Origin of the sequence: Paenibacillus sp. P46E (assembly GCF_001909095.1) — a bacterium.
GTDB lineage: Bacteria > Bacillota > Bacilli > Paenibacillales > Paenibacillaceae > Paenibacillus_AQ > Paenibacillus_AQ helianthi.
In genome coordinates, this window is sequence record NZ_LVYZ01000053.1 from 1 (window position 1) to 57,671 (window position 57,671).

Sequence of the window (57,671 nt, forward strand, 5' to 3'; positions counted from 1 at the left end):
ATATTAAATTTGTAATAATGAGAGGAGTGAACGGTCATTTTATCCACACAAACACGTGAAATTGTCAAATCCACAGCCCCTGTCTTAGCGGAACATGGAACAACTATAACAACGGTGTTTTACCGGAATCTCTTTGCGGCCCATCCTGAGCTTTTGAATGTATTTAATCATGCCAATCAGGCACAAGGCCGGCAACAGACTGCCCTTGCGAATGCAGTATACGCTGCCGCAGTTCACATTGACAACCTGGAGAACATTTTGCCGGCAGTCGTCCAGATCGCCCACAAGCATGTCAGTCTTGGCATTAAGCCGGAGCAGTACCCGATTGTCGGTGAATTTCTGCTGAAAGCGATCAAGGAAGTGCTTGGAGACGCGGCAACCGATGAGATCCTGAAGGCTTGGGAAGAAGCTTACGGTGTGATCGCAGCTGCCTTCATTGGGGTTGAAGCGAACATGTACAAGGAAGCGCGTGAGCAAGAGAACGGGTGGAACTTCTTCAAACCGTTTACCGTCGTCCGCAAAGTACAGGAAAGCGGCAGCATTACTTCTTTCTATCTGCAGCCAGCGGACGGATCAGGCGTACCGGAGTTCAAACCAGGGCAGTATATCTCTGTTCGTGTTCTGATTCCGGGTGAAAAATACACCATGATCCGCCAGTATAGCCTCTCTCAAGCCTCGAAGCCGGACGAATTCCGTATTTCGGTGAAACGGGAAGCAGACAATGATCCGAATGGTGTTGTCTCTGTCTACCTCCATAAGCAGGTAAACGAAGGAGACACTGTAGAAGTAAGTGCACCTGCCGGAGAATTTCTGCTGGATACTACAAAAACCTCACCGGTGGCTTTTATCTCCGGCGGTGTTGGAATCACGCCGATGATGAGCATGCTCGAAACGGTTGCAGTGTCATCGCCCGAGCGCCCTACTGTATTCCTGCATGCAGCACGCAATGAATCGCTTGCCGCTTTTGGTCATGATATCGAAAAGCATGCGCTGAACATGAGCAATATCAAATATAAAACCTTTTATTCAAGCGGCCCGGACGGCCAAATCAATCGTGAAGCTTTAGCGTCGTACGTTGATCCTGCTGGTGATGCCTATGTATGCGGGCCGGTTCCTTTCATGGAAGCTATGATCCGTGAACTGCTGGCGATAGGGATGAAAGAGGATCAGATCCATTATGAGTTTTTTGGTCCAGCCATGCAATTAGAACAAGCCTAGTCACACATAATAGAAAAGAGTGCTCCGGAATTTAGATTCTGGCGCACTCTTTTTTCTTTTTACTGTTCAGTCAATGTATTTCTCCAAGGAGGGCCGGTTCCGGATAATCATCCGCTTATTGCCGACCAGCTCTATCAGCCCCAGGTCTTCAAAGATGGCAAATTTCCGGCTAATGGTCTCCCGGGTAACACCAACGTAATTTGCCAGCTCTTCACGGGACAGCGGGAGATCGATATGGATCTTGCCGCCACGATTTTTACCATAGACATCGCTAAGCTCCAGAATCATATAGGCAATCCGTATTTCCGGATCCTTGGTAGCCAGGCTTTGGGCCAGATTCTCGGTATGCGCCAGTCTTTTAGTTACCGTCTTAAGCAGTTTGAAGGCAATATCGGGATTATCCATGATCAGCAGCTCCATATCTGTTTTGGTCAGCATGCAGATACTGGTATCTTTCAATGCATATGCGCTAAAGTTACTTAGCTCATCGCTGTTAAAGATGCTCAATTCGCCAAAAAAATCACCGGCTGTCAAAATGTGCAGGATTTGCTCCTTTCCCTGCGGTGTCATTTTGGACAGTTTCACTTGTCCTTGCTGAATAATATACAGGGTATCCGTCGGCTGTTCTTCCAGAATCAGAGACTGTCCCTTGGAGTACTTCCGGTGGATAATCATCGCACTGATCCGGGAGAGGTCCGCGCCGGAAAGGGAAGCGAAGATGGGTACTTTGCGGGTGCAGGGCTCAGTGGCATTCTGGCAGGAATGTTCCGGCATATCGGGTCTCTCCTTTGTCTTATTCTCTATGAGATGGGTGAAAAATGACTGGTATCTTCGCCGCAGACCGGGCAGACCCAATCCTCAGGCAAATCTTCAAAAGCGGTGCCCGGTTCTACATCCTCATCGGGGTCACCCAACGCCGGATCATAAATATAACCGCAAGGCTCACATACGTATTTTTTCATTGGGTTGATCTCCTCTTTTTTAAGTTCAATGATTTAACTTTGCAATCTACGCTTAACTTCCGTCATAATTTCTGAAATACTACGGGAAAGATCGATGCCTTCCAGGCTGCAGCCCGACTCAATTGCGGATTTATAGGTCAATGAGGCCGCTGCACCCTCCCAGGAAACAGCCCCGGTCATTGTGTAATCTTTCACAAATATCTGCGTATACACCCCGTTCTCCAGTGCGGACACACTCTGATCACACCGTGCTTCGTCGGTGTCTCCAATCGAGAAAAGCGAGATCCCAAACGCATTAAAGAAGGTAACCGGAACAGCTTTGCGGTAAGCAACAGGTTCAGCAGCCGCCATATTGTTACCGGCAATACGTCCCTGCTCCATGGCTCCTCCCCACAAACCTTCCACATGTCCGTTCATTTCCGCTATATCTCCGGCCGCATATACATGGGGTGCACTGGTCTCCATGTTGGCATTCACGACAATACCTGAACGGGTATCAATCGGGGTGTCCTTCACAAGCGTTGTATTCGGGACAATACCTATCGAATAAACGACATGATCACAGGAAATTACAGAATTATCGTCAAGTGTAACCCCTGTTACGGATTCCACACCTGTTATCGAGGTCACACCGGTATGCAGAATAACCTTCACACCGGCTTGTTCAAGGGTTTCCTTCAGCATTTTTGAAGAGGTTTCATCCAGTTGACGAGCCATTAACCGCGGGGCCGCTTCGATAACAGTCACTTCATAACCGGCTTCGTGTAAGGCCCATGCCGTCTCCAGACCTTGTACACCACCGCCGATGGTTACGATACGGTTGCCGCTCTCAAGACTCGCTTTCAGGGAATCAGCATCTTCCAGATCCCTGATGGTATGGACATTCTTCAGCCCTGCACCCTCCACTGGAAGTGCCCGGTTTCTCGCCCCCATACAGAGCAGCAGCTTGTGGTAAGTGATCATTCTGCCGTCAGCTGTCTCGACTTGTTGCCGGTCTGTATGAATATTCGTTACCCGGGTTGAGGTTTGCACAGCGATGCGGTTATCCTTATACCACTTTTCCTTCTTGATCAGTACCTTTTCACTGTGCAAATCGGTGAACAATCCTTTGGTCAGCTTAATCCGGTTGTAGGGCAAATGCCCCTCCTCACCCAGAATGGAAATCTCCGTATCAGGATCCTGATCGCGAATCGCCTTGGCAGCATGAACAGCAGCCACTCCACTGCCAATAATAAGATAATGTTTATTCATGTTCTGCCCCCTTAATAAGAACTGAGCAGAAGATCAGAGACAAATTCCGCAGCATTTTTGATTTTTTGAACCTTATCCGGCGCCTTAGGTGAGAAACGGACCCGTATCGGGAATTCGATGTGGATCATCCCTGTAGATTTGATGACATCGGAAGTACTCTGTACAATCATGTTCGTAGCGTTCAGATAATCCTGGATCACTTCAATCGCTTCCCCGCTCCAACCGTAGGAGCCAAAGGCAGCTGCCAGTTTGCCTTCCAGATCCATATTCTTCATCTCTTGCAGGATAGGCTCCAGGTTGCCGATCATATCAGCATATCTGGTAGAGCTTCCTATAAACACGGCATCTGCAGAGGCGATACTGTTCAGAATATCTTCCGCACTACTCTTGTCGGCATCCCACACTTCAGTCTCAATCTGGTTTGCATTCAGGCAATCCTTCATGATATTCGCCATTCTTTTGGTATTATTCTTAAGCGTGGTATAGACAATTACAGCCTTTTTGCCTTCTGTTGTCTCACGGCTAAGTACATCGTAGAGATCAATATATTTACGGATATCCTCCCGGATCAGGAACCCATGAGAAGGCGCAATCATCTCAATATCAAGGTCTTGGACGGCATCGATCAGCGTTCTGACATATCTGCGGTGCGGGTGAATAATCGCACTGTAATAGCCTTTGAAGTCATCCGTGATGTCGAATCCGGCTTCATCGCTGAACAGCTTCTCCACCGCAACGTGGGTACTGAAAATATCACAGGGGAAGAGGATTTTATCTTCCACACAATATGTGATCATCGTCTCAGCTGTATGGAGATACGGAGTCTCCTTGAACAGCAAGGTTTTTCCGCCGATATCCAGTGTATCTCCGTCCTTTACAACCAGGAAGTTACGGCTGTGAAGCTTGTACATTTCCTGAAGTTCCGGCACGGCAATCGCTGTACAGACAATCGTGGCATTGAGTGCCCGTGAAGAAAGCGCGGCCAGTCCCCCGGAATGGTCAGGTTCTGTATGGTTAATTACGATATATTCAATATCCATGGGATCAATGAATTGGCTTAACCGCTCCGCATATTCACGTCCAAACTCCATATCTACAGTGTCAATGATCGTAGGTTTGCCGGTTTTCAGCAGGTAGGAGTTATAGGTAGTTCCTTTCGCCAGGATCAGCCGATGAAAAGGTACCTCCCTGTTATCAATTTTACCGACCCAATAAGTATCTTTCGCAATCTTGTATTCTGTGTTCATATGCTTAACCTCCTGAATGATAATGTTTATCAACAACTTCATTCTAGCTTGGAGGCTAAACAAAAAGGAGGATTACAATCACATTTTGAAATTTTCAAAGTTCATCTATTCATACTATAAATATACACGGTTGCGGCCAAAGGGTTATGCGTATGGTCACTTTGCTTGCCAGTAGCGTTTAAGAATTTTATCGGCCTCTTCCCGGATCCGGCAGCGGAAAGACTCCGGTTCGAGTACTTCTACATTCCCGCCCCAGCTAAGGACATACGGAAGCAATTCTTCCGTGTGCCGGACTCGAAAAGTGAAGAATAGACCGTCCGTGCTCTCCTCCGTCGATTCCATATAAAAATTGCCGGTCTCCAGGATTCTATCGGCTATCTCAGGATTCACCCGAACCAGCACCTGTAAGTTACGATCGTCCTTTTGGCGGTAACGGCTAAGATCAAACCCAGGCGGTACAAGAAACGGCTCTTCCAATATAGAAAGCTCCGTCATCCGTGACAACCGGAAATGGCGGATATCCTGCCGCAGGTCGCAGCGTGCGATCAAAATCCAATTCCCTTGAATGTACATCAGCCCATAGGGAGCAACCTCACGTCTGCTTTTCCGGTTTCCATCAGATTCAGGCAATGTTTTCTGGTACGTGAAGCTTAGTTTGCGCCGTTCAAGAATGGCACGCCTAGCTTCTCCGAGATAGTCCTTCTCCTTAAGGCCGGTTAACGGTTCTCTGGCGTGAAGAAGGCGCATGGTTTCCCGCACCCGCGTGGATTCAAAACGTACCGGCTCTGGCAGGATCGCCTCAATTTTGCGACGGGACGCTTTGGCCACGCTGCCATACAAGGAATCCAGTCTCTGCTCGATGAAATCCGTTCCCATAATCAGAGCCACGGCCTCTTCGGCGGTGAAGCCGACTGGCGGCAGGAAGTACCCGTCCATCAGGGAATATCCCTGCCCGGGGGCACCGACAATCGGAACTCCAGCTTCGCTCAGGGCCTGAATGTCGCGGTATATCGTCCGTACGCTCGTCTCGAATTGAGCAGCCAAATCTTCCGCTCTAAGCACCTTGCTCCGCTGAAGTTCAAGTGTAATGGCGAGCTGCCGTTCGGTTTTATTCATGTTAACCCCTCACTGCTTCCTTAATTTTAGCGGTTTCGGCTAATGATATAGTCCAATAAATGCTTCAGAAAAGTGATTTTGCGAGGAATCGCATCCAGTGCTTCCATAGCATAGCAATAGTGATTCCACATCTCGACTCTGGCAGTTTCCGGACCAAGTATAGATACAAAGGTCGAATTATTATTCTCCACATCCATACGGGTGTTTTTGCCAAGCAACTGATGATCCCCCTCCAAATCAAGCAAATCATCTTTGATCTGAAAAGCAATGCCTGCATGATAGGCGAATGTTTTCAAGGCAGTGATTTCCGCAGGCTGCACCTCAGCAAGAATGGCTGGCATCACCAGAGAGGCTTCAAACGCCAACCCCGTTTTATAAAAACACATCATATTCAATTGCTCCAGAGTTAATGGGATACCTTTGGATTGCAAATCCATCACTTGCCCCATGCACATGTCCTCTGCCTTTTCAGCTGAATATCGCATCAGTGCCAGCACGGTTTCCGGATTAAAAGCCTTCAGTGACGCTTGTTCTTGTATGGCCTTCTGAATCAGATAGAGACCTGTTAATTCTGCAGTGGCGCTATTATGCACCTGATGCAAGGTTGGCCGTCCTCTGCGGGTTGATGCATTATCCTGTGAAGGCAGATCATCAAAGATCAAAGATGCGGTATGCATGAATTCCAATGATCGGAGCAGCGGCTCAATTGCAGCAGGCTGAAGTCCATACACCTCGACCCCGAGGACCCAGGTCAAAATAGGCCGAATCCGCTTCCCGTCTCCGGTCAGACTATAATTTGCAGCCTCAATCAGCGATTCCTTCATCGGAGGAATTCCATCCGGCCTGGGAATTTTCAGCATTTCGTTAATTTGATCCCTCACCGTGTGAACGGTACGCTGAAAATCTTCTTTTTCCTTCCGGTTATTCTTCAAATCGGTATTGATCTGGTCCCGCAGCAGCTTATCGAAGAAATCCACATGATCTGCTCTCCGGACCATTTGTTGCACGAGCTGATTGAATTCCGGATTCCCGGAGGCGAAAATCCCCATGAGCTCATTATACTTTTCTGTGCCGATGCGTGCTTTACAGCGTTTGAGTCCGTTAATTGCACGGTCCAGAATGACCTCAAGGGTCTTCGGGTCGGAGTGATATACATTATGGATCAGATGGCAGATGACCGTCCAGTATAATTCATAGGGGTTGATCAGATCCGAACGCTCATGCCGGTATTTCAAATAGTAGGTATACGGGGTTACCGCTCCTTCCTCCATATCGTCAAACATATCCGCAAAATCGTCAGCCAGCTGATTGTAGATACCATAATAAAAGGTCCGCTCATCAAATCCTTTATCTGCTTGTGCGCCAATTACGGAACGGACAATTAACCGGGAGGATGAGGATTTTATAATGATAGGGATATAGAGCTCCTCGTTGCTGTATCCCGAATTAGAGAGCTCCTTATTGCGGTCTATATCCTGGGAATGAAAGAACACATAAGATTGCTCAAAAAAGGTTGTCTCTGTCTCTGGCTTCTGAAGACTCTTGATATATTCGAACGCATTCGTTAGTTCCGCATGGACATATTGAATGATCTCCATGTTCATTCCAGGCCACTCGTTAAGCTCAGGGACAAGCCCAGTTAGAAGTGCTGTTCGTATCATGCCGGAGTATTGTTCTTTCTCTGGCGCTGTTAAAACCTTAGAATCCAGAAGATCGTCAATAAAAGGATACGTCAAACCATAGGAATAGCCGATCCGGATCGCTTCATCCAGTCTTCGGGTACGTTCTGCGGACGTTGTATTCTCATCCATATCTTCTACCACATGCAGGACGACTCCGACAATGATTTTGATTAGTTTGCGTTCGGCTTGATCGGCATCCATTTCCTTCGGGATATGAGAGGCGACATTCTTAAGTTTCTCTATCAGCCAAATGGCCGTGGTTTCTATACCTTCCTTCTGGGCCCATCGGAAAAATCCGGCTACGCTGATAGATTCGGGACGGTCCCCCTTTACAGTTGTATTGGAAGGAACCAAATGATTCTTCGTATCGGTGATTACCTGCTGAATTCGTGCCTTTGTGCGGGGATCGTCAAGCGCTTTCCCTAAGTCTCTCATATAAATATAGGAAATGCTCCGATCCAAATAGTCATCTAATTTACCGTTATCATTCAGCCATGCTATATATTTATCATTGTCCCGGGAATCCGCACTTCTCTTCCCCCGCGAAAAAAAAGACAGCCATGAATTTTTATGAATATGGTTCCGTTTCCACAACTGAATATCTTTGGTCAAAGCAGGGACATACGTTTTGTCCATAACCTGCATATTAAGGGATGCAAAATACTGAGCCGCCTTATGCTCCGCCACCCTGTATACCGTCTCACCCTGATCCGTAATCTTATCATTCATATGCATTCATTACCTCTGCTTAAATTTTTTATGAGCATCCTAATCATAACCCTAATACGGGTAGAAATCTTTTTGGTTACACAGCAAAGAAACCGCCCTTTTGGTAAATGGAGGGAGCACCCAACCATCTCTACAAAGGAGCGATTTCTCACTGAAGTTTTTATTTATATCTCCCGAAACCTCTACATTTACCGACCCGTGTCCTGAAACTCATCTGTCCGGTCATAACTCAACCTCTGCTGCAGGATTATGGCCAGTTCTTCAGCGGTATCATAGACGATTGGACGGATATCTTTGACTTGTACCCACAGTTTACCGGCTTCACTGCTGTTCACGGTCCAGATCACCGGGATGTTCAATCCAAGCGCGTATCCTGCTGTAAAATACACCTCTGGAGAATGACCGGTCAAGTCTGCAATCATCAATTTGCTGTCCCCGATACGCTCAAGGGAATAGTTGTCCTGATTCTGAGCTTTTTCATCCCGAAGCAAGCGCGGCATATAACCGAACTGCTCGATTTTCGGCAACAGCATTTCCAGCCACTCTGTGCGCTGATCCTCCTCATCCGGAATGAGAACGAGGCATGGCTTTAATTTTTTCCCGCCAGCGTTTGCTGCGGCCTCGCTCCATCCCTTGTCTGTAAGCTTAAAGGTCATGCCTTCCCGGATGAGCAGCTGCTCACTGATCAGTATATCAATGATATATACCAGCTCTTGCAGGTTGGGAGAATACGTCAGGTTGTAGCTGCTGGAGAGTGGCTGAATGACAACCGGTTCTCCCGGGCCTTCAGAATGCCTGTACAAATATTGATTGAACCGGTTCCCTTTGTCCTCAATAGTCACAGGGATTTTCGGCGAATCTGCAATGGATTCCAAATCGTCTTTGGATAGTGTAACCTGTACACCGCAATCGGTCATTTCCCGGATATAAGCCGACACGATATGAAGCATATCGCGTTTCTTTTGGTGCGGGAGTGAATGAATAGCTTCGTAGCTGTCCCTCAGCAGATCATAGAACCCGCCTGGTGAACAAGAACAACCTTCATATCTGTCATATTCACCTTCAGGCTTCACAGGGACTATCTCATCACAGAATAAACAGTGTTTTCTATTCATGATCATACATCACCTCTTAGTCCATACTCTCTCCACCTTATCAATAATCTATGGAAAAGTAGACAAGAAGATATTTCCTGCACTAACCGCCGGCGCTATGGATGAGACCAGACAACGGTCATCTAACCGTCTGGTAAACGAGGCCTATGGCTCCAGAATCAAATGTCTTGTTTTCGATAAGTTTAAGATTGACCTTCTCCTTCAGACCTTGGAATAACGGTAACCCGCTGCCGATCAGGACGGGAGAAACTGTAATCTTATACTCATCTATTAAATCAAGCTGCATGAGGTAGTGTGCGAACCTAGGACTGCCGAGGATAACCATATCTTTGCCTGGCTGCTGTTTGAGGTGCTTGATCTCTTCTCCGATATTTTCTTTAACCAGTCTGGAATTGTTCCATTCGACTTTCTCCAGTGTCCTGGAAAAAACGATTTTGGCTGTCTTTTCAATCCACTCGGCATGATTCAGTTCATGCTGCGAAGCTGATGGATTCGAAGGCACAGAGGGCCAATAACTGTGCATCATCTGATAAGTCCCGCGTCCCCATATAACAGTGTCGGCAGTACTTAGAATTTCTTGCGCGTGTTTCTCCAAATCAGCATCGTAGGAAACCCAGCCAATGTCCATTTCACCCTTAGGCCCTTCTACAAAACCGTCAAGCGATGCATGCAGGAATAGAACGAGTTTTCTCATTATCCAATTCTCCTTTGTTCATCAGGGATATTTAAAATCTAAATTACCTACATTTTAGCATAATTCAACTCAGGTTGTTTCTTACGTATTGCTAATCTGCCCGTCATCACACCAAGTATGGATCCTGCTCAAAAAACCGGGGTGTCCCGCGCTGCCAATTCCATGGCATATGGGAACACCCCGGTTGCTTATTTACTGAAGCAATTGCTGAAGCTGAGAAATCTCCGCATGGTAGTGCGGCTTGAAATCTGCGGATTTCATGTAATGCGACAAGCTGGATAAGAACTGTCTGCCCTCAGGTGTGCCGCTTACTTTGTCCGCGTCAAGTGCACAGATCAGGAGATTACCTGCCCCAACGCTGCACTCCAGTAAGAAGCCTAGCTTATGATTACGCTCAAAGTTGTCGATGGTCTGCACAATAGGACTCCACGAACGGTCGAATCCATCCAGGATAATGGACTTCGAATTCTGAACGATGTTCCACCAAGGGTAAGTGGAATATTCTTCGCACGGGAAATCACGGAACACAGGATGGCTGTTATCGATCAGCAGACCCATTGTACCCACGGGTACGGGCTTGTTCATGCTCTCGGATATTGAACGGAACATGGGATAACACCAGAAATCCGTACAATAAAAACCTTCAACAGCATTTTGGAGCAACTCCGGCTTTGGCATGAGCAGCACATTCTGGCCTTGATCCAGCAGGGCCAGCGCTTCCGGTGATAGTTCCTGGAAGACATGTACATCGTCCAGCACTCCGTTGCTATTTTCCGGATATATCCACACATCATAGCTCTTGCGGATATCAGTACCCGGTATCCACAAGGAAAGAACGGCTTGGGTCATCTGCACGACCTCAGGAAGAGCGATGGATAAATCACAGATATCAATATAATTTGAACCAGCTGGTACCCCTGCTTCGGAAATACCTGCCGCCAGTGTTCCCTCTTCTGTATTCAACTCCCATTTCAGTAGAATCATATCCGGTGCACCGGTCCGGTACCAGGAGAGTTCAACATGAGCGTCGAAATGTTCCCCGGAGACATAGTTATACTTCGGAAATCTTGCCAACAGGACTGCATCACTGCAGAACGTACGCCATTCATCAGCGGAAACAAGGCTCTTGGAATCCATGAAGGCATCGAGGACCCCTACCAGCGCCGTTCCCTGGCCACTGAAGTCCTGTAAATCCAGAAGCTGGAATCCCGCAAGTCTTCGGGTACGGAACGCAGCCTCAAGCTCTTCTTTGTAGCAGGCCACTGCCAGCTGTCCAGAGCATTCAAAATATTTAGCCGCGAGATGGCCCAATCCCTTGTCCTCCAGCCGGCTGCGGAAGACTTCAAAATTTTTGGCTTTGAGAGAGCCTGTATATTTACTGATTTCTGCATAATTCGGATAAGTCGCATATTGACCAATCTCGTGGGAGACTACCGGAATTCGCGGAATCCATTCTCCGGATGTGTCACCGATCTGCACGGTCTTGGCTTCAGTACCGTACTGGATTTGAATGGTATCCCCCGTTGCCGCTTCTGTATCTTCTCCGTTCCCCATAGCTGGCGGTACGAATTGCTCATCATAATCCTTCATGGTGCCAGGCATATCCGTCTGAACATGCCCCAGGGGAGCATCACACATCGCATAAGAGCCTCTGAACAGCCGGTCTTTGGAAAACCGCACACCACAGAAGAAATCTTCATGCTCCAGAACTTCCGGAACAAACTGATGGTTGTTGGAGCCCTGCGTATACAGATGTCTATTGTCGAATGCCTTATAGTCTTTCAGAAAGGAATCAATCTTGGTTCTGCTGCCCCATAGTTCGTTGCCAAGCGACATCATTACGAAGGAAGGATGGTTGCCAAATGCCCGTAGAATGGCATATCCTTCGCTGATCAGATAGTCTTGCTCGGCTTGATTATGGCCCTCATCCGTTTCTTCTGTGATCGTTCCCCAGAACGGCAGCTCCGGCTCCATATAGATACCGAGCATGTCTGCTGCGGCAAAGGCTGCCTCCGGCGGACAACAAGTATGAAAACGGTAATGATTAATACCGTAGGACTTCGAGATGCCAAGTATTCTGAGCCATTCCTCCAGATCAGTCGGGGCGTATCCGGTTAATGGGAAAATCAGACCGTCATGCTTGCCGCGGAGAAAGGTTTTTTGTCCGTTAATCATGAATTTGTCGCCGCCGGTCTTGAATTCCCGGAGTCCAAAAATCAGCTCATGCTGATCAGAAGCCTCATCACCTGTACCGTTTAGATCAATGCTTATCTTATAGAGATTGGGTTCGGAGTCACTCCATAGTAGGGCATCCGGCCCCAGGCCGTAGCTGACCCAAAACTCACCGCGGGAGATGTTGTACTCCTGTACAGCTCTAGTTTGCGTTGTCTTACTATTGAAACTAACGGCTGATACTTTGATCACGCCCGTATCCGCACCTTCAAGAGTAGCTGTGATTCGTACGGATCGTGCGGACACATCCGGATCAATCCGAATGCCGCTCAAATAGGATTCGCTGTAAAATTGCAGTTCAATACGTCCGGTAATCCCATTCCAGTTGGTCTGGGTATCCTTGGAGGTTAAATGTCCGCCCTTTGTCGGATAATCCGTATTATCAACCCGGATAGTGAGAGTATGATTACCTGAGCGAAGCTGTCCTAGGTCGTACACATGAGGGGTATTAAGGCTGTCACGGTTACCGATCTCCAGACCATCCAGCCAGACCGTGGTAAGTCTAGTCCGTTCCAGATGAAGCATGCATGTTTTACCGGAAAGCGCCTCCGGAATTTCAAAGTCTTTTGAATACCAGGCCTGTCCCTCAAACAGGTATTCATCTGTGAGAGCGTCTACAAGTATATCCACGTTCTTCGGTCCCTTAAGGGCGTGTGACGTTGTGCCCGGAAGAGAGATGACATCAGCAAAAGGCATTGCCAGTCCTTGCTTTGTCATATCCAATTGCAACTTCCATTCGCCTTCCAGGCTGATCTTCGTATGCATCATATCACTCCTAATATAATCTCTAGTCTCTTTCTTTCTCTCTGAGCGTGCCGGTTTCCTGCAAGATTACAACACTGTTATAAAAAAAGACACAAACAAAAATAACAATTCAAACAGATTGATATAGCTTGCTAAAAAACAAAAAACCAGCAGAGTCCGGAGCTCTGCTGGTTAAAGTTTGTTGCCAGAATAAACTATTATGGTCAGACCAAATCTGATTCCTGTGCCCCGGTGATCACGGAAACAATGCTTTTTCGGAGCTGGTCTGCGTTTTGCGCCTGATACGGGTTAGCATTGTATATAATTGCATCTGCAATATACCCTTCGGCAATTCGCCCTAATTCATTGCCACTGCCCAGAATCCCGGCAGCACTCTCTGTAGCAGACTTCCACGCTTCTGCCCGGCTCAGCCCGTAATCCATTAACGTATCAAGCTCTTGCAGGTTGTAACCATGCAGTGCAGGAGTAGCGTAATCCGTACCGAATCCTAAACGGACTCCTGCTTTTTGGGCATAGCCTATAGCTTTCGAATGGGCTTCAGCAGCACGTGCTGCCCGATCGCAAATCAGCGGGTTCAAGGCCAGTACACCTTTCGGATCAGCGGCAATGCGGTAAATCGAGGTTGTGGGCACAAAAGCTACTCCAGACTCAGCGAGTCTGCCAGCCTGCTCCTCACTCAGGAACATTCCATGTTCAATGGATTCCACACCCGCTTGAATGGACCAGTCAATCGTCACTCCGCCCCACGTATGTACCAGCACCTTTTTATGATGGGCATGCGCATTGCGGACAATGAAGGCGAACTCCTCTTCCGAGAAAATAGGATCAACCACTTTCTCGGTAGGCGTACCAAGGCCGCCTGTCGCCATGATTTTAATCCAGCCTGCTCCTGTAGCAAAGATATCAGCCATTCGAGCTTCCAAATGCTTAAGACCGTGTGCATCCGCTGCCCCAATCATATCGCTGCTGGTCTGCACCCGGAGGGGCTGCTGATACTGCCGGACCAGATGACGCACCGTGCTTGGCAGAATCCCGCCTGCATCACGTGTAGTCGTGACACCCGTCCGAAGCGTAGCCGCGAAGGCTTCAGCCTGCATCACTTCGATCTCAGATTGATCGCGTTTCAATTGATCGTCGTGGTCAAAGTCTGTCCAGGCAAGATGCGTATGAAGGTCTATCACACCAGGACTTATCCATAAATCCTGACCCGGATGACTTGATTCATTAGGATAGGGACCAGCCTCAGCAATCGAATAGAACCGTCCATCTCTAATCGCAATATCGAATCGTTTATCTTCAATACCTGCAATATTCATATTTTCTAGTGACAGCAGCTTTGGATGTTTTTGGATCATGCTCATTCTCCCCATACCCGCCGGACAGCCAGTAATGCCTGTTCAGGGTCCATTTTCAACAATTGGGCAAGAACCGTTATAGCTTCTTCTACGCTTCTCCGTGAAGCATTCTTTCCAAAATGATTAATCCGCAGAAGCTGGCCGAATAGTCCCCCGTCACCGGGAGCCACGATACCCACAGGCTGATGGATCAGCAATTCCTGCTTCTCCGAGATCCTGACGGTTGTAGTCAGAGTAGAATAATGTCTGCTGTCCTTTTGCCACGGCTCAAGACCCAAGGCAGTTATTCCTGCTATTGTAGAAGCTGCGGCGCTTTCATGCCGCTTAATCACCTGTTCCAGACCTTCTTCTTCGATTCGTGTTAGCGCCAGGATCAAAGCTCTGGCCTCCAAAACAGGTATGTTGGGTGGAACCCGTAACGGAGAAGCCCCATCCGAGGATGGTTTCAAATCCAGTAGCGACAGGATGGAATTGCGGGGGGCGATTTCATTCGACTCAAGAAATTCCCAGCCGCGTGGTGAAATGCTGACAGCACTGACGCCGTTAGGTCCAGCCAAGGCTTTTTGTGCACCGATTACCGCAAAGTCTACGCCCCATTCATCTACGGGGAGAATCTCTCCCCCGACCGCCGATACAGAATCTGATACTGTAATCAGGTTGAACTCCTGTGCAAGCTTAACAATTTCCCTGACGGGATTAGAACCGCCTGTAACCACTTCAGCGTGAACAAAGGATAGGGCATCTGGCTTGTACTGTTCAATTGCTTCTGCGACCAAGGCCGCTGTAACCACTTCATCAAAGGGGACTATAACCTCAGCAACCGTTGCTCCTCCCCGCTCCAGCCATTGCCCGAATAATCTGCCGTAAGGGCCTGTAACTACATTGACAAAAGTACGTCCCGGTGCGGCTATTCCGGCAGCGACTGCCTCAATTCCCAAGATGGCCTCACCCGGGATAATAACCGGAGGATGCTGGGTTGATAAAAGTCTGGAAAGCAATTCAGTAAGTGTATTGAACTCTGCCAACGAAAGCGGCACAAATCCTTGATGTTCCGGGTTCATATTAACCTCCTGCTGTTACTAGTTTTTGGCATTTTCGGAACGGCTGACAAAAGCTCGCGACTGTATTCATGTTCCGGGCGGATGAAGAATTGGTCCTTGGGACTTACCTCCACCAGCTTGCCCTGCCGCATGACTGCAACCGTATCGCTAATGGCGTGAATAACTCCCAGATCATGAGAGATGAACAGCAACGAAAGATGAAGCTCGGCCTTGAGTGTATTGAACAGTTCGAGCACACTCCGCTGTACAGACACATCGAGTGCGCTCGTCGGCTCGTCTGCAATCAGCAGGCTTGGTTCCACACTTAACGCACGCGCGATTGCGATCCGCTGGCGCTGGCCGCCGGAGAATTCATGAGGGTATTTATCCAGTGATCTGGCTTCCAGCTGAACACGGGCCAAAAGCTCTTGGCATCGCTTCTCAACCTGTGACCGGCCCACGATGTTGTGAAACAGCAGGGCTTCGGTAAGAATCTGCCGGATTGAATGCTTGGGATTCAGCGAGGCATCCGGATTCTGGAAGATCATTTGGATCTGTTTATGCTGGTGTAGGCTTCTCTTCTTCAATAATTCCTGAGATCCCAGCATGATCTTCCCTTCATCGGGTGCAATTAGTCCGGCAATCACCCTTGCCAGGGTGGATTTGCCCGAGCCGGATTCGCCGACGAGACCAAGCGTGGTATGCTGTTCCAGGTTTAGACTGAGTTTATCCAGGGCAGTGAATCCGCCATAGCGAACGGTGAGGTTGTGTACTTGCAGGGCCATATCCATCAAGCTCCACTCCCTTCAAGCTCCGGCAGCGGAAGTACTGAATCAATCAGCATTTGTGTATAGGGGTCCGTAGGGTTCTGTAAAAGATCAAGTGTATCTCCGTGCTCTACAATCCGGCCTGCTTTCATCACATACAGTTTGGAGCAGAGGTTCGCTGCAATCGCCAGATTATGGGTAACAAAGACCATAGCAAACCCTAATTCATGCTGAAGGTCGGTAATGGTGTCAATGATTTGCCGTTGAACCGTAACATCCAGAGCCGTGGTCGGCTCATCACAGAGAAGAATGCCTGGTTTACAAGCCAGGGCCAATGCGATGACCACCCGTTGGCACTGACCGCCAGACAACTGGCTGGGATACCGGTCCGTTTTCTTCAGAGATTCAGGCAGACCGAGTCTCTCGAGCAGTTCCAGTGCTATGATGCGTGAAGCCTTCCGGCTGACCTGCTGCCTGTAATATACGACTTCTGCCAGCTGATTAACCACCGGACAGAGCGGATCGAGCGCGCCTCTAGGGTCTTGGAAAACCATTGCGCTGCTAGCCCCGCTCTTAATCACACCTCCGGTCTGTGTAACACCGCGCGGCAGCAGCCCCAGAATGGCCCGCAGCGTAAGCGATTTGCCGGAACCCGACTCACCTACCAAGCCCAGACTTTCTCCTTTACCAAGCGAGAAACTGACGTTACTCACTAGTGTTTCTTTGGACTTCGCCGCCAGCGACAGTCCCTCCATTTGCAATATCGGATGTGTTGACATTATTTTTTCCTCCAAATATCGGCCAATCCATCTCCAACCAGTGACAAAGCGATGCCGGTGTACACTACAGCAAATCCCGGAACTGCCGAGAGCCACCAAGCTGTCGTGATGAAGGGTTGTCCGTCAGAGATCATGGTTCCCCAGTCTGGAGTTGGCGGTGCAATGCCGATGCCCAGATATCCGAGTGTAACAATGGCTACAAGCAAACCAATCATATCGGTCATCAGGACGACAACGGCTTGAGGCAGCACATTGGGCAGCAGATGGCGCAGAATAATTCTTAGTCCCGGCAATCCTAGTGTCTGTGCAGATGCTACCCATTCCTGCTCGCGGAACGACGCGCTCAGACCTCTGACGACACGGGCAAACACGATCCATCCGACCAGCATAAAGGTGATGTATATCCCCCGTTCACCTGCTCCACTGGCAAAGGCCACAATAATAACAATCAGATAGAAAGGAAAGGCGATAAACGTATCTGTGAGCAGCGTAATGACGGTATTGATCCATTTTCCGTAATACCCCGCCAGCATACCCAGAAACACACCTGTACAAAAGGGAATGATTTCTGCCAGTACCATAATTTTTAGATCGGTTCGCGCAGCGTAGATCAATCTCGTGAACAAATCACGTCCCAGCTGATCGGTTCCGAGCCAGTGTGCTGCGGACGGAGGTTGTAAAAATGCGCTCAGATTCTGTCCCGTAGGCTCATATGGACTTAAGTAAGGGATAAACACGGCCAGGATAATGAGCAATGCAAACATCATACTGCCCACAAAAAGTGAAGGAGTATTCCATATTCGTCTGAAGCTTCCAGCTGTTCTGCCGCCCTCTTGCAATGGTGGGTCTAACCGTATATCGTTCATTGTTTTCCTTTCGTTCTGGGATCTAGCCACCAGGAAATGATTTCAATCAATAGACTGATGATCACAACAGATAGGGCACAATATAGAGCTATGCCTTGAATAACCGGAAAATCCCGTTTCGAGATCGAGGTAAACAGCAGGCTGCCCATTCCCTTGATTCCAAACACCTGTTCAACAACCAGTGTCCCTCCGATCAGATAGGAGATATTCACCCCAAGCAGCATCAGTGTAGGAAGAGCAGAATTGCGCAGCACATGCTTGAACAGAATTACCCTGCCCGGTATTCTGGCAGCTCTCAAGGTAACTACAAAATCGGATTCCAGCACTTCAAGCATCTGCGCCCTTAACGACCGGACAAGCGTAGGAATCTGTGAAAAAGCAACTGTTATCGCCGGGAGCGCAAGGCTGTGCAGGGTTCCGGTCCATCCCTCTCCCACTCCACCGACAGGAAACCAGCCGAGCCGGACGCTAAACAGCAGAATCAAAAGAATGCCAACCCAGAAGATTGGCATACCCAGAGTGATTGCAGGAAAAATACGGATCAGATGATCCAGCAGCTTATCCTTATGAGTGGCTGCAAGTGTAGCAAGCAGAAGGGCTATGACGATTGCCAGCACACAAGCCATCAGAATGAGCAGCAAAGTAATGGGAGCCCGCTGCATGATCAGCTCTCTGACAGAGGTCCCTGTCACAATTGAATTTCCTGTATCTCCTTGGGTAAACAGTGTCTTCACAAAACGCAGGAACTGGTCCCATAAAGAGAGGTCAAGCCCGAGTGTATGATGCATACTCTCGAGCGCCTCAGGTGTACCGTATTCTCCCAGAATCATTTTTGCGGGGTCTCCAGGCACGATGCGGATAATGAAAAAAACTGCCGTCATTACGCATAGGATCACGGCCAGGGCTCTCACAAGTGCTATTAGTAGCCACTTGTGAGATGCATTGCCTCCTGTCCGTCCAGTAAATGAAGAATTAGGTTTCATCATTTACTGATGCTAACCGTGTCGAATCGCACACTGCCGTTAGGTAAAACAACCAGGCCCTGAACGGAAGAACGGGCACCGATCAGAATATCAGGATAGTACAGTGGAATATAAGGCACTTCATCGGCCAGCGTCTGCAGCAGCTTGGAGTAAATCTCTGCACGGGCATCCCCATCCGCTGTTTTTTGTCCATCATATAAAAGCTTGGTGACTTCTTCATTCGTGTAATGGGTCCAATATGATTTACTGAAACCTTGCGGGTCCGTCTGGAAAGCAAGAATGGAGTTCGCTTCCGGAGAGTCCGCTTGTCCGCTGTTCAGCATAGCTGAGAAATCATAAGCGAAAAACCGTTCACGGAAGGTAGCCAGTTCAATCGATTCAATCTCTATTTTGATGCCGATCGCCTGGCCTGCAGCCTGGATGATTTGCGCCTCCTGGGCTCTTGTACTGTTGCCTGAAGCAACAAGCAATTTTGTACTGAATCCGTCAGGGAAGGCAGATTTGGCAAGCTCTGCTTTGGCTTCATCAACATTGAAGTTCAGCGCTTTAATCGAATCGTTTGCGTTATAAGGTATCGTTGGAGGCAGCAGGGAATTTGCAGTCTGTGCATAGCCAAACGTAAGTGCCTTAGTCAATCCGTCACGGTCCAGTGCGAGCGCCAGGGCACGGCGGACATGCACATCCTTGAAGTGTTCGTCGAGCGTATTGAAGAATAGCTGCTCCGTCACCCAGCTCCCGTTGGTAACTACTGCTGTATCAGAGCCGTCCTTGATCTCATTGGCATTCTGCAGGGCCAAGGATTCAATCGCATCCACTTCTCCCGCCTTCAGCTGGTTAATCGCCTGGCTGTCATCTTCAATCAGCTTATATACAAGCTTATCAATATTGGGCTTGCCTTCCTGCCAATAGTTCGGATTCTTGGTGAAGGTCAAATCACCAGCAGGGTCCCAGCTCTCTACTACGAACGGTCCCGTACCGACCGGTTTTTTGAAAAACTCTTCTTCGGTGACTCCGCCGAAATGGTTCGGAATAATCCCGTTCGAGAAGTTGGACAGCTCAGAGATAAACGGTGTATACGGCTCTTTGAGCGTGATAACCAGTGTTTTGTTATCCTGTGCTTTGATCGTAGCCACCTTTGCCGAAATGGCCAGCGGGCCTTCAACCTTCAAATGCCGCTGTAGCGAAAAAACCGCATCCTCAGCTGTTACATCCGTACCGTTCGAGAACTTCAAGCCGTCGCGGAGAACAAAGGTATACGTCAAACCGTCTTCACTGATGCTGTGTGACTTGGCAAGAAAGTCTACTATTTCGCCCTTACTGTCAAAAGAGACGAGGGATTCAAACACTTTATCAATCGCAAACGCATTGTTCGATGTAATTTCCTTATGCAGATCGAATGAAGTCACCGCAGCAGGCCGTCCATAGACAAAAGTGCCGCCCACAGCGGGTTTAGCCGCGTCTGTACTCTGAGTTGGAGCCGGACTGGCACTTTCCTGAGCCGCATTTGTTGAATCAGCTTTATTATTGGAGCCGGAGCATCCTGCTAGCAATACCAGAAACAGAACTGCCAACGTCCCTATTCCAACCGATTTTTTTAAAGATGCTTTTAACTTTGACACGAGTGACCCACCCCTTCTGATAAATCTTATGTGTTTAGTATGGATTGAATTATGGATGAATCATCCCCGTCTGTCAAACAAAAAATCAGATCCCGGCTGACAATAGATCTAATTTATCCATTGCAGGAAATGAATTCGTTTTAATCTATATTTCCATCAAGGACGGCTCCCCCAAGAGTAATGAAATTTCATGCAGCACACCATGATCGTTATTGCTCACCGTGTGATAATTGACTACAGCTTTGACTTCCGGCGAAGCGTTGTCCATTGCATAACTGTATTTGCATAACTTCAGCATTTCAATATCATTACTGCTGTCTCCAAATGCCGCGCATTCCTCAGGCCGGACACCATAGCGCTCCATTAGACGTTCAAGCCCTGAGGCCTTGTGGCATCCGGGAATGATCAGGTCAATACACTGATGGCCACTGGTCACAGGATCTACCATCCCCTTCAGCTCTTCCATGAGCAGCGGCAGATATTTTTCAACACCACCGGCTGTCCAATCTGGAGTGATTAAGGAAAATTTGAAAATCTGGTCGTCAACCTGCTCAAAAGCACTTACCTTCTGCAATCTCGGATAATAACGGCACATGAGGTCATAGAAATCATCGCTGGCGTTTTCGAGCACATAAGCCCCCTCCACTCCGCACATGACTGCCGAAATTTCCTCATATTGACTCAGCTTCTTCACGATCAGCCCTACCTGATCCGGTGGAATTTCACCCGTAAACAACACTTCTGTCCCATCGATGACATAGGCGCCATTCTCGGCAACATAAGCGAGCTCATCCTGGATATCTTCAAAAATAGATTTCAGCTTATAATACTGGTTCCCGCTGGCTACCACGAAATGAACGCCTTTAGCCTTCATTACAGCGTACAGCTGCTTGAACCATTTCTGATTATAGTTTTTTTGATCATCTAAAAAGGTGCCATCCATATCTGCTGCAATTAATTTGATGTTCATTGTAAGTTCTCCTCATGTAAGTTTATGTTGTCTCCTTTACTGTAAATTGTGAAATGCATTTCATGTCAAGTAACCTACAGGCTCGAATTCACCTTACTCAATAATCTCATCAGTGTTTCCGCCTCTTCCGCAGTAAGGTTATCCGTGATGCTTTTTTCCACATCTGCAAAAATCTCATTGAACTCTTCGACTAGAACCGCCGCTTTCTCCAATAGATATATTTTTTTCTGCCGCTCATTTTCTTTGGGGATCACGCGTTGAATATATCCTTTTCTCTCCAGGCCTTGAAGCATGCTGGTGATGCTGGCCTCCTTACGGTTGAAATGCTCCGCCAGATCCTTTTGGATCAGGCCGTTCTCCTGATGTTCCGCAATATAACCGATCATCTGCCCCTGCTGTGCATTCATGCCCAGCTCCGCTAATCTTTCATTTGCCTGTCTTTTCTTTTTCAATCCAATTTCCCGGATCAAATCTGAAAATGGCGTGTTCGAAGGTTGTTCAGTCATGGGAAAACTCCTTTAGTTGTGAATAGTTAGATATCTAATTATATGAATAGCATATACTCCATCCTTCTAACAGTCAAACAAAACAGGCCAATGATCATTTCTGATCACTGACCTGCAATGTCAGGTGACTTGCCCAACCCGCGTATCATTCGTTCTATGACGCACTGGTCAGCTTTCGCACAACCTCTTGGACATACTTGCGTTTGGTAATGTTGTAGAAGCTGAGCTGGAAGAGGAAATAGACAGCGACCACAATCGTGGTGTTCTTCATGAATTCACCGAGGATATCGGAACCGCTCATGATATGAGTGACCAGATAGATGAAGGAGTAACCCAAGAGGCTGCCCAGAAGCAGGGGGACAAAAAAGGTTATGAGCAGCTCTGCGGATACTACCGCCCGAATCTCACTGTCACTGATCCCGATTTTGTACAGCTTGCGGAAAAAGACAGTGGCATTCCCTATTTCGGTGTACTGCTTGAAATACAGCACCATTCCACCTGCAACAAAAAACAAAACACCAACAAGAGAGGTTATGAACACAAACAGCGAATAGTTCTTTTTCAGCTCTTTATAGGCATCTATTTTGGAGGAGACCGCAAACCATTGGCCGCTTCCATCCTTGTCAGTTGCCTGCAAAGTATCCTTCAGCCTCTGGACGATCCCTTCTGTACCCTTCCAGTCTGTAAAGTTGATCCCATAATGGGTACCTATTGCACTTCCGTCTACCTTAGCCGCCATGTCCTTGTAATCCTCATTACTGACTACGATGCCTGAGCTTGTGGGATAAGAGCTTGCTGTTGCAAACCAATCGCCATGGTAGGAGGACTTCACCATAAAATCGAAGGTTTGGATACCATCGGTGAACACAATCGCTGCTCCCGGGTCAATACCATGAGAACCCGGCTCCCATGCCGTGATGATATTCAAGGCTTCTCCGGCCCCCACGGTTACATTCTCGCCTGTTAGTGAGTTGTACCTATCCTGTGAAATAATTGGCTTTGACTTCAGAACATCGTATTTGTCGCCTTCCAGGTTCATTCTCAGATTCAGAAAGCTGGTTTCTGTGATCGACTTAAGCGGCTCTGCGGATTGCTTCATCAGCTGTTCCAGCTGTCCGCTCCCCAGTGTGTGTACACCTGTTACCGAGATATACTCAATATCATATTTATTCCGCTCTGCAATACTTTCCGACAGCTGCAGCAATGAGAAAGGTGAAGCTACGAGAAAAATGGTCATCCCGCTGAGAATGCTCAGGATAAACATCACACGCTTGTTCTGATTGAATTTGTGATTAATTTCGGTGATGGAGAGAATGTGACGGTAATAGAATTTCTTATTCTTCAGGAAGCGGATCAGCGTGTTCCCCAGATGGGCAATGACCATGTAGATACCGATGAAGCTCATCAAAATATAAGAAATGACCATAAGCGGATTCGTATTCAGACTCTCGTGACTGGAGATCAGCACCAGAAAGAGGATCGAGGCCACAACCAGCCCCACGCCTGCCAGCCCCAGCATAGTGTCATTCTTCTTCGCATGATTATCCTGCTTACGGGAATCCTTCATCAGATCCGCGATATCCAGCTGGCCGACTTTCACGCTTGATATCAGCTGCGAGGCGGCAAAAATCAATGTGAAAACAACCGCTGTCACTACAAAACTCGCCGCACTAAGGGAATAAGAAACCTCCTTCAGATCCAGCAAATCAATTGCCACATTCTGAAACAGCCGGGAAAAGACCGCTCCTGTGATGATCCCCACGATGAGTGAGGAAACACTGATGATCAGATTTTCCAGCAGAATAAGTTTCTGCAAATCATTTTTGTTCATGCCCAGTGACATAAAGATGGCGAATTCTTTGCTTCTCGATTGGATAAATGAGGAATGTGCATAATTGATGAAAAATACGGAAAACAGCGTCAGAGCTACCAGACTCAAGATCAGCACAATCCGGATCACATCCTCCGCCGTACCCTCACGAATGCTATTATTGAACAGCAAGGCAGCATAGAGGAAGAAGATTGTGATTGCAAAGGCACTGCACATAAAATAGGACGAGAAATTCCGGATATTATGTTTGAAGTTCTTAATCGTGACATCTCTAAAGGTCATTGCGCTCTCCTCCGATGATCGCCAGACAATCCAGGATCTGATCGAAGAACGCCTTGCGGACCCCGCTGCTGACAATCTCCATGCAGATCGCCCCGTCCTTGATGAATATGATTTTTTTGCAGAAGCTAGCAGCGAAGGCATCATGGGTTACCATTAGAATGGTGCTCTCACGCTCCTGATTCATCCTCGCGATGCATTTCATCACGGCACTTGAAGACTTGGAATCCAGGTTGCCTGTAGGCTCATCTGCAAAAATAATATCCGGATCATTGACCAGCGCCCGGCTGACCGCGACTCTCTGCTGCTGCCCTCCGGAGATGTTACAGGGATATTTGCCGGCAATCTCGTTGATGCCGAACAGCTTCATAATCTCCTCGCTTTTAGCTTCCATCTGCTCTTTGTCTTTCTTGTCAAGAATCATGGGCAGCATGATATTTTCCTTCAGCGTCAGACTATCCATCAGATTAAATTCCTGGAATACAAAGCCGAGATGCTGCCTGCGGAAGAGCGACATTTCATTTGTGTCCAGGGAAGTAATATTCTTGCCGCCTATAAAAACCTCACCGTAGCTCGGCTTACCAATACCGCTTAGGATATTCAGCAAGGTGGTTTTGCCGCTCCCTGAGGGCCCCATAATTCCAATGAAATCTCCCTTTTCGACCGAAAAGCTGATGGAATCGAGCGCTACTGTCGAGTTACCACCATTCTGCACACCATAGATCTTCTTGACCTCTTTGACTTCCAGTACTATGCTCACCGGTTCATCTCCCTTTTTCATTCTGGGTGTATTGAACGATATATCTTCATTGTAGAAGTCCCCGGAAGCAGTATCCATCCATTTAAGTTACGCTGTCTTTCAATTTTGAAAGGTAAGCAATCTGTACCTCTGTGCCCTGATTCACTTCTGAGGAAATGGTAAGGAGATGACCCAGCTTCCGGGCAATTTCCGAGCAGACATAGAGGCCAATACCTGTCGCCTGATGGTGGGTACGTCCGTTTTTCCCGGTGAAAAAGGGCTGGAACACCCGCTGTAAATCCACTTTTTCGATGCCGATACCTTCATCCCGGATGGACAGCACCACGCGGTCGCCACTCTGCTTAATATGGAAGTGGATGGCTTTCGCCTCTTCTCCCGCATCCGAATATTTGATCGCATTAGTGACGATTTGCTCCAGCATCGCGTGATTCCATTTGCTGTCCGTCATGACGATTACGTTCTCCTCTTCGCATTCGATCACCGGATAGACATTGTTATAGATGTATTGGTTCCGCTTGCTGTTGATCAGGGCTCTGAGCGACTCCAGCAGATGGATGGGTTCCGGGTTATAATCACGGGTGAAATGCTCCAGCCGGAAGAACTTCAGCATCTGGTTCAGCATGCTCAGGATTTTATCCTTCTCTTCCCCGATATGCTGCAAGGCAAGGGTATGGCCGGTAGCGTTCATGTTGTCATTCTGCAGGATGAGGTCGATGACCGACAGCGGGGCTTTTAGATTATGTATCCACTGCGAAATGAATTTATGAGTACTGTCAGCCTGGGCTTTGATCTCATAAATCTGGTCCTGGTAGGTGTGATGAATGCGGTGAATCATCGAAATGATGGACTGCTGTTCACAGGAAAAGCCCTTTTCTTCAATCTCAATATTCTCTGATAGCCTCTGGATCTCCCGACGGGTGGAGACATATTGGATGAAGCGGAAGCACATGTACAGGATATAGACATACACACTGATGCTGAGCAGGTACATAAGCTGGATATTACCGCTAATATAATGATTGCAGTATACACTTACCAGAAGATGGCTGATAAAATAGACAAGCGTGAACGAAAAATGATCACGCATAAAATCCCGAAAAAGCTTGATACTCACTGGCGTGTCCCTCCTGCCATAGCCGAATCAAAGATATAGCCTACGCCTCTTTTTACCTTGATAACATCCTGGAAGCCCAGATTGGCCAGTTTGCTCTTCACCCGGGTGACATTCACAGTGAGCGTATTGTCCACGACGAAATGCACATCATCCCACAGTTCTTCCAGCAGCTCTTCCCTGCTGACGATCGTATCCTGTTTGTCCATCAGCTTCTTCAGCAGCTTGTACTCATTCTTGCTTAACTCTTCAACCAAACCATTACAGGAAATGCTGAAATTGCGGTCATCTAAATGTATCGGCAGCAGTTCTTTCTCCGGTTCCGGTTTGACAGCATATTCCCCGTAATTCCGGCGCAAAATCGCCATAATCTTGGCCAGCAGCACCTGAATGTTCAGCGGTTTGACGATATAATCATCTGCACCGAGCTCCATGCTCAGCACCTGGCTGGACTCTTCATCTCTGGCGGAGATCACAATGATCGGCACCGTGGTTTTCCTTCTGAATACCCGGCAATAATAGAATCCGTCATAGTACGGTAAATTCAGGTCAAGCAGCACCAGTTGCGGCGATTCCTGCTCGAAGATCTGCTCGACTTGCAAAAAATCCGCAACCTCCACCACTTCATAGCTGTACTTACGCAGAATATCGGTGATTAGGGTTCTGATTTTGCTGTCATCCTCGACGATCATGATCTTGAACAATTCCGTCACCTCCGGGCATTAGCGCCTCCAACTGCTGCATCAGCCGGGTCTCTCCCATCTCAGTCATCGCTTTGGAAGGAAGCACGATGGTAAAGACATATGTACTCCGCAGCACTGTTATGGCTTTATATGAAGTGAAGTTTTTGAAATGGGTGATGATATTTTGTTCTTTCCATACGCATCCCTTAACCTCAAACAGCTCTGTAGGAACCGTAAACCCGGTCTGAATCACTTTGGACATCGCTTCCTTAACGGTCCAGAGCACAGTCAGGAAAGCAGGAGCCTGTATTCCAAGTTCATGCTGCAGGAATTGCTCCTCCTTGGATGTAATTCTCGCTATGGCATCCATGGCCTTCTCATCTATGAGCTCCATATCAACACCTAATAAAAGACGGGGGTCATAATCAATTGCCGAGCCCATGGTATCGCAATGAGTAATGGTGATCTTCCGGTCACTTCCACGTATAAATGGCTGCCCCATAACTCCATGATCAATGACTATATCAGTGAGATCATCTTCGGCACGAGCCACTGCCATTTTACAAGCCAGCTTACTGAGGAGATAGCTGTTACGTCTTCGCTGGTATTGGAAGCTGTTGTATTGATCCTTTTCCGCGTTGCTCAGATAATCCAGTGGTCCATCCTCTGGAGGCACGGAAACCACACTAATATTCAACCCATACATGCCTTCCGGACCTTCTAGTTTAAGCTCCGCTTTCCTTACGATCCTGGTGAGAAAAAGCTTGTATTGCTTCTCAAAAGTTGCATACAGCATATCTGTGCCCCTATTCTTGTTCTCAAGTACTTTTCGATTTTTTACCAGAATATCCCGTTTGAATCTACTAAATTATCATCTACCCTCTTCTGAAATGTCAATGAATGTTTATGCTGTATAATGTTGAATTCCGGCACAAAAAAGCCTGCAATTATCAATTGCAGACTAAACATCGTTATACATGTCGGGTATTGTGTAATATAGAATATACCAATAATACAGGGAGGCAATATCTTTGCAAACTACAGATTGGATCCCGGTCGCCGCACTTACTCTCTCGATACTATTGATGTTCAGAGTAATGACCCTTAGCAGGAGGGTTAAAGATTTGCAATCACAGCTGGAGCGGATCGATAGCCGCTCTGGAATGGGAGGAAACATGCTCAAACCAAATATGGAAACACCGACTCCGCTGAATGTGCAGAACATGGAATTTGCTCCGGACCTGGAGAGAAGGCTGCATCTGCTGCTGGCTGAAGGCAAGAAAATCCAAGCGATCAAGGTGCTTCGTGAAGCGAGGAATTTATCACTGAAGGATGCCAAGGATTACGTTGACCATATGGACCAGGGCAGGTAATTCCTTAAATAGTACTATCCGGCCATAGCCATGCTTAACCAATGAAGACAAGAACCGGCTGCGCGAATCCCTAAAGGGACAGTGCAGCCGGTTCTACGTTAACGTATATAATTATCGAGGGCCTTGTTCAGATCCTCCAGCACCTTATCCTGATTGCCGTGGTGTACAGCTTTAACCACACAATTCTCCAGATGGTCCTTAAGCAGCAGCTTTGCCGCCTTATCCAGCGCCTTCTGAATCGCAGCGATCTGCAGCAGAACCTCCGAGCAATCACGGTCTTCGGCAGTCATTTCCTTGACGGCGCGGACATGGCCTTCAATCCGGGCCAGCCGGTTGACGATTTGCCTGCGGTATTTATGCTCGTAATCCTCGTCATGAATAGGCCCGTCTGTTTCCTCTACCATAATTACACCCCAGCTTGTTTTGTGATTTCACCCGGTTATAGAGTGAACTTAAGAATCTAACGGTTTGCCAGCTAGAGGTATTATAGCAAGAATAGATTCATAGAAACAAATAGACCTATCTGAGCAGCCGCAGTCCGCTTAGAATGACAGCCAGTGTACTTCCTTCATGGCTGACTACACCGGAAGGCAAATTAATGCCTCCTGCAAAGTTGGACACCACCAGAATCAGAATGACAGCTAGGGCAAACGTAATATTTTGCTTAATGACCCGGCTGGTGCGGCTTCCCAATGAGATGGCATACGGGATTTTGGCAATATCATCCGTCATCAGCACGACGTTAGCCGTCTCCAGAGCAACATCACTTCCTACTGCCCCCATCGCTATTCCTACGGATGACGCAGCCAGTGCAGGTGCATCGTTCACACCGTCCCCAACCATCGCCACTTTCCCGTACTTCTCTGTCAGCTTGCGGATTACTTCCAGCTTCCCGTCTGGCAGCATTTCTGCGTAAATCTCATCAATTCCGGCTTGTCTTCCAATAGCTTCTGCGGTAGATGTGGCATCTCCGGTAAGCATTACTACGCGTTTATTCATTGCTTGAAGTTGCTTCACTGCCATAGCCGCGTTCGAACGGAGTGTATCTTGAACAGCCAGAATGCCCGCATACCGTCCTTCCAATTCAACGAATACGACCGTTTTCCCCTCGGCCTCCAGCGTCTTTACTTCAGAGAGCAGTTCCTGATCCATCGTGGCTTCCAGAGGCAGGCTTCTTTTTCCTAGACGGCAGGATTTACCGTTCACCAACCCGCTGACCCCCATTCCGGTTACCGCCTGCATTGCGGCCGCCGGTTCCAGTGCAATCCCCTGTTCTGCCGCTTTGTCTACCACTGCTCTGGCAATCGGGTGCATGGACAGATTCTCGAGTGAAGCTGCTAGACGCAGCAGTTCGACTTCTGTGAGGCCTTGCGCCGGACGAATATCCGTTACCTTTGGACGTCCTTCAGTCAAAGTACCTGTTTTGTCAAAAACCACCGTGTTTACATTCCCAATCTGCTCCAGGTGAACTCCACCCTTGAACAGTACGCCTTTACGGGCAGCGTTGGAAATCCCTGATAGAATCGCGGGCATAATAGAGGAAACAAGTGCACACGGGGAAGCTACCACGAGGAAAATCATCGCCCGGTAGATCGTAGCCTCCCAGCTCCAGTTCAACAGATAAGGCGGCAGCACCATCAGCAGCAAAGCGAGCACCACGACACTTTTAGCATAAATCCCTTCAAACCGTTCAACAAAAAGCTGGCTCGGCGGCAGCTCGTTCTTCGCTTCCTGAACCATATGTATAATCCGTGAGAGGAGTGTATCCTCAGCCGCTTGAGTCACCCGCACCCGCAGGGCACCTTGTCCGTTCATCGTTCCAGCGAATACAGTATCATTCAGCGTTTTATCTACGGGAATGGACTCCCCGGTAATGGTGGCCTGATCTACTGCGGAGCTGCCTTCGACAATCGTACCGTCACAGGGAATCCGCTCGCCGGGACGCACCAGCACGAGGTCCTCCTTTTGCAGTTCAGACGCTTTGATCCGCACCTCCACGCCGTCTTGAAGCCGTACAGCTTCTTCCGGCCGGTACTTCAGAATCGCGGCAATATCCTGGTTGGTCTTCTCCATAGAATAATCCTCCAGGGCTCCGCTCAGGCAAAAAATAAAGATCAGTACGGCCCCGTCCAGCCAATAGCCAATGCTCGCCGCACCTGCAGCCGCAACCACCATCAGGAGATCAACGTCGAGATCCTTCTCCTTAATCAGCGTTTCCAGTCCTTCCCACGCCTTGCGGTAACCGCCTACGGCGTAAGCCAGGACGAAAAACACAATCGACCAAGCTCCTTGCCCATTCCGCTCCAGACTCCAGGCCAATCCTATCAGCACCAGACAAGCGGCAGCGATAAGTATACCTCCATTCTTTTCCCATACAGCTTTCCAAGAGGCGTCCTTGTTTTCGTTCATGTGCAGGGTCTCACCCATTCCATTCACTCCCTAAAAGTATTTATAATGAGAACTATTCTCATAAATATATCCCCCCGGGGGGCATATTGTAAATGACCTTTCAGCGAGAAGTTGTGACAAAAAAATGACCTCTGAATAGTTCAGAGGCCCCTCAAAGGTTTCCGGGTCAAATGTCTTTCTTAACGAAAATCCGTAGTGAAATCAGATAAGAACAATACAGTAGAAATATGTAAGCCACACCGCCTATAGCCCACAATAAGATATGGCTTGAGGTTTGCGGGTGAATCCAATCGAGCAGAGCCGGAAACCGCTTTGCCAAATGAGATGTAGCCGTGATATTCAACATGATCAGCATGATAAAGGCAAAATTCACGATCTGCATCCCTTTTTGTCCCAGCCAGAAGTACAGCGGTAAATAAAAGGATGCAAGTACCGGGAAGGTTGCAATGGTCAATAGTAACTCTCTCCAGGCAACCGGTTCACTAATCTGCCCGGAAAAAACCCCGGCGAGGTAGAGCAGCAGCGTGCAGATCAGACTGATGATAGCATAGGGGATCAGACTTAAATATTTGGCTAGTACCAGCTGATGGCGGGGCACCGGGAGACTGATCTGAAACCGCTGGTTGTTATCCAGCACGTCCATAGCGCAGGCATTCAACAATATCAGCATTGCCGGAAGCAGGGCAAATACCGCGTAGGCATCAATATTCGTAAAACCCATAATGATATAGTATGGAATCAGCAGTAACAAAAACTTGCGGACCAGGAAGAAATCCTTACGGATCAAATAAATGGAGTTACGCATGTGCTTCACTTCCTTTTACGGTAAAATACATGATTTCCTCCAGCGTAGGGATCTCACAGATGGCGGTATCCTTGAAGTAGCGTTCGCCTTCCGCACGGTTACCGATCAGTCCTTCGAAGCCTACGGCTGTCTCACGAATACCAATGAACCAGCGCCGGACGTCCCGGTCAAGCAGTTCCCTCCCGCCTTTGACCAGCAGATATTTCTCCGTAAGAGATTCCTTCATCTCGTTAAAAACCAGCCGTCCGTCATTGATGAACACAATATAATCGGCAATACGGTCCAGATCCATTGTGTTATGTGTGGAGAAGAGAATAGACTTCTTCTCATCCTGGATGTGTTCACTAAGCAGCTCCAGCAGTTCTCTGCGGAAAATCGGGTCGAGCCCCGAAGTAGGCTCATCCATAATCAGCAGATCCGCATCGTGGGACAGGGCAATGGCAAGTGAGAATTTAATTTTCATCCCTTTCGACAGATCCTTGATCTTCTTATCCGGCGGGAGCTTGAATCTCTCCTGGTACTTCTGGTATACATCTTCATTCCAACGGCTGTAGAACGGAGCTATGATTGCCTTCATTTGTTTTACAGTTAGACGCTCGTAATATATATTTTCATCCGATACATAACCGATCCGGTCCTTGATAGCCGCCTGATGAAGCAGATGGTTCTGCCCGAACAGCTGAATTTCACCCTGATCCGGATAGACCATCCCCATGATCATTTGGATCAGGCTTGTTTTGCCCGCCCCATTCGGGCCGATCAGCCCTGTGATATACCCTTCCTTAATGCCGACCGTAATATCTCGCAGTTCAAACCGGTCATAGCTTTTGTTTATGCCTTCCAGCTGAATGACCTCACTCATTCTTTCTCCTCCTCATAGAGCAGTTTCAGCATCTCCGCAAGTTCCTTATATTCCATTCCCAAAAGCCTGCTCTCGTCAATAATCTCTTTCAGCTTGCCTTCCATAATCCGCAGCCGCTGCTCCCGGATGAACTCCTGATCTGCCCCGGATACAAATGAACCCTTCCCGACGATAGAATTAATCAGACCCTCCCGCTCCAGCTCCTCATAAGCCCGTTTTGTGGTGATCACGCTGATCTGCAGCTCTTTGGCTAGCTGGCGGATGGATGGCAGCGGCATCCCGGTAACCAGTTCACCCTGAAGAATCAGTTGGCGGACCTGACCCGCTATCTGGGCATAAATCGGCTCGCCGGATGTACTCGATATCAATATGTTCATGTTGCGGCATCAGCACCCTCTGTAATTACTGTAATTATTGTATATGTGTAATATATACACTATTTATTTGCTTGTCAAGATTCTCTCCATACGTTATAGCATGAGGTATCCTGATACCTCTTTATGGGAAAAGGTATGAATATGAGCTTTTATCAGACTTTTAACTGTTCACTAACGATTGGGAATTATAGTAGATCTAAAAGGGGATAATCCTTCCAATGCGCACAAAATGGTTCAAGCGGGGCTATGGGACTCTGATTGTTGTCTTCATTCTGCTGTTGATGCCCAAATATTCTTATAATGACCCTGACACATTCTGGCATATTGAACTCGGCCGTTACATGATTGCCCACCACACCGTGCTTCATCATGCCATCCATACCTTTTATAGTGACAAGCTGCCCTATATTCCCCATGAGTTCGGATTTCAGCTTCTTATTGCTCCTTTGTATCAGGCATTCGGTTGGCCGGGCATCTACCTGTTGACTGCCGTTTGCATCTTCTGGCTTATTATGGGACTGCTCCGTTTAGGGAAGGTTTCGCGCAAAGAACTGGGCCTGCCTGAGGAACATCCGCTCCTACTGCCTTTTGTACTGCTGATTACCGGCTGGATCTATTACAACTATTTCAAAGGGCGGCCGCAGATGATCTCTTCCGGGATGATTGTGTGGTTCTTCGTGTATATGCGGGAATTCCAACTGAAGACAAGTCTTAAAAATGCCACTGTGATGATACTCCTCTCCTGTGCAGTAGCCAATATTCACACCGGAGTATGGCTGGTGATTGCAGTGTTCACGGGCATGGCTGTGCTGGAATCATTGCTGGAGAAAAAACTGAATTTACGCCGTGCCGCAGTATTCATACTGGTCTGGCTCTCCGGACTTTTGAATCCGGCTGGTGCAAAGAGCTTGCTATATATCTTCACCGTAACCCATAATCACTTCAACATGCTCATCAACGAGTGGCAGCCGATCCAGTTCAACCGAATTGAGAATCTGCCTATTCTGCTGCTGCTGTTGTTTTTTGCGGTAACCCTTCCCTTTTCGCTCTACAAAAAGCCCTTCCGCTTCTTCCTGATGGCTGGCATTCTCTATTTGGGAGTAACCAATTTCAAGCAAAACCTGTTTATGTGGCTGTTTATTCCTTATTTCGCTGGCGTTTTCTTCGAAGTGGTACCGTATTTCCGCAGCCTCTCCCTGCGTCTTGGCCGGGGGACTCTGATGTTTGCACTGGCAGTAGGCCTTTCCCTTAATATCGTCTGTATTTTCACCGTACCGCCGGCAATCGATGCTAGCGCTTATCCTGTAAAAGAAATGGATTATGTCCTGGAACATGCGGCACAGGGTGTCAGACCTAGGGTGCTCTCCAGCTATGGATCATCCGGTTATGTCATGTACCGCGGTGGTGACGTGCTCTGTGACGGAAGGCAGGACCCTTTTATCACCAAAGCCTCTGCCGGACCGATGGGCTGGACCGCTTTTGAGCGTTCCATGTACGGTTTCTCGGAATACCTTCCCGATATTGTGAAGTTCGACCATCCCGACTTTTTAATCGTCAAAAACGACAGCTCCACGCGGCTTTATCAGGAATGGGTTAAGGCCTTTGGAGCACCGGTCTTTAAAGGAGAGTATGGCAGTGTATTTTCGTTATGAGAGGTTACAGGAAGCACCTCCTCCGACTCCATGCTGAACAGGCATAATCCGCATCATATAGAGGGAATATACCTGTTACTTTATTATCTATTGGAAGCTTGCGGAAGAACCCCTATTGTTGTATGGACAAATGTTGCAAATAGAACAAACCTGTTGTAGCCTGACAATAGTGCGTCTCATTCATTACATAAAGGTGGACCGGCCATGATTCCTGAGCATTATTCCTTTACCGCCGGCTTTAATCTGCTCCCCGAAGAGCAGGACCTTGCCGTTCTGTTCAGCGGTGAAGGCCAGCCATATCCCGGTCATAAAATCGGACCATCCGTTCATGATTATTATCTGATTCATACGGTGCTGGAGGGTGAGGGCTGCTTTCAGAGCAGCACTGTATCTCAGCAGTGCAGGTGCGGAGACACCTTCGTGATCTTTCCCGGCTCCCTCTTCAGCTATCAGGCGGATGAACGTAACCCGTGGCATTATGCCTGGGTTGCACTCCAAGGCACCGGTGTATCCGGGCTGCTGTCCGATATCGGCATTACAAAGGAGCGGCCGCTGCTTCAAACAGAGAATACCCTTGAACTACGCAGCTTGTACGAACGGATTCGTGTGTGCTTCCGGCAGTCTGCTTATCCACGGCTGGAGAGTCTGGAGGCTTCTGGATGGACGCGGCTCCTGCTTCACCATTTCGGACAAGACAACCTGGCTATCCTGCCTGCCAGACCCAAGGAAATGCCGGAAATCATCGACCGGCAGATTGACCAGGCCATCCGCTGGATCTCCCTGCAGTTCCATCAACAGATCAGCATAGATCATATGGCCGCCACGCTCGGTTACCATCGTGCGCATCTGTCCAAGGCTTTCAAACAGAAAACAGGCCTCTCCCCGAAGCAGTATCTGCTGAAGATGAGGATGGACAAAGCCAAAGGTCTGCTCTCAGGTACCCTCACCATTGATCAGGTAGCTTCATCTGTCGGCTTCAACGATGCACTCTATTTCTCCAGGCAGTTCCGCAAATTCAGCGGCATGTCACCCAGTGAATACCGCTCTATGCTGCGGCAGGACTAGAGCGTACGTAGCTGTTAAGCCGTGCGTTCTTTTCGCCGGCGCACCAGCCAGAGAATGATAAGAATAACGACAGCACCGCAAAGGATATAACTCACAGGGCGCATGTACTCCTCGACGATTGTCCAATGGTCTCCGAGGCGATATCCCAGATACACCAGAGCAATATTCCAGGGCAAGGACCCCAGAGCAGTGAAAAAAACAAATTTCCCGGGTTTCATCCCGGCAATTCCGGCGGGCAAAGAAATGAAGGTCCGAATAAACGGCAGCATCCGGGTGAAGAACACCGTACTTTCACCGTAACGGTCGAACCAGCGCTGGGACTGCTCCAGGTGGCGGGAATTAAAGAGAATATACTTGCCGTACTTTTCCAGTAATCTTCTGCCACCATGTGCCCCCACATAAAATGCGGCAATAGACCCGACGAGATTCCCGAGCACTCCGGCGGCCACCACCGCCGGAAATGACAACGAGCCTCTGGCAATCAATAATCCGCCGCTAAGCATAATGACTTCGCTGGGAATGGGAATACAGGCGCTCTCCAGTACCATCCCGATCCAGATTCCCCAGATCCCCAGCGTGTTAACAAGATTCAGAGCGGCATCCGTTATAGCGTTCAGTAATTGATGCATGCTATCCCTCCTTATCCTACCTTATTGCTCGTATCACACTTAAGAACCATTATTGGTTCTGGAGCTACTCTACAACGGGAAAAGACAGTGTGACTGCCGTTCCCTGTCCGGGTATGCTGGAGAGTGTTATGCTGCCGCTGTATCTCGCGACCAGGCGTTCTGCAATGGCGAGCCCCAGGCCGCTTCCGCCTTGTTCCCGGCTTCTTGACTTGTCCACGCGATAGAACCGCTGAAACAGCAGGGGTAAATCCTCCTCCGGCACTCCAATACCACAGTCTTCTACACGGATGTGAAGCCGGGACTCCTGCACAACTCCGTTTATTGTAATGGTTCGTGTAGCTCCCGAATATTTAACAGCATTATCCAACAGGATAAGCAAAATCTGCTCCAGATGATTTGGCACAATATGGATTACCGTACCGTCTATCTCATCGAGATTCTGAGTGAAATGGAAATCGGGATGCAGCAAAGCAAAATTCCGCAGGGTGTATTGAAGGGTATCTCTGGCTATGCAAGGAAAGTCATATTGCTCCCTGCTCTTCTCTTCTGCCCGCGTAAGCTCCAGTAGTTCATTGACAATCCCTTTCAGGCGGCCCAGCTCCTGCACCGATACATTCAGCGATTCTTCAAGAATCACCGGATCATGTTTGCCCCAACGGCTAAGCAGTGAAATATGCCCTTCAATGATAGAAATCGGTGTCCGTAATTCATGGGAAGCATCTTCAACAAACTGCTTTTGGCTATAAAAGGACGCTTCAAGCTGGTCCATCAGATCATTAAAAACCCTGGCAAGCTGAGCCAGCTCATCATTGCTGCCCGAGATGTGAACCCTCTCCTGCAGCCCTTTTTGCTTAATACTGGTCATTGTGTCTCTTAACGATTGAATGGGCCGCAGGAGCTGGCGGGACAAAAAAACTCCCCCGATCCCGCTGATAACGATAGCACCCAGCCAGCCGGCGATCATAACACCCAGCAGCAGATCACTTAGCTGATCAGAGCTTGCCAGGTTGTTCACGATTTCTATAGTTCCGCTAAACTTGGAAGTGCGCAGCGGACTTCTGACGATCAGAAGATGTTCTTCTTCATGCCAGATGCTGTCCGTGGTTGTCTTCGTTGAAACTTGCGGTTTCACCCACTCCTCCGGCAGTTGAGCAGATACGGTTAATACCGGATTACCACGGACATCCAGAATACGGATCAGCTGATGGTTCCCATTGATGCTCTCCATAAAAGAACGGCTGCCGGCAATTCTCTCAGCCGTTCCGTTCTCTGCCCGGAAATACCCTTGAATCTCCTCCATATTCTTGTGGAGAGCGATCTGCTCCTGATGTAACATCCAGCGGTTAATCACAAAATATTGCACCCCGTTGTAGCTTAGAAACAGTACACACAGCAAAATAGAGGACCAAATGGCCAGCATCCAACGGATGGACAGCCGCGACAGCAGTGTGGTGACTCTTCTCATTTACGGATCACATATCCCAAGCCGCGCAGAGTCTGTACAACACTGGGTTGTCCGGGTGAGTCGATTTTCCCTCTCAAATAGCTGATGTACACATCCACCACCTTCATTTCCACATCCGTTTCATAACCCCATACTGACTCCATCAGCTTCTCCCGGGTCATAACCCGGCCCATGTTCTGCATCAAAACCAATAGGATGTCGAATTCACGCTTCGTGAGCTCAACGGGTTCCCCGGCTTTGGTAAGGGTCCGGCCCAGCGCGTCGAGCTGAAGATCCTGGCATACGAGCAGATGCCCTTCCAATAGAGTGCCCGCTCTTCGCAGTAACGATCTCATACGTGCGAGCAGCTCCTCAATCGCAAATGGTTTGGCGATGTAATCATCGGCACCACTGTCCAGCCCGTTGATTTTATCGGACAATCCGGCCCGGGCTGTAATGATAATGACCGGAGTCTGCTTCACCTTGCGGATGCGCCGGCAGACCTCAATTCCGTTAAGGCCCGGCAGCATCAGGTCCAGCAATATTAAATCCCAGTTTTCTTCCTCTGCCAGCTTCAGACCGTTAATCCCATCCTGCGCCCGGGTAACCGAATAAGATACATGCTGCAGCTCCAGTTCAATGAAGCGGGCCAGATTCTTCTCATCCTCAATCAATAGTATTCTGTTCATATGTGATCCTCTCCAGGTGAACCCATTCATTCCTTCACTTCTATACAGCTACAACTAAGTGTACCTCTCCTTTCTTAAAGAATCATTAATTTATGAATGGTGAATTACTTAGGGGAGAATTTTTTCATTTAGTGCCTCTTTTTCAGTTGTGGACTCGTGAAGATTATCTACGGGTAGTCAAATTTACGCATAACAAAAAGGAGCATTGGGGGAAATGCTCCTTTTTGCCTTACATTTTCAAGTTGGTTACTGTGATCGCTGGGCCCAGATTGAATCCCAAACTTATAACTATAATTTACCATCAAAATTACATAAATACAAGTATTTCCTATCTACCCCATGGAAAATCTTTCGTCAATAGTCCTCATTCGTTATTGAGTTCTCTACAAAATAGCTACACAGTCATTTAGGTGTGATGTTCTTGTGTGGCTCCAGCATAACCAGCCCTTTGCAAAATTGAATGGACCACAGCCGTCTTCCCCTCGCAGTAAGCATCGATATCATACCGGAACTGTTCGGCTAGATCCAGCTTCACTTGTTCATATTCCCGTGCGGCTGATGGGTTGACCCGTAGATATTCGCGTAAAATAATATGCTCCTGATGCCCTTTACCGTCCTTTGGACACACGTACAGATGATATTTCATGAACCCGTCTTCCTGCTCCCGATTGAATGCCTCCCTGCCTTCGACACCGAGATTGCCTTGATGAACATATCCATATTGACTTAACCGCTCAACGATCACCGGGAAAACCTCATAGCTCTCCATCACCAAATCTATATCGATGATGGGTTTGGCCGACAATCCTTCAACTGAAGTGCTGCCGACATGTTCAACAGCCAGGATAAGATCACCGGTTATTTCAAGCAGCCATTCGCGCAATCTGCCGAACTCACTCTTCCATGCAGGATCATAAGGAACCACTTCAACAACCTTAGTTTTTTTAGCGATGCTGTTCACCTTCTTTACGTTTCATAATAGACCAGCATTGTATTGCACAACTATTATAGCAGGATCTGTCATTTAAGCTCGCACAATACTTTTTGCTCTTAGATGGATAAGATACTGGGATAAAATACAAAACACCGTCTCATACTAAGCTCGGAGAGATGGAGGTGAACGTCATGCCCAAAAACAGCGCCGATCCCAAACACGACCGCGCCAATAACCGTGCGGATAAGAAAAACAATCAGCAGAATCACGATCATCTCACCGAAGAACCACAAATGGTTAGCAACAATAAAGCTGCCGATTACGTGCCAAGCTTAAATGGTGTTACCAAAAATGAAACTTAGTTGACGGAAAGACTGCACCTCGTTGCTTTTGGACGAAAGTGCAGTCTTTTCATGTAACCATGTGGAACTGACTGCCTTGAACAGTAGCGATAGTCTATGTTCTAGATTCTCAGGCTGGAGGTGCCGGAGACATTGCAGGGTCGGGTGTTCAGCGTGCTCGCATCTCTGATGAGTGTAGCCCCCTTCTGCGACGACGGTGTTCTCACTTCAGCGGTTGTCTTCGGTCCGGCTCCAGTTATGCTTGCGGCGGGGTTGCTGGTACTCCTATTCAGTACTCTGACTGTACGGGGATTGAATCACATCAGGGAATATTCTTGAGGCCAAATGGAGGATTTTATAGTAATATAGAAGAAATGCCCGATTCTGGATTCTCAAACCGGACAGGAGGTGAACACAAATGATCCAGTACGACAGGATTATGGAGAAGCTGCGCATGAATCCGCTGAAAAATGTCACCTTGCTAAAAATGCTTACTGCACACCACCAAGTGATGGACAGTTATCTTATCGAGCAGGAGAACAATTGGGGTATTCTGCTGCTGCTGCCGGCTAATGCTTTCTCATATGATCTCAGAGCTTATCCCAATGCCAACACCATCGTGCTCTTGGATTACAGCAGCCCGGATCTGCTCCCGGCATTAATTGACCAGTTGCCCAAGGATGCCAGGCTTGTCTTCAAGCTTCAGGATGAATATAGTGTACTTGCACTTTCTGAACACTATTCGCTCAATAAAACCCGCTGTTTTTACTCCTACAGCACAACAGCCGCTCATTCCTTCGCCGAGGACAGGGATACAGTGCTCTGTGAACAGCCAGATGAAAGACTATTTCCGTTGTGGGCGGCAAATGGCTATTCCAGCGACGAAATCGGGCATTATTTTGCGGAAGGTGCTTTTTCCGTATCTCTTTTTGAAGGCGAATTTCCGCTGAGTACCTGTTTTGTTTTCCGTAATGAAGAACAGATCTGGGAAATCGGGGGTGTGCATACCGTTGAAGAAGGAAGGAACAAGGGATTGGCGAAGCGTGTGGTCCGCACAGCACTATTCCATACCCTGCACAGGGGTTACATCCCCAGATACCAGGTTCAGGACAATAATATTCCTTCCATTCGACTGGCGGAGTCTCTAGGTCTGCCGCTTGTTGTGAAGCTTACACACTGGATCAACTACATAGAACAGCCGATATAAATAATTACAAGTGGAAACGGCTTCGCCGTCCTTTTGAGGACGGTATCCGTTTCAGCGAGAAATAGAAGGATAATTTATCGCGTGAAACATAAAAATTCTTATCTTTGAACAAAGAGCACATCTCCGGTTGGAAAATATTATATAATACACTGGAGCCGTGGTACACAATACACATAAAAGGAGCTATCACATGAGTTATCAACCCCCGCCATTTGGAAATCAGGAATACTACACACAGCCACCCGCGCCCGCCAAAACAAACGGCAAATCCGTTGCCGCCCTGGTGCTGGGAATTTTATCGATCGTATCTCCTTATATTGGTCTGATCTTCGGGATTATTGCCATCATTCTCTCCGCCATTTCGCTCAAAGAGATCCGCACCCGTTATGAACAAGGCAAAGGAATGGCTATTGCCGGGCTGGTCTGCGGAATTGTAGGCACTATTATTTATGCGGTTATTATTGCTATCGTCGTTGTTGCAATTATTTTCTTTAATGACTATGATGGCGGCATTAATACCTTTAACAGCTTCAACAACATCTAACCTGTCCTATAAATCCTTATATTTTGAATATAAAAGGAAGCAGACACCGGTTTCGAAACCTGGTATCCGCTTCCTTTTTATGTTGCAGTATAGGTGGGGTGATTATTGCGGCGGCGTTCCTTTGCTCATCAGAATATTGATATTCTGCTGCTGGCGATACTCGGTAGGAGTTAACTGGTACCGTTTGCGGAACATCTGGGTGAAATGCTTCATGTCCTGATACCCTACACGCTCCGCGATCTCAGCCAGTTTCAATTTCGGATTAAGCAATAACAGCTTGGCCTGCTCCAGCCGCAGCGAAGTAACATACTCTTTGTAGCCCTGCCCGGTTTTTTGCTTGAACAGCTGACTGAAATAAGCCGGATTCAGGAAAACTACCGAAGCCATTTTTTCCAGGGACAAGTCTTCATAGAAATGCTCCTTGATATAATGCAGCGCCACATCGATTGCCTTCTCCCCGCTCCCCTTCATCGGTTCGAGCTCCAGTGCCTGCGAAGCCGAGGCTTCCCTCATCCGTTTGACGACCTGCGGAACAGTATTGAAATCATAGCTGAGGCCGGAGTGTATCATTTGAAACGGGATCTTTAAATAATGTGTGAGATGCTCCTTCACTTCATCCTGAAACTGCTGAATTGTGGCATCCTCCCGCAGGGTGATGAGTCCAAGCAGACTCTGGCGGTCATAGCTGACAACAAAGCCTCGTCCGTGCAGCTCAATAAGCTCAGACAGCACATTCTCGACGATGAAGTGCTCCAGCCGTATGCTTCTGTCCTCCGAATCCAGCTGCACCATCACCATATAGAAATGCTTATAATCTTCAATGAAGGGCTCAATGTCCAAATTACCGATATCGAGTCCTGAGGCTAAACGCTGAAAGACGCCTTCCCTCAGAAACCGCAGACTCGCTTTCAGCCGCTCTCCCTGCCGGGAAATATCATTGTCCTGCTCAATTTCAACGGTGAGATTAGTGATGATTTCCAGCAGCTTGCTCTTGCCAATGGGCTTAAGCAGATAATCCCTCGCCCCAAGTCGTACCGCCTCCTGGGCATAAGAGAACTCACTGTGCGCCGAGATCACGACCCATTTCACATAAGGGTACCGGCGCTTGGAGATCTTCATGAATTCAAGTCCGCTCATCCCTGGCATCAAAATATCCGTCAGAACGATGTGAATCCGCTGCTCTTCCATAATCTTGACGGCGTCTTCCGCCTTTGCCGCCACAAATACCTGATGATCCGGACTGATCTGTCCGATGGTTCGCATGATGCCTTCGCGGATTACTCTTTCATCATCGGCTACAAGAATATTCACGTGATGTTGTCTCCTTCCAACCTAATCGGCAGCACAATGGCAACCTGTGTCCCTTCTCCGGGAAAGCTCTGAATGTGCAGGCCATATTCCTCTCCGAACATATGCTGCAGGCGGCGGTGCAGATTCTGGAGCCCAATCCCGCCTTTGCTGCCTTCTTTGGGCCTATCCCCGTTCAGGGACTGAAGCAGGCGCTCCAGCTGCCCGGCAGTCATTCCATCGCCGTTGTCCTCCACAATCAATTGCAGAATTGAACCCTCTTCGCGTGTGTACACCTTCAGAATCCCTTGGCGGCTCAGGGATTCCAGACCATGCTTGACGGCGTTCTCAATAACCGGCTGCACTGTCATCTTCGGAACACGGATGTTCAGCCAGTGCTCGTCGATATCCATGACAATCTGCAGTCTTCCTTCCAAGCGGATAGAAATGATCTTCAGATAATGTCCAATCTGCTCCAGCTCTTCACGCAGGGTAACCTCGGCGGCATCCTCCCATTGGCTGCTGTACCGGAACATCGATGACAGGGAGAGCACCAGCTCGCCCAGCTGCTCATTTCCCTCCTCATCCAGCATCCAGTAAATCATATCCAGTGTGTTATAGAGGAAATGCGGATTGACCTGGGACTGCAGGGCATGCAGCTCTGCATTTTTTTCACTGACAGAGGACAGTTTCACGCGTTCAATCAGTTCTTCAATCCGCCGGACCATCCGGTTAAAGGAAGCTACGAGAATATTAATCTCCTGGTAGGAGGACACATTGACCATTCCCCGGAAGTTCCCGACCTCCACCTGCCTCATTTCGCGAATCAGCTTTTTTAGCGGTGAGGAGATTGTCAGAGATACAATAGACGCAATTAACGTCGAAACCAGAATTAGAATCGAGATGACAATCAGCAAATAGCGTTTCATCTCTTTCAATTCCACATTGAGATCCTTATCCGGTGTAATACTCATTACCCACCACCCGGAAAAAGACAGCTTAGAGGCCACAACGAGACGTCCCGCTTCCTGCCGGACACTCTGATTCTGAAAACTCTGTAAGGAAGGCAGCGTCCCCATCACCGGAGCCGGGTCTGTTGCTGAGGTCACAAACCGCCCATCCTCTGACATCAAGTACACCTGGCTGTGCGCACCCAGCTTAAGGTTCTCTAGCGCGTCAAGAACCGGCTGGGGATTCGTCTCATAGAGAACAATACCGATCGGCTTATGCTCATTCAGATCATAGATTTGCCGGCCAAAAGCAAACACCGGGCTATCCTCCACCTGGTCGATTAACGAATGCTGATATACGCCGAGCCAGACCATTTTGCCGGAAGAGGCTTGAAGCTGTTTGTACCAATCCTGACTGTGGTATTTCGGATCGACGACATTCATATAGTTCCCGTAATTATAAATCTTGCCCTTGTCTGTAATGACGTGGATGCCCACCAGATCATCCCGCGAATAAAATATGGAACCGATAATATTGGTGATAGTCTGCTCATTAATGTAGGCTACCGCCGGTTCATCCGTTGTTTCATTAATCAATCGAATCATCTCGAAGTTGTTGCTGAGTGATTTGGACAGAGAATCGTACCCTTTGTAGAGCAGGCTGAACAGCCCGGCCGTCTGGGAGACGTTCTTTTGCGACAAATCACTGATCTTCTCATGCAATTGCACGGTAGTCCGGTTATAGTACAGCAGGCTGACAATAAGCAGAATACTGGACATGCAAAAAAGAAACAGCAAGAACAACCGATGATGGATGGAATGAAAGCCGCTTTTCATAGGACTCTCTCCTTTCAACACCCTGTCCTGCCGTTTCCTATTATAGATCTATCCCATTTTTATTTGCAACGATGATTAGCCTTTAACCGCTCCTGCAACCATACCTTTGGTAATTTTGTTGGACAGGAAGAAGTAGATCAGGATAACCGGCAGCGCGCCCATGACCAGGAATGCCCCGATGTTGCCGTAATTTACGGAATACTGGCTAACAAACGTGTATACCCCGAATGGCAATGTTTTTAGCTTCTCGGAGGAAATAAAGGTTGCCGCCAGGATGTATTCATTCCAGATATTGATAAAGGTCAGGATACATACAGTCATTACCGGCGGAATAGACACCGGAAGAATAATGCTGCGGAAGATCCGGTATACGCTTGCTCCATCAATAAATGCTGATTCCTCTATCTCGTGGGGGATATCTCTCATGAACCCGGAAAGGATGAAGACAGCAATCGGTGTAGAGAAAGCAACATAAGGCAGGATCAGCGACAAATGAGTGTTCAGAACGTGAATATTCTTGAAAATAATCATCAGCGGCAGCAGTGTCGCCTGCATCGGAATCATCATGCCCATCAGGAAGATCGTCATAACGACATTGCCGTATTTCCAGCGGAAACGCGAAATGGCATAAGCCACCATGGAAGCCAGCACGATAACACAGATCATTGTAATGCCGGTAACGAACACACTGTTGGACAAGTATTTCAGATAGCTGCCTGAAGTATAGGCTTCACTGTAGTTATGCCATTGAAAGGTTTTGGGGAAGGAGAAAAAGCTGCCATCCATAATTTCTTCATTGGTTTTCAGTGAATAGAGTAATAGCCAGAGCAAAGGATATAACTGGGTCACCACAGGAATTGCGAAAAGAAGATACACGATTCCTTTTTTGAATTTTCGCATGATCGCGCACTCCTTTTCTAATTGAATCTACGTTCAATTCTATTGAATATGGTATTGATAAATCCGGTAAAGACCAGACAGACTATAACCAGGAAGCTGGCAATCGCACTGCCGTATCCATACTTCAAAGACATAAATGAACTGTTGTACATATGTGTGGAGATAACATCGGTTGCGTGAGCCGGACCACCGGCGGTCATAACCATAACCAGATCGAAGGCCTGCAGGGAACCGATAAACGCCAGTACAATCGATATTTTAAAGATCGGGACGATCAGCGGAAGTGTGATGTAGCGATCCGCTTTGAATCCGTCCGCCCCGTCAATTTTGGCCGCTTCATAAAGCTCATCGGGAATATTCTGCACCCCTGTGTACTGAATCAGCAGATGATAACCGAAGAACTGCCATAGGGATACGAGATAAAGAGCGAACATCGCAATTTTGGGCTCGGTCAGCCAGTTGTGTGTCCAACTGTCCAGTCCCAGAGAAATCAGAACACCGTTGAGCATACCGCCCATGGATGCCGGGTTGTATATCGTTTTCCACAATTGTCCAATGATTACGACAGAAAGAATAACCGGTGTGAAGTAGATCGAAACCAGTGTATTTCCTCTTTTGACATAACGGTTAAGCAAAATAGCCATTCCCAGGCAAAGTGGAATTTCCAGCATGGAAGCTACGGCATATAGCAAGGTTCTTCTTACAGACGGCCAGAACACCGGGTCATTGAAGAACATATCTTTGAAATTGCCGAATCCGACAAATGTGGCAGACGTAAGTCCGTCCCATTTCAATAAACCTGTATACAGTGAAACCAGTATGGGTATAAACACAAGGCACACGTACAAGAACAGACACGGCAACACGAAGACGGCTATTGTGCGTGCTGGCACCTTCAGTACTTTCATCTTTCCCGCCTCCTAAACAAGCAGATTCTTTGTCTATAGTAGATGTTATGATTCATTGATAAATTTCGGTGCGAAGAAGCCAGGTTCAGCTTGCTTCGCACCGAGAGTGAACGATGATTGTGGCTGCTTATTTATTAGCTTCGAAGGCGGTTTGATGTTCTTTGGCTACCGCAGCGGAATCCATTTTCTGCACGAACAGGTTCTGGATACTGCTCAAGTGTACCTGCGAGGTGGCCGGATTCATCGTGTTGTCAAACGAAAGGTCGCCGCCCTTAACTTGGTTGAACAGACCGGCAATGGTAATCGCCAGATCGGAGTAACCGGCTGCTTTCAAATCGCCGTCAACCTTTTGACCCAAACCTACAGCATTTTTCAATTCAAATTGTTTCTTAGGCAGATTGCTGGCGAAGAAGTTGAGGAAATCTTTGGTTTCCTGCAGGTGCTCGCTGTTAGCAGATATTGCAAATGCACTTCCTGGTGCAAGCATGAATTGGTTAGGGTCGCCTTTGCCGTTAACTGTAGGGAATTGGAATGCTCCTACTTTACCAGCTACGGACGAAGCATCAACTGCGCCTGTTTCCCAAGATCCGATAACCCACATAGCCGCTTTACCGGATTTGAAGATGTTACCGCCGGCATTGGCATCGATGGAAGTTGCGCCGTCAGGGAACGCGCCTGCTTGAACCAACTGTTGGAAAGCATCTACTGCTTCTACGAAAGCAGGATCTTCAAAGGTTTTCTTGCCATCCATTACGTCCTGCAGGAAGCCAGGGCCACCGTTCGTGCGAAGCAGGATATTCATGAACAAGAAGGAACCTGTCCAGGAATCTTTTTCACCGATTGCCAGTGGGGTGATGCCTTTATCTTTGAGGATCTTTACATCTTTAAGCATTTCTTCAAAGGTAGTTGGTGTGTTAGCGATACCAGCCTTTGCGAATAAATCTTTGTTGTAATAAACCACTTCGATGTTATTACCATCCGGCAGCGCGTATACATTGCCATTAAAACTGTAGTAGTCCAGCAGCCCCGATTGATATGTGTCTTTGAGTCCGTTCTGGTCCAGCATATCATTCAGCGGAGCGAACAGTCCGGCATCTACAAACGGTTTCATTTGTGCGGCCGGGTTAACGATTGTGATATCAGGTACTTCTTTGGAAGCCGCTTGCGTTTTGAGCTTCACTTTTTGCTGGTCTGTGTTCAGCGTATCCAGTTCAATCTTGACATTTGGATGTTCTTTTTCATACTGAGCACTCAGCTCATGCACCATTTTGTAGGACGGTGTGGTTGGATCGGGATAAATGTTCTGGAAGGTGATGGTTACCTTCTTGTCACTCTTCGTTGTATTTGTTGCTGTTCCGCTGTTAGTGCTGTCAGGTTTTGCACTTGACGCTGCGTTATTCTTGCTGTTGTCGTTCGAGTTGCCGCATGCCGCAACGCTTAAAGCCATTGCTGCTGTTAGTGCGACGGTGAATGTTGTCTTCATTTGTCTGTTGACCATGAATCAATGCCCCCTGTGTTCGTGATAGGTTTATTATCTTCTGATTAAGCGCTTCCAACAAGGTAGGAACTGCAGAAATAAGGTTTGTTTTTTCTAGGTATACCAAAAAAATACTCCTGTGCTCAGCAGCAGGAGTTGTTGGAATTTCGAATCTATTCATTAACAGGCTTTGCTATAAATAGCATGGACAGAGCTTCTTGCTGCTTCAGCAAGATTTCTTTATTCCGTTCTCCCCCACTGCTTCAGCACCTCTACCAGCCCTGGAACATCCAGCCCGTCGAGCGAAAAAGCTTTTCGCAGCAGGTCATGCGGAATGAATTCATCGTATTTACCTAGGTACGGTGCTTCATCCGGCCCCAAGAGCGCGATCGGATTGGAAGCAGCGGCGGCCTCTGCGATAATCTCCTGCTCCAGAGTCTCAGCATCTGTTTTTCCGGCAACAACCATATAATAAGGCTCCATGGGGGTTACCGAACGTAATCCCAGCGGGCCTCTGAGATTATTCTTCAGCAGCCGTTCCAGGGTACGGAACTGCCGGCTTCCGGCCCAAGGGAGAATGAACATCGAATCTCCGCCTGCAGGAAGCACAGAATGCTTAAGCAGTCCGCTCTCCTTGGCCAGGCGGCGGGCCCGTTCCAGTCTTGCGGCCGCACTGGGTGCCAGATAGGGGTACAGCACCGTAGCTCCCAGTACTTCACGAATCTTGGTCATAATGCGGGTGTGCACATCCCCTCCAGCACCTAGCCATAAGGTATCGACCTTACCGCGCGAGCCTTTGACATACACAGCCTTATGGCGGTTGTCTACCTCTTCAACCTTCCAGAGCTTGCCCGCAAGTGTGAAACAGTACCCTGGCGGCGGCACTGTGGTAATCGAACCGATCTCCTCAGTGCCGTTATAGACAACATGCTCCTCGTCGTCTTTGAATACGGCATAGAACCGGAAGTTATTGACGATCTTCTCCCCCGCCAGCCCGATTAGCAGACTTCCCTCATCCATAGACTCAATATGGCCCATACCGATCATATATTCCATGAACGCATCATAATCGGCAGGCTCAATACTGCTGAACGAAGGCAGGCTAAGTACCGCTGCTTTTAGATCCTCCGGCTCGGCTTCGCCCATACTCTTCAGTATGCTCATCGTCTGATGGTAGAGCAGCCCGACAGGAAGCTGCCGTACGACCAGCGGCTCGACCCACTTCTCGCGCACATAGAGTTCGATGACCGCAATAGCCCTCAGCAGCGTCCACGGCATCCGCGCAGGAAGCTGCGCCTCCTCGTCCTCTTCCTCCGGCGTGACGAAGATCATTTCCGAGGCGGCGTCTCCCCTTCGTCCGGAGCGGCCAAGCCGCTGCACAAAGCTGGCGCAGCTGTAGGGCGCTCCAAGCTGCAGTACGCGCTCCAGTTCCCCAAGGTCAATGCCTAGCTCCAGCGTCAGCGTAGCTGCCGCCACCGCCGGACCACTTCCCTGACGGAGCGCAGCCTCCGTCTCTTCACGCAGCATCGCGGAGATGCTTCCGTGATGTACATGGAACACATCGCGCTCCCCCCGCTTCGCCGCAAGCCGCCGCATCTCCAGGATCGCCTCCTCAGCATCGGATCGGCTGTTCGTGAAGATGAGTGCCTTCTTCGAATGTGTATGGTCGTAGATGAAACCATAATACGCCTGGCGCGCCCGCTCCAGATGTTCGGCCTGTACCTCGTCCCGTGCGTCCGGGAAGGAAAAATGTTCGACACTGAGGCGCAGCTTGCGCCCGCCCTGCGGTGCGGAGACCTCCACACTCTCGCGGGTACCGGCGGCCAGCCATTCCGTTACGGATGCGTAGTCGCTAAGTGTGGCAGATAGACCGATTCGCCGCGGGTGGCAGCCCGACATCCGGTTGATCCGGGCAAGCTGGCTGAGCACCTGGATACCGCGGTCAGCCCCCATAAAGGCATGCACTTCATCGACTATAATGAAGCGAAGATCATGGAACAACGCAGGAATGGCGTTGGGACGGTTCATGAGCAGCCCCTCCAGGGATTCCGGTGTAATCTGCAGCACACCGGAGGGGTTCTGCATCAGCTTCGTCTTGTCTGCCTGCGGTACATCCCCATGCCAGTGCCAGACGGGAATATTCCCTTCGCGCAGTAAATCATTCAGCCGGGTGAATTGGTCGTTGATCAGCGCCTTAAGCGGCGCTATGTAGAGAATACCTACCGAAGCTGAAGGATCTTCATACAGCTGGGTAAGCGCCGGGAAGAACGCCGCTTCCGTCTTGCCGGAAGCTGTGCCGGAGGCTATCAGCAGATGATGCGATGTATCGAACAGCACTCGGCAGGCATCCACCTGGGCCTCACGCAGTGTCTCCCAGCGGTTCTTATAGATAAACTCCTTAATAAACGGAGCCAGCCTGTAAAACGGATTGCTGCTCATAGGTCAAACTCCGCCAGAAATCCGTCCAGCTCGTTCGTCTCTGTTTCAGCAGGCTTTACCGTCCGCTCGCCAACAAGCTTCTCAAACGATATTTCCGGATGCTGATGCAACGTATGCAGCAGGTCCATGAAATCGCGCACCACCTCGCGCGCGGTGAGCAACTCTTCCGCACCCAGACGGCCTACGGCCTCTTCCATGAAATGTACGAGCTGTTCCTGCGTAAGCTTGGCCTCATAACCGTAGTGAAGGGCATGAATGTCCCTCAGCTTTTGCAGCAGCACCAGAATTTCCTCGTGAGAGAGCATGTCCAGTGATATAATTGGCCCGGTAAAATTATTAAGACCCGTCCCGCCATAACGTCCAGCTACAAGCCTTGACCGCAGCGCTTCATAACTGAACAGCCCGCGGCGTCCGTCTTCGACGAATTGCGGTGTCCCCCCAATAAAGATCCCCAGCCGTTCCGCCTTACCCTGCATGGTGTCGTTGAACATGGTCAACAACTTCTCATAATTGCTCTGGCGCGAAATACTGTTGGTGATCTTATATAAGTTAACCCCTTCATCAATAAACAGCAGCAGCCCTTGATACCCGATAGCCCCCGTGAATTCAGCCCATAGCTTCATATAATCATACCAGTTGTCATCGTCGATAATGACACCTACGCCAAGCGCCTTGCGCGCTTCGGTACGGGTGGCGAACTCGCCGCGCAGCCAGCGCAGGGAATCCTGCTTGAGTTCATCATCGGCAAGCTTATGACCGTTCCAATAAGCGGCTAACACCTTGGCAAAATCAAAACCGTGTACAAGCCCGCGCATTTCCGAAGCCACAGTGAATATTCTCTGTTCCACCTCTTCACCGAGCTGCGGGGCGTCCGGGCCATAGCCCTTCTCCTGCATCACAGCTTGCTGCAAGTTAACGATCCACTTCTGGAGGATCATCTCCAGCGCTCCGCCGTCCGGGCGTGTACGCGTGGACAGATGGCTCATTAGCTCTTTATATGTAGCTAGTCCCTGCCCTTTGGTTCCTACCAGGCGCCTTTCCGGGGACAGGTCGGCGTCCGCCACTACAAAGTCCCGGTCCATGGCGTAGTTGCGGATAATCTGCAGCAGGAAGCTTTTGCCGCTGCCGAATTTACCGGTAATCAACTTGAAGGCTGCGCCGCCTTCCGCGATATTTTCCATATCACGAAGTATGGCCTCGACCTCGGGCCGGCGGCCAACCGCGATATGCTCCAGTCCAATACGCGGAACAACACCCGCTGTCAGTGAGTTCATCAGCGCAGTGGTCATCCGTTTTGGTATCTTCAGTACACTCATCAATCATTCACCCCACCCAAGTATTGCAGCAACGGCATAAATTCCTCGTTGAGCTCTTCTTCATCGATCAGCAGATCGCCCAGAAGATCCATCGCAGTCTCATTGATTCCATCGAACAGCAGTTCAGTCATCGTTCCACCGGCCGCAGCCAGATTGTTCACCACATTCATTCCTTTACCTTCTGCCAGAGCACGAACGACAGCCCATTCAAGCGGAGTCAGCGCAGCAGCGAACTGTTGTAAGATTGCAGCAGTACCATTATCCGCATCAGGACGGGCCTCAGCCATAGCGCTGCTTTCTTCTATAATAAAAGAAGCTTCGCAATCCGCAGAGCAATTCTCCTCCTCAGACACATGCAATTCCGCGAGTCCCGGCAACTCCTCTTCTGCCTCTGGAAGCCGATCCAACATCAGCTCGTTTTCCTCTACCGTAAGCAGTGTCCGCACGATGTCGGAATCGCTTTGAAGCTGCTTCAGCTTCCGGGGGTCAATGATAACCGCCGGGCCCTTTTCCTTCTGCTCTTCCTTCCGGAATTCACGCTGCAGAAACCGGGTGACCAGGTCTTCCATATCAGCATCAACCTTTACATCCTTTAACCTACCCCGGTAGCCCAGCAGCGCGCGCAGCTTATTCTCCGTCAGCCGGAACAGCCTGGTGATCAGACTGCGTAGTGGAGGAGATTTACTTATCCGCACCACTGGCACAAGTACAGAATATCCATATAACGAAATGTCGTACACCGCACTACGGAACAGATAACGCTCCCGCACGACTGCCGTACCCGGAGGGAACATTCCGATCAGATTGGAGCCATGCTTGCGGGCTACGTATGCATCAATCAGCGCAACCACCAGCGGGATATAACGTTCTGCCGCGGCTTTACCTTCACCTACATAAAATTTGGATTTGCTGATATCGTAATCCGACATGACGGTCAATACTTCAAAAGACAGCTGCTCCGGTGCAGAGGTCAAACAGCGCATTAGCTCAAGCTCAGCCAGATCACCAGCAAGACCGCGCGATCGGGCTACAATACCAGACAGCGGAACCTCCAGATGATGCACAAATGAGAAATCTGCAATCCATCCGCCCAGGTATTGATCCAGTCTTTTATATTGATCCCTGTAAGCTTCCCATAACAGATTCAGCTGCCGGTATCCTTCCTGAGGCTCGTCCCAGCCCACACCATTGATCAGCTCATAGACATGGAGAAAGATATAGGACAGATCCGTCTTTGGATACCTGCCCTGTCTGACCTCATCCCGCCAAAAGAAATACCATCTGCTCTGCGCTCCGGTCATGTGCCCGTAGGTCGGCCAGTAGCTTTTGAAAGGAACAAACAGTGCTGCTGCTTCCTTATGATCCGCCAGTTCCCTGGCCCGGACGACAAACTGGCTCTCCGTTGTAGTTACCGGCTCCTGAGTTTCTTCCATATCCCATAGCTGAAGCTGCACAGTTGATTCCACCGGAGTCTTTTTCTTGGGCATGACCGCTGGTGCCTTTGGAACCCCGGCCTCTGCTGAAGCACGTGGAGGAATCGGCACATTCTGCTCTGTGCTCTCCCACACCAGTTCTGTAAAATGCGGCTCTTTCCCGTCTCTTCTCAACTCTCCCACCCCCATTCCGGTCTTACGAAAAAACGGTCCTGTTCACAGAAGTGAAGGAACCGTTTGTGTTCTTCTGGTATGAAGTAACGCTGTCTGCATCTTACTATTAATATTAGCATTCTTAACAGACGAACATCAAGCCTGCCGCTGAAGAATTGGGACTAACTGAGCTCCATCCCTTTGGTCTCTTTGCCGAGGAACAGTACCGCTAACGCACCGATGATAATGGTCCCGAAAAAGATCATGAATATCGATCCAATGCCTACTTCATTGCCAACCATAACTCCCACCAGCGTCGGTGCGATGATCCCGCCGATCCGGCCAAAGGAAGTCGCAAGTCCTGCCCCGGTTGAGCGGATGGCTGTCGGGTACAGCTCCGGTGTGTATGCGTACATCCCGCCCCATGCACCCAGATTGAAGAACGACAGGCAGATCCCTGCAGCCATCAGCATGCCCTCGGTATTTGAATTCCCGAACCACGCAGCACTGACCGCTGTGAGCAGAAGATAAATCACAAGCACAAACTTGCGGCCGAATTTCTCGATGAAATAAGCTGCTGTGAAATATCCTGGCAGCTGTGCCAGCGTCATAATTAGTACATACTCAAAGCTTCTCACCAGACTGAAGCCTTTGATTACCATGACGGTAGGCAGCCATAGAAACATGCCGTAATAGGAAAAAACAACCGTGAACCACAAAATCCAAAGCATGATCGTCGAACGCCGGTATTCCCCGGACCAGACGGTGGCAATGCGGCTCCGCAAGGGTACAGGAGCTTTCTTTTGGATCTCCGCAAACCGTGGAGAGTCATCAATCGCCCGACGCAAGTACAGCGCATACAGGGCAGGTACGGCACCAATAGCAAAAGCCACTCTCCAACCGTAATCTGGAATCACGAAATAAGCGATTAACGCCGAAACGATCCAGCCGACCGCCCAGAAGCTCTCCAGCAGGACCACCGCCCGGCCTCTTTCCTTCGCTGGCATACTTTCCGAGACCAGAGTTGAGGCTACAGGCAGCTCTCCGCCAAGTCCAAAGCCGGCGATAAAGCGCAGCACACACAGCATGGCATACCCGGCGGCAAAAGCCGATAATCCGCTCGCCAGTGAGAAAATAAGAAGTGTCCACAGCAGTACTGATTTACGTCCGAAACGGTCAGCCAGAATACCTGCAGCCGCCGCTCCTACTGCCATACCTATAGAATTGATGCTCGTCAAATATCCGATTTTTTCTGGACCAAGGCCCCATTCCTTGGCAAGCGCCGCCACCACAAAAGAAATCATCCCCACATCCATCGCATCAAACATCCAGCTAAGGCCCGCACTGAACAGCAGTTTCCTTTGCTTCGGATTTTGCAGCAGCGACATATTATTTAGCATTGTGCACCTCTTCCCTAACACCGACTAATCAGCCTGGTATTTATTGCTTGTTTCACTTACACATTCTAAGATTGGAGGGTTCAAAAATCAAGGAATAGCGCTGCGTTACAGTATTGTCGGGCCAATGCCTGGAAATAGCAGGTCTGTACAGAGATGGCGGCAATCATTAACATATTCCGTACGGCATGCCGCTGAGACCTTGTTAAATGGTTCAAACGCTGCATCATATGATCGAGCGATACCTTAAGCACCCTGTCCGCCTTAGAGGAGTACTCCTGCTGCGAGTTACGGTCGGCGATTCCCTGGATAGGCATCACAGGACTGCTCTTAATTTCCTCAAACAACTCCGCATAAGCGTGATATAGCTGTGCGGGTTCGACCAGATCATCATCGTCCCGCTCCGGGGCCAGAAAGAGCATCCGGAACAGCTGGCGGATACTCTCGAAATCAAGCGCTGCTTTCAGGTCATCGATCATTAATAGAAGCGCTGCCTGATTAACGGAGTATTTTTTGCCCTCCCTGGGCGAGCCCAGATATTCTTTGAAATCGCGTTTCACCCAATTCTGCATAGAAGTGGCAGAGAGTGTAGAATACTCTATCAGGTGGCCCAGTGTGGCGATTTCTCCAAGGGACAGCCCCTTTACGTTTCCGCCTTTGATCAGCTTTTGCAGAATGGGAGGAATCTCCGTCGATAGAAAAGCCGGAAGCGAAGCCCCCTTTTCTACCTCTTCATGATGAAATTTTGACCAGGCAGCCTGCAAAATATGCAATGGCTTCCGTTCCACAGCTCCGTTCAGAGACAGCAGCAGTTCGGACATCTCAATTCGGCTGAGTGTAAAAGCTTCCATATATGGCACCCCTTCGCCATTTGATTTTCTGTTGAAAAGTTCGTACAATGAGTTCATATGAACTCATAATATGAGTATAACCTATTTTAACGACGAGAGGGATGGTAAAGATTATATGGGTATAGGACTTAGTTTGACGCTTGTGGCAATTTTGATCATTTTAACCGCATTTTTTGTAGCGACGGAATTTGCACTAGTACGGCTGAGAGGCAGCCAGATTAGCCAGATGGTGCTGGAGGGCAAGAAGAATGCCCTGGCGGTACAACGGGTTGCAGCTAACCTGGACGGCTATTTATCGGCTTGCCAGCTGGGGATCACAATTACGGCACTGGGAATCGGGGCTTTGGCTGAACCTGCATTTGAGCAGCTTCTGATTCCATTGTTCGATCTTGGCAATATCAGCCACAGTGTGAGTGAGCCCATTGCTTTTGCACTGGCATTCATTATTGCCACATTCCTGCATGTCGTAGTCGGTGAGCTTGCCCCGAAGACGGCCGCTATCAATATTCCGGAGAAAATCGGTCAAATTACCTCACCGCTGATTATTTGGTTCTACAAAGTTTTGTACCCGCTGATTTGGCTGATGAACGGTTCCGCCAACCTGCTTGTCCGCATGTTCGGGATGAAGCCGGCAAGCGAGCATGGAGATGCGCATAGTGAAGATGAGATTCGTCTGATTCTCTCCGAGAGCTATGAGAGCGGTAAAATCAACAAAGCTGAATATGGCTATGTAAACCGGATCTTCACCTTCGATGAAATGCTGGCCAAAGAGATCATGGTGCCTCGGACAGACATGGTTTGCCTGTTCACCGACCATTCCCTGAAAGAGAACTTAGAAATCATCCGTAAGGAGCAATACACCCGTTTTCCGGTGGCTGACGGAAGTAAAGACAATATCATCGGAATGATCAATACCAAACAGCTTTATTTACAATACGACAACAATCCGGAATTCGATTTTAAAAGCCTGATTTTACCGCTTCTAACCGTGTCTGAAGTTACTCCAGTGAAAACCCTGCTGACCCGTATGCAAAAAGAGCGTGTGCATATCGCCCTGCTGCTTGATGAATACGGCGGAACCTCAGGCCTGATAACCATCGAAGATATTCTCGAAGAAATCGTCGGTGAGATCCGCGATGAATTCGACGGTGACGAACGCCGCAATATCGAGAAGCTGAGTGAATTCCATTATTTATTCGACGGCAATGTCTCTGTCCTGGAAATCAAGGAACTGACAGGTCTTGATCTGCATGACGATGAGGTAACCACGATCGGAGGATGGCTCTACAGTCATCTGGAGGAACCAGCAGTCGGTAAAAGCGTGACCCATGAAGATGTCAAGCTTACCGTCCTTGAAATGAACCGGCACCGGATTCGTAAGGTTGAAATTGAAATCTCACAGCCTGGATTGGATAATCAGTATGTATAGCCGGAATAATTAAACACATTAAATATAGCAAAAGGCGCTCCGGTTTGGAGCGCCTTTTCGTTTGAAGAACAGCCAATGGATCAGAGGTATCAGAAGTGTTCTGTTATATATTTAACGCCATTAATCTTTTATATTACTTAATTCCATTAATTATTCTGTGGCTTCTCTTAACATCGGCATATCATCAGTATATTCCCGTCCGGGTCCTTGAAATTGAACCAGTGATCATGCTCAATGTCAGTCAGCAGCTCCGCTCCGGATTCCTTGACAAAATCATATGCCGCATCAATATCCTCAGTGTTCAGGTGGAAAGAAGGAACCTTCAGTACGGCTTCGGTTGTGAAAATCCTGCTGTCCAGCACAATACCGGGTCCTTGCATTGGAACCACGTACAAATGATTGAACAGCACCTCACCGTCAAGGGGAAGCCCCAGTAAACTGCAATACCAGTTTTTCGACCGTTCAATATCACTTACCGGAATGAAAACAGCACCAATCTGATTCAGAATCGGACTTGTCACAGCCAGTATGCCTCCTCTATATAACTTCTAATATAATTGGACCTCTTAACCATTTCGATAAAATATGTCAATTCCCTCCCCCTTTAGAGGACGGATATGAAGATATGGTATAATCTTGTCAAATTATCTTCAGACGTCAGGAGAATTTCAATTGACCATCGTCCTTTTTAGACATCAAAAGCTGACACCACCTAAAATTTTATCCTTGGGTTTCTTACTGCTGATCGCAGCCGGAACGATCCTTCTATGCCTCCCGGCGGCTTCCACCGGAGAGAGAATTTCTATAATTGATGCTTTGTTCATGGCGACCTCAGCAACCTGTGTAACAGGTCTTGCCGTTATCGATACCGGAACGGAGCTTACCGTATTTGGGCAAATCGTGCTGCTGGTATTATTTCAGTTCGGCGGACTGGGTTTCGTTACTATGGCTACGCTCATTACCCTTGTGCTCAACAAGCGGATCTCGCTGAAAGAACGGCTGCTGCTGCAGGAATCGATGAACCAGAATTCAATCCAGGGTATTGTCCGGCTGATACAGAGGGTACTCGTATATTCACTTGTCATTCAACTTTGCGGTGCCATTCTTTTTGCCGCCAGATTTACGCAGGATATGAATTTCGGCAAAGCGATATATTATGGATTATTTCATAGCATTTCGATCTTCAACAATGCGGGTTTTGATCTTTTCGGCGATGTACACGGACCCTTCAGTGGCCTCACACGTTATGCTGAAGATCCGGTTGTGAACATTACCTCCATGCTATTGATTTTCTTGGGTGGAGTTGGCTTTATCGTCCTGTCCGATCTGGTTGATTATCCAAAGCGTAGACGGTTGACCCTACATTCCAAAGTCGTCCTTTCGGCTTCAGCCGTTTTAATTCT

Annotated in this window: 53 protein-coding genes (1 of these 53 running past the window's edge); 10 read left to right on the top strand and 43 right to left on the bottom strand. The window is 48.6% G+C overall.

All coding sequences use genetic code 11. The features are described 5' to 3' along the window. Positions 1 to 36: 36 nt before the first annotated feature. Positions 37 to 1,218 carry an NO-inducible flavohemoprotein gene (gene hmpA / locus A3849_RS19945; RefSeq protein ID WP_074112988.1) on the top strand — a complete coding sequence of 394 codons (1,182 nt, stop codon included), beginning with the start codon at positions 37 to 39 and terminating at the stop codon, positions 1,216 to 1,218. Positions 1,219 to 1,284: 66 nt separating this feature from the next. Here hmpA and A3849_RS19950 read toward each other — a convergent pair whose 3' ends face one another. The 23 genes from A3849_RS19950 to A3849_RS20060 all read right to left on the bottom strand — a co-directional run bounded on the left by A3849_RS19950 (position 1,285) and on the right by A3849_RS20060 (position 27,356). Next, positions 1,285 to 1,992 carry a Crp/Fnr family transcriptional regulator gene (locus A3849_RS19950; protein ID WP_074112989.1) on the bottom strand — a complete coding sequence of 236 codons (708 nt, stop codon included), beginning with the start codon at positions 1,990 to 1,992 and terminating at the stop codon, positions 1,285 to 1,287. A 26-nt stretch (positions 1,993 to 2,018) separates the two neighbouring features. Then, positions 2,019 to 2,180 carry a rubredoxin gene (rd, locus tag A3849_RS19955; protein ID WP_074112990.1) on the bottom strand — a complete coding sequence of 54 codons (162 nt, stop codon included), beginning with the start codon at positions 2,178 to 2,180 and terminating at the stop codon, positions 2,019 to 2,021. A gap of 33 nt (positions 2,181 to 2,213) precedes the next feature. Beyond that, on the bottom strand, positions 2,214 to 3,431 hold the full coding sequence (locus tag A3849_RS19960) for an NAD(P)/FAD-dependent oxidoreductase (RefSeq protein WP_074112991.1): 1,218 nt from the start codon (positions 3,429 to 3,431) through the stop codon (positions 2,214 to 2,216). 11 nt (positions 3,432 to 3,442) lie between these two features. After that, on the bottom strand, positions 3,443 to 4,678 hold the full coding sequence (locus A3849_RS19965) for an FprA family A-type flavoprotein (RefSeq protein ID WP_074112992.1): 1,236 nt from the start codon (positions 4,676 to 4,678) through the stop codon (positions 3,443 to 3,445). A gap of 156 nt (positions 4,679 to 4,834) precedes the next feature. Next, a complete protein-coding gene (locus A3849_RS19970) occupies positions 4,835 to 5,794 on the bottom strand; it encodes a helix-turn-helix transcriptional regulator (RefSeq protein ID WP_074112993.1) in 960 nt (319 codons plus the stop codon). Between the two features lie 26 nt (positions 5,795 to 5,820). Continuing rightward, the gene (locus A3849_RS19975) at positions 5,821 to 8,205 is read right to left on the bottom strand and encodes a polyprenyl synthetase family protein (RefSeq protein WP_083613602.1); all 2,385 of its coding nucleotides are present in this window, start codon (positions 8,203 to 8,205) and stop codon (positions 5,821 to 5,823) included. Positions 8,206 to 8,393: 188 nt separating this feature from the next. Next, entirely contained in the window at positions 8,394 to 9,320 is a 927-nt protein-coding gene (locus tag A3849_RS19980) for a hypothetical protein (RefSeq protein WP_074113039.1), read from the bottom strand. 118 nt (positions 9,321 to 9,438) lie between these two features. Further along, entirely contained in the window at positions 9,439 to 10,014 is a 576-nt protein-coding gene (locus A3849_RS19985) for a dihydrofolate reductase family protein (RefSeq protein WP_074112995.1), read from the bottom strand. Between the two features lie 192 nt (positions 10,015 to 10,206). After that, complete coding sequence (locus A3849_RS19990; protein WP_074112996.1) at positions 10,207 to 13,011, bottom strand: glycoside hydrolase family 2 TIM barrel-domain containing protein; 2,805 nt, start codon at positions 13,009 to 13,011, stop codon at positions 10,207 to 10,209. A gap of 203 nt (positions 13,012 to 13,214) precedes the next feature. Continuing rightward, positions 13,215 to 14,366 (bottom strand): amidohydrolase family protein, encoded by a 1,152-nt coding sequence (locus A3849_RS19995; protein ID WP_074112997.1) that lies wholly within the window; start codon positions 14,364 to 14,366, stop codon positions 13,215 to 13,217. A gap of 2 nt (positions 14,367 to 14,368) precedes the next feature. Next, positions 14,369 to 15,427 (bottom strand): pyridoxal-phosphate-dependent aminotransferase family protein, encoded by a 1,059-nt coding sequence (locus A3849_RS20000; RefSeq protein ID WP_074112998.1) that lies wholly within the window; start codon positions 15,425 to 15,427, stop codon positions 14,369 to 14,371. After that, positions 15,424 to 16,197, bottom strand: a complete 774-nt coding sequence (locus A3849_RS20005; RefSeq protein ID WP_143191868.1) for an ABC transporter ATP-binding protein — start codon at positions 16,195 to 16,197, stop codon at positions 15,424 to 15,426. Before A3849_RS20005 ends, A3849_RS20000 begins: the two co-directional genes overlap by 4 nt. After that, entirely contained in the window at positions 16,197 to 16,952 is a 756-nt protein-coding gene (locus tag A3849_RS20010; RefSeq protein WP_074112999.1) for an ABC transporter ATP-binding protein, read from the bottom strand. Before A3849_RS20010 ends, A3849_RS20005 begins: the two co-directional genes overlap by 1 nt. Continuing rightward, positions 16,952 to 17,818: an ABC transporter permease gene (locus A3849_RS20015; RefSeq protein ID WP_074113000.1), complete on the bottom strand. Its 867-nt coding sequence runs from the start codon at positions 17,816 to 17,818 to the stop codon at positions 16,952 to 16,954. The genes A3849_RS20010 and A3849_RS20015 overlap by 1 nt, the downstream gene beginning before the upstream one ends. Next, entirely contained in the window at positions 17,815 to 18,804 is a 990-nt protein-coding gene (locus A3849_RS20020) for an ABC transporter permease (RefSeq protein WP_306010719.1), read from the bottom strand. Before A3849_RS20020 ends, A3849_RS20015 begins: the two co-directional genes overlap by 4 nt. Next, the gene (locus A3849_RS20025; protein WP_074113002.1) at positions 18,801 to 20,420 is read right to left on the bottom strand and encodes an ABC transporter substrate-binding protein; all 1,620 of its coding nucleotides are present in this window, start codon (positions 20,418 to 20,420) and stop codon (positions 18,801 to 18,803) included. Before A3849_RS20025 ends, A3849_RS20020 begins: the two co-directional genes overlap by 4 nt. A 145-nt stretch (positions 20,421 to 20,565) precedes the next feature. After that, positions 20,566 to 21,390, bottom strand: a complete 825-nt coding sequence (locus A3849_RS20030; protein ID WP_074113003.1) for a Cof-type HAD-IIB family hydrolase — start codon at positions 21,388 to 21,390, stop codon at positions 20,566 to 20,568. 74 nt (positions 21,391 to 21,464) lie between these two features. Beyond that, on the bottom strand, positions 21,465 to 21,896 hold the full coding sequence (locus A3849_RS20035) for a MarR family winged helix-turn-helix transcriptional regulator (protein ID WP_074113004.1): 432 nt from the start codon (positions 21,894 to 21,896) through the stop codon (positions 21,465 to 21,467). Between the two features lie 154 nt (positions 21,897 to 22,050). Next, positions 22,051 to 24,009, bottom strand: coding sequence for an FtsX-like permease family protein (locus tag A3849_RS20040; RefSeq protein WP_074113005.1), 1,959 nt, complete (start codon positions 24,007 to 24,009; stop codon positions 22,051 to 22,053). Beyond that, complete coding sequence (locus A3849_RS20045) at positions 23,999 to 24,766, bottom strand: ABC transporter ATP-binding protein (protein ID WP_178382752.1); 768 nt, start codon at positions 24,764 to 24,766, stop codon at positions 23,999 to 24,001. Before A3849_RS20045 ends, A3849_RS20040 begins: the two co-directional genes overlap by 11 nt. Positions 24,767 to 24,848: 82 nt before the next feature. Next, entirely contained in the window at positions 24,849 to 25,880 is a 1,032-nt protein-coding gene (locus A3849_RS20050; RefSeq protein ID WP_083613598.1) for a sensor histidine kinase, read from the bottom strand. Continuing rightward, positions 25,877 to 26,581: a response regulator transcription factor gene (locus tag A3849_RS20055; RefSeq protein ID WP_074113006.1), complete on the bottom strand. Its 705-nt coding sequence runs from the start codon at positions 26,579 to 26,581 to the stop codon at positions 25,877 to 25,879. The genes A3849_RS20050 and A3849_RS20055 overlap by 4 nt, the downstream gene beginning before the upstream one ends. Beyond that, the gene (locus tag A3849_RS20060; protein ID WP_074113007.1) at positions 26,553 to 27,356 is read right to left on the bottom strand and encodes a 4'-phosphopantetheinyl transferase family protein; all 804 of its coding nucleotides are present in this window, start codon (positions 27,354 to 27,356) and stop codon (positions 26,553 to 26,555) included. The genes A3849_RS20055 and A3849_RS20060 overlap by 29 nt, the downstream gene beginning before the upstream one ends. 235 nt (positions 27,357 to 27,591) lie before the next feature. On the opposite strand from A3849_RS20060, the gene A3849_RS20065 reads away from it, so the two are divergent. Then, the gene (locus A3849_RS20065; protein ID WP_074113008.1) at positions 27,592 to 27,933 is read left to right on the top strand and encodes a ribosomal protein L7/L12; all 342 of its coding nucleotides are present in this window, start codon (positions 27,592 to 27,594) and stop codon (positions 27,931 to 27,933) included. A 98-nt stretch (positions 27,934 to 28,031) separates the two neighbouring features. Here A3849_RS20065 and A3849_RS20070 read toward each other — a convergent pair whose 3' ends face one another. The 5 genes from A3849_RS20070 to A3849_RS20090 form a co-directional block, all read right to left on the bottom strand. After that, entirely contained in the window at positions 28,032 to 28,337 is a 306-nt protein-coding gene (locus A3849_RS20070) for a metal-sensing transcriptional repressor (RefSeq protein ID WP_074113009.1), read from the bottom strand. A gap of 115 nt (positions 28,338 to 28,452) precedes the next feature. Further along, the gene (locus A3849_RS20075; RefSeq protein WP_083613599.1) at positions 28,453 to 30,360 is read right to left on the bottom strand and encodes a heavy metal translocating P-type ATPase; all 1,908 of its coding nucleotides are present in this window, start codon (positions 30,358 to 30,360) and stop codon (positions 28,453 to 28,455) included. 148 nt (positions 30,361 to 30,508) lie between these two features. Continuing rightward, positions 30,509 to 31,147 (bottom strand): ABC-2 transporter permease, encoded by a 639-nt coding sequence (locus tag A3849_RS20080; RefSeq protein ID WP_074113010.1) that lies wholly within the window; start codon positions 31,145 to 31,147, stop codon positions 30,509 to 30,511. Next, entirely contained in the window at positions 31,140 to 32,009 is an 870-nt protein-coding gene (locus tag A3849_RS20085; RefSeq protein WP_074113011.1) for an ABC transporter ATP-binding protein, read from the bottom strand. The genes A3849_RS20080 and A3849_RS20085 overlap by 8 nt, the downstream gene beginning before the upstream one ends. Further along, positions 32,006 to 32,386 (bottom strand): GntR family transcriptional regulator, encoded by a 381-nt coding sequence (locus tag A3849_RS20090; RefSeq protein ID WP_074113012.1) that lies wholly within the window; start codon positions 32,384 to 32,386, stop codon positions 32,006 to 32,008. The genes A3849_RS20085 and A3849_RS20090 overlap by 4 nt, the downstream gene beginning before the upstream one ends. A gap of 218 nt (positions 32,387 to 32,604) precedes the next feature. Here A3849_RS20090 and A3849_RS20095 point away from each other — a divergent pair, with 218 nt between their 5' ends. Beyond that, complete coding sequence (locus tag A3849_RS20095; RefSeq protein WP_074113013.1) at positions 32,605 to 34,038, top strand: hypothetical protein; 1,434 nt, start codon at positions 32,605 to 32,607, stop codon at positions 34,036 to 34,038. A 204-nt stretch (positions 34,039 to 34,242) separates the two neighbouring features. Continuing rightward, the gene (locus tag A3849_RS20100) at positions 34,243 to 35,103 is read left to right on the top strand and encodes an AraC family transcriptional regulator (RefSeq protein WP_074113014.1); all 861 of its coding nucleotides are present in this window, start codon (positions 34,243 to 34,245) and stop codon (positions 35,101 to 35,103) included. A gap of 14 nt (positions 35,104 to 35,117) precedes the next feature. Here A3849_RS20100 and A3849_RS20105 read toward each other — a convergent pair whose 3' ends face one another. From A3849_RS20105 to A3849_RS20120, 4 genes are all read right to left on the bottom strand, one after another. Then, positions 35,118 to 35,732, bottom strand: a complete 615-nt coding sequence (locus A3849_RS20105; protein WP_074113015.1) for a DedA family protein — start codon at positions 35,730 to 35,732, stop codon at positions 35,118 to 35,120. A gap of 64 nt (positions 35,733 to 35,796) precedes the next feature. Continuing rightward, positions 35,797 to 37,197, bottom strand: a complete 1,401-nt coding sequence (locus A3849_RS20110) for a HAMP domain-containing sensor histidine kinase (RefSeq protein ID WP_074113016.1) — start codon at positions 37,195 to 37,197, stop codon at positions 35,797 to 35,799. Then, the gene (locus tag A3849_RS20115; protein WP_074113017.1) at positions 37,194 to 37,865 is read right to left on the bottom strand and encodes a response regulator transcription factor; all 672 of its coding nucleotides are present in this window, start codon (positions 37,863 to 37,865) and stop codon (positions 37,194 to 37,196) included. The genes A3849_RS20110 and A3849_RS20115 overlap by 4 nt, the downstream gene beginning before the upstream one ends. 406 nt (positions 37,866 to 38,271) lie before the next feature. Further along, complete coding sequence (locus A3849_RS20120) at positions 38,272 to 38,826, bottom strand: GrpB family protein (protein ID WP_256700828.1); 555 nt, start codon at positions 38,824 to 38,826, stop codon at positions 38,272 to 38,274. 164 nt (positions 38,827 to 38,990) lie between these two features. Between A3849_RS20120 and A3849_RS33005 the strand changes: the two genes are divergently transcribed. The 4 genes from A3849_RS33005 to A3849_RS20130 all read left to right on the top strand — a co-directional run bounded on the left by A3849_RS33005 (position 38,991) and on the right by A3849_RS20130 (position 40,891). Then, positions 38,991 to 39,161, top strand: coding sequence for a hypothetical protein (locus A3849_RS33005; RefSeq protein ID WP_167374780.1), 171 nt, complete (start codon positions 38,991 to 38,993; stop codon positions 39,159 to 39,161). Positions 39,162 to 39,293: 132 nt separating this feature from the next. Beyond that, on the top strand, positions 39,294 to 39,479 hold the full coding sequence (locus A3849_RS32480; protein WP_143191869.1) for a hypothetical protein: 186 nt from the start codon (positions 39,294 to 39,296) through the stop codon (positions 39,477 to 39,479). A gap of 79 nt (positions 39,480 to 39,558) precedes the next feature. Then, positions 39,559 to 40,347: a GNAT family N-acetyltransferase gene (locus tag A3849_RS20125; RefSeq protein ID WP_074113018.1), complete on the top strand. Its 789-nt coding sequence runs from the start codon at positions 39,559 to 39,561 to the stop codon at positions 40,345 to 40,347. Positions 40,348 to 40,537: 190 nt separating this feature from the next. After that, the gene (locus tag A3849_RS20130; RefSeq protein WP_074113019.1) at positions 40,538 to 40,891 is read left to right on the top strand and encodes a DUF4190 domain-containing protein; all 354 of its coding nucleotides are present in this window, start codon (positions 40,538 to 40,540) and stop codon (positions 40,889 to 40,891) included. A gap of 102 nt (positions 40,892 to 40,993) precedes the next feature. On the opposite strand, the gene A3849_RS20135 is transcribed toward A3849_RS20130, so the two are convergent. From A3849_RS20135 to A3849_RS20180, 10 genes are all read right to left on the bottom strand, one after another. Then, the gene (locus A3849_RS20135) at positions 40,994 to 42,202 is read right to left on the bottom strand and encodes a response regulator (RefSeq protein WP_074113020.1); all 1,209 of its coding nucleotides are present in this window, start codon (positions 42,200 to 42,202) and stop codon (positions 40,994 to 40,996) included. Continuing rightward, positions 42,199 to 43,965 (bottom strand): cache domain-containing sensor histidine kinase, encoded by a 1,767-nt coding sequence (locus A3849_RS20140; protein ID WP_074113021.1) that lies wholly within the window; start codon positions 43,963 to 43,965, stop codon positions 42,199 to 42,201. Before A3849_RS20140 ends, A3849_RS20135 begins: the two co-directional genes overlap by 4 nt. A gap of 75 nt (positions 43,966 to 44,040) precedes the next feature. Then, a complete protein-coding gene (locus A3849_RS20145; protein WP_074113022.1) occupies positions 44,041 to 44,865 on the bottom strand; it encodes a carbohydrate ABC transporter permease in 825 nt (274 codons plus the stop codon). A 17-nt stretch (positions 44,866 to 44,882) separates the two neighbouring features. Next, positions 44,883 to 45,773, bottom strand: coding sequence for a carbohydrate ABC transporter permease (locus A3849_RS20150; protein WP_074113023.1), 891 nt, complete (start codon positions 45,771 to 45,773; stop codon positions 44,883 to 44,885). Between the two features lie 127 nt (positions 45,774 to 45,900). After that, complete coding sequence (locus A3849_RS20155; protein ID WP_083613600.1) at positions 45,901 to 47,271, bottom strand: sugar ABC transporter substrate-binding protein; 1,371 nt, start codon at positions 47,269 to 47,271, stop codon at positions 45,901 to 45,903. A gap of 219 nt (positions 47,272 to 47,490) precedes the next feature. Beyond that, positions 47,491 to 49,689 carry a DEAD/DEAH box helicase gene (locus A3849_RS20160; RefSeq protein ID WP_074113024.1) on the bottom strand — a complete coding sequence of 733 codons (2,199 nt, stop codon included), beginning with the start codon at positions 49,687 to 49,689 and terminating at the stop codon, positions 47,491 to 47,493. After that, positions 49,686 to 51,005 carry an ATP-binding protein gene (locus A3849_RS20165; protein WP_074113025.1) on the bottom strand — a complete coding sequence of 440 codons (1,320 nt, stop codon included), beginning with the start codon at positions 51,003 to 51,005 and terminating at the stop codon, positions 49,686 to 49,688. Before A3849_RS20165 ends, A3849_RS20160 begins: the two co-directional genes overlap by 4 nt. Continuing rightward, the gene (locus A3849_RS20170) at positions 51,005 to 52,612 is read right to left on the bottom strand and encodes a TerB N-terminal domain-containing protein (RefSeq protein ID WP_074113026.1); all 1,608 of its coding nucleotides are present in this window, start codon (positions 52,610 to 52,612) and stop codon (positions 51,005 to 51,007) included. The genes A3849_RS20165 and A3849_RS20170 overlap by 1 nt, the downstream gene beginning before the upstream one ends. A gap of 161 nt (positions 52,613 to 52,773) precedes the next feature. Beyond that, the gene (locus tag A3849_RS20175) at positions 52,774 to 53,991 is read right to left on the bottom strand and encodes an MFS transporter (RefSeq protein WP_074084448.1); all 1,218 of its coding nucleotides are present in this window, start codon (positions 53,989 to 53,991) and stop codon (positions 52,774 to 52,776) included. 80 nt (positions 53,992 to 54,071) lie between these two features. Beyond that, on the bottom strand, positions 54,072 to 54,839 hold the full coding sequence (locus tag A3849_RS20180) for a DUF1836 domain-containing protein (protein ID WP_074113027.1): 768 nt from the start codon (positions 54,837 to 54,839) through the stop codon (positions 54,072 to 54,074). Positions 54,840 to 54,954: 115 nt separating this feature from the next. On the opposite strand from A3849_RS20180, the gene A3849_RS20185 reads away from it, so the two are divergent. After that, positions 54,955 to 56,268: a hemolysin family protein gene (locus tag A3849_RS20185; protein ID WP_074113028.1), complete on the top strand. Its 1,314-nt coding sequence runs from the start codon at positions 54,955 to 54,957 to the stop codon at positions 56,266 to 56,268. A 167-nt stretch (positions 56,269 to 56,435) separates the two neighbouring features. On the opposite strand, the gene A3849_RS20190 is transcribed toward A3849_RS20185, so the two are convergent. Next, a complete protein-coding gene (locus A3849_RS20190; RefSeq protein WP_074113029.1) occupies positions 56,436 to 56,789 on the bottom strand; it encodes a VOC family protein in 354 nt (117 codons plus the stop codon). 151 nt (positions 56,790 to 56,940) lie between these two features. On the opposite strand from A3849_RS20190, the gene A3849_RS20195 reads away from it, so the two are divergent. Beyond that, positions 56,941 to 57,671, top strand: the 5' portion of a protein-coding gene (locus A3849_RS20195) for a TrkH family potassium uptake protein (RefSeq protein ID WP_074113030.1). It continues 616 nt past the right edge of the window; only the first 731 of its 1,347 coding nucleotides appear in the window; it begins with the start codon at positions 56,941 to 56,943; the stop codon falls past the right edge of the window.

What these genes read in the sequence shown, in the direction of transcription:
- A3849_RS19995 (WP_074112997.1), bottom strand. Translation starts at nt 14,366, where the DNA reads ATGATCCAAAAACATCCAAAGCTGCTGTCACTAGAAAATATGAATATT.
- A3849_RS20155 (WP_083613600.1), bottom strand. Translation starts at nt 47,271, where the DNA reads ATGGTCAACAGACAAATGAAGACAACATTCACCGTCGCACTAACAGCA.
- A3849_RS20085 (WP_074113011.1), bottom strand. Translation starts at nt 32,009, where the DNA reads ATGAGTGAGGTCATTCAGCTGGAAGGCATAAACAAAAGCTATGACCGG.
- A3849_RS20105 (WP_074113015.1), bottom strand. Translation starts at nt 35,732, where the DNA reads ATGCATCAATTACTGAACGCTATAACGGATGCCGCTCTGAATCTTGTT.
- A3849_RS20010 (WP_074112999.1), bottom strand. Translation starts at nt 16,952, where the DNA reads ATGTCAACACATCCGATATTGCAAATGGAGGGACTGTCGCTGGCGGCG.
- A3849_RS20075 (WP_083613599.1), bottom strand. Translation starts at nt 30,360, where the DNA reads ATGGGTGAGACCCTGCACATGAACGAAAACAAGGACGCCTCTTGGAAA.
- A3849_RS20180 (WP_074113027.1), bottom strand. Translation starts at nt 54,839, where the DNA reads ATGGAAGCTTTTACACTCAGCCGAATTGAGATGTCCGAACTGCTGCTG.
- A3849_RS20160 (WP_074113024.1), bottom strand. Translation starts at nt 49,689, where the DNA reads ATGAGCAGCAATCCGTTTTACAGGCTGGCTCCGTTTATTAAGGAGTTT.
- A3849_RS20020 (WP_306010719.1), bottom strand. Translation starts at nt 18,804, where the DNA reads ATGATGAAACCTAATTCTTCATTTACTGGACGGACAGGAGGCAATGCA.
- A3849_RS20095 (WP_074113013.1), top strand. Translation starts at nt 32,605, where the DNA reads ATGCGCACAAAATGGTTCAAGCGGGGCTATGGGACTCTGATTGTTGTC.
- A3849_RS20005 (WP_143191868.1), bottom strand. Translation starts at nt 16,197, where the DNA reads ATGGATATGGCCCTGCAAGTACACAACCTCACCGTTCGCTATGGCGGA.
- A3849_RS19985 (WP_074112995.1), bottom strand. Translation starts at nt 10,014, where the DNA reads ATGAGAAAACTCGTTCTATTCCTGCATGCATCGCTTGACGGTTTTGTA.
- A3849_RS20150 (WP_074113023.1), bottom strand. Translation starts at nt 45,773, where the DNA reads ATGAAAGTACTGAAGGTGCCAGCACGCACAATAGCCGTCTTCGTGTTG.
- rd (WP_074112990.1), bottom strand. Translation starts at nt 2,180, where the DNA reads ATGAAAAAATACGTATGTGAGCCTTGCGGTTATATTTATGATCCGGCG.
- A3849_RS20035 (WP_074113004.1), bottom strand. Translation starts at nt 21,896, where the DNA reads ATGACTGAACAACCTTCGAACACGCCATTTTCAGATTTGATCCGGGAA.
- A3849_RS33005 (WP_167374780.1), top strand. Translation starts at nt 38,991, where the DNA reads ATGCCCAAAAACAGCGCCGATCCCAAACACGACCGCGCCAATAACCGT.
- A3849_RS20000 (WP_074112998.1), bottom strand. Translation starts at nt 15,427, where the DNA reads ATGAACCCGGAACATCAAGGATTTGTGCCGCTTTCGTTGGCAGAGTTC.
- A3849_RS20100 (WP_074113014.1), top strand. Translation starts at nt 34,243, where the DNA reads ATGATTCCTGAGCATTATTCCTTTACCGCCGGCTTTAATCTGCTCCCC.
- A3849_RS20110 (WP_074113016.1), bottom strand. Translation starts at nt 37,197, where the DNA reads ATGAGAAGAGTCACCACACTGCTGTCGCGGCTGTCCATCCGTTGGATG.
- A3849_RS20175 (WP_074084448.1), bottom strand. Translation starts at nt 53,991, where the DNA reads ATGCTAAATAATATGTCGCTGCTGCAAAATCCGAAGCAAAGGAAACTG.
- A3849_RS20165 (WP_074113025.1), bottom strand. Translation starts at nt 51,005, where the DNA reads ATGAGTGTACTGAAGATACCAAAACGGATGACCACTGCGCTGATGAAC.
- A3849_RS19950 (WP_074112989.1), bottom strand. Translation starts at nt 1,992, where the DNA reads ATGCCGGAACATTCCTGCCAGAATGCCACTGAGCCCTGCACCCGCAAA.
- A3849_RS20040 (WP_074113005.1), bottom strand. Translation starts at nt 24,009, where the DNA reads ATGACCTTTAGAGATGTCACGATTAAGAACTTCAAACATAATATCCGG.
- A3849_RS20130 (WP_074113019.1), top strand. Translation starts at nt 40,538, where the DNA reads ATGAGTTATCAACCCCCGCCATTTGGAAATCAGGAATACTACACACAG.
- A3849_RS20140 (WP_074113021.1), bottom strand. Translation starts at nt 43,965, where the DNA reads ATGAAAAGCGGCTTTCATTCCATCCATCATCGGTTGTTCTTGCTGTTT.
- A3849_RS20060 (WP_074113007.1), bottom strand. Translation starts at nt 27,356, where the DNA reads ATGCTGTATGCAACTTTTGAGAAGCAATACAAGCTTTTTCTCACCAGG.
- A3849_RS19990 (WP_074112996.1), bottom strand. Translation starts at nt 13,011, where the DNA reads ATGCATACGAAGATCAGCCTGGAAGGCGAATGGAAGTTGCAATTGGAT.
- A3849_RS19960 (WP_074112991.1), bottom strand. Translation starts at nt 3,431, where the DNA reads ATGAATAAACATTATCTTATTATTGGCAGTGGAGTGGCTGCTGTTCAT.
- A3849_RS20125 (WP_074113018.1), top strand. Translation starts at nt 39,559, where the DNA reads ATGATCCAGTACGACAGGATTATGGAGAAGCTGCGCATGAATCCGCTG.
- A3849_RS20070 (WP_074113009.1), bottom strand. Translation starts at nt 28,337, where the DNA reads ATGGTAGAGGAAACAGACGGGCCTATTCATGACGAGGATTACGAGCAT.
- A3849_RS20145 (WP_074113022.1), bottom strand. Translation starts at nt 44,865, where the DNA reads ATGCGAAAATTCAAAAAAGGAATCGTGTATCTTCTTTTCGCAATTCCT.
- A3849_RS20030 (WP_074113003.1), bottom strand. Translation starts at nt 21,390, where the DNA reads ATGAACATCAAATTAATTGCAGCAGATATGGATGGCACCTTTTTAGAT.
- A3849_RS20080 (WP_074113010.1), bottom strand. Translation starts at nt 31,147, where the DNA reads ATGCGTAACTCCATTTATTTGATCCGTAAGGATTTCTTCCTGGTCCGC.
- A3849_RS19970 (WP_074112993.1), bottom strand. Translation starts at nt 5,794, where the DNA reads ATGAATAAAACCGAACGGCAGCTCGCCATTACACTTGAACTTCAGCGG.
- A3849_RS20115 (WP_074113017.1), bottom strand. Translation starts at nt 37,865, where the DNA reads ATGAACAGAATACTATTGATTGAGGATGAGAAGAATCTGGCCCGCTTC.
- A3849_RS19980 (WP_074113039.1), bottom strand. Translation starts at nt 9,320, where the DNA reads ATGAATAGAAAACACTGTTTATTCTGTGATGAGATAGTCCCTGTGAAG.
- A3849_RS19965 (WP_074112992.1), bottom strand. Translation starts at nt 4,678, where the DNA reads ATGAACACAGAATACAAGATTGCGAAAGATACTTATTGGGTCGGTAAA.
- A3849_RS20015 (WP_074113000.1), bottom strand. Translation starts at nt 17,818, where the DNA reads ATGAACGATATACGGTTAGACCCACCATTGCAAGAGGGCGGCAGAACA.
- A3849_RS20185 (WP_074113028.1), top strand. Translation starts at nt 54,955, where the DNA reads ATGGGTATAGGACTTAGTTTGACGCTTGTGGCAATTTTGATCATTTTA.
- A3849_RS19975 (WP_083613602.1), bottom strand. Translation starts at nt 8,205, where the DNA reads ATGAATGATAAGATTACGGATCAGGGTGAGACGGTATACAGGGTGGCG.
- A3849_RS20090 (WP_074113012.1), bottom strand. Translation starts at nt 32,386, where the DNA reads ATGAACATATTGATATCGAGTACATCCGGCGAGCCGATTTATGCCCAG.